The organism is Paenalcaligenes sp. GW821-LYS-B07-1 (genome assembly GCF_058803365.1).
In genome coordinates, this window is the sequence record NZ_CM179516.1 from 1,998,764 (window position 1) to 2,056,434 (window position 57,671).

The window sequence follows — 57,671 nt, forward strand, 5'->3', positions numbered from 1 at the left end:
GATATCCAACGTAGCTTCCATGCCTTCGGCTCGTGCGCGATCAATGTTCGCCAACGTGTGGCGACTACGCCCCCAGTTAGCTGGCAACATACATTTATGGTGGGACACCAATGTGGCACATTGGCTGTCTCTACCTACAGACAATACTTCTTCAACAGACTCTTCTACGGTATCGCCTTCATTGCGAATATGGCTGGTATGTAAAGAACCATGTTTAGCAGCTACCGCTGCCAAACCTTCCAACTCACTTGGCTGAGCCATACAACCAGGCTCATACGCTAAACCTGTACTGAAACCTACTGCACCATTGCTCAAGGCGTTATCCAGCAAACGCTCCATCGCTTGTTGTTCTTCTTCTGTGGGTGTTGCCATAGGATCAGCCATCACCGCCATACGCAAGTTGGCGTGGCCTACCAGCGCCGCAACGTTGATCATAGGGCTGAGCTTTTGTACGGCTTGTGTGTAGTCTGTCATGCTGTCAAACAGCGGGGAATCGCCCAACAGAGCCAACGCTGCAGCATGGTTACCTGGCAGCGGTGCAGGAAACGCACTCACGCCGCAATTACCTACCACTACCGAGGTAATACCTTGGCTGGTTTTCCAGTCTAGAGCGGGCTTCTCGATAAACATCAAATCATCGTGACCATGTGTATCAATAAACCCAGGTGCTACGACTTTTGCAGTAGCATCAATTGTGGTGTCAGCTGTCCAGTCACTCAAATCACCTAGAGCCACTACACGCCCGGCACGAATACCCACATCACCTTGTTGGCGCGGGGTAGCGGTTCCATCAATAATCCAACCATTTGCGATTTTGACGTCTAACCGGCGGTCGTCCTGTTGCATTCTTTACTCCTGAGACCTCCCCAAATAACGGGAGTTTGGCGTATTATCCAAAAGGATTATTGATATGAAAAATTGTTTAAGTTAATCGATCAATCACAATTTGAGATGAATAGACTTCCTAAACACATCACGTTAAAGCACTTGAATGCCTTTGTTGCCGTTGCTCAAGAGGCAAGTTTCACAAGGGCCGCACGCCGTTTATTCCAAACTCAGTCGTCGGTTACGGGGCTCATTCAGCAGCTAGAAGCCGCCCTAGAAATACCCCTTTTTATACGCACAAGCCGCAGGGTAGTACTTTCCCCTATTGGCAAAGAGTTTTTACCAAGAATTACACGTCTTTTGGCCGATTTCGATGGCGCTATTGATGACGTGATGCGCTACGGAGCCCTGAAAAGCGGGCGTGTGAGCGTATCGGCTGCCCCATCAGCTATTACCGATTTGATCGCACCAGCTGCTGCTGTGTTTTCAGAACACTACCCCGGCGTGCGTTTGTACTTACGTGATGCCAACTCTGGGCCTATTCAGCGTCAAGTCGTATCAGGTGAAGTCGATTTTGGTTTAACCAGTAGATGGGCGGATATGCACGGTTTAGAAAGTGAACCACTATTGGAAGATCAGTTCGGCGTACTCTACCGTAGCAATGATGCGCATATACACCCCGATACGCGTAACAGTGTCAGCTGGAAAACACTGCAAAATCGTAAGTTAGTAGGCGTGATTGATGAAACCGGTATTATGGCCGTGCTGCAATCTAGGCCCGATTTGCCAATCGAAGTCTCTGCCCCTTTCTACGAGGCCTCTAGTACTACCTCCCAGGCTGCCATCGTACAAAGCGGTTTAGCCATTGCCCTCATGCCCTCGTTAGCGGCTCAACGCGTATTGGTTCCCGGCTTGTCATTTTCATTATTACGATCGCCCAAGCTGGTGCGTACGTTATGCCTGATGTTTCCTCAAGACCATGCCCCTACTCCGGCGGCTACGGCGTTGGCGGATGAAATACGTCGCTATGTGAAACATGCGGAACTGCCTGCTGGCTGCAAAGTGCTCTAAGTACCGTACATTACCGTCTGTCGAAGCCTAGACCAGAAAGACAGAGGGGCGCGATTTCTAGCTCCTCCTCTCTATATCTAGCTCCTCCTCTCTATATAGAGTAGCCATACTGTTTTCACTTCCCTACTTTCTAGCACCACTGGTAGAGTCAATCCCTCTAGTCCGTAATGTAAGAGATAGTTAAGCAAACTTGCCATCAGCGTGCTATGGACTGACAATGCAAGTCTACGTTTCGCGAAACTCTCGCTTTGCCTCGCTGAATAAGGAAAGATTATGAAGAAAAAATTTGCGCTAACTGCTGGTTTTGTCGCCATGATGGGCTTGGCGGCTTGCTCTAGCTCCCCTTCTGCTAACACTGGCTCCGCACAGCAATCTTCGATGAACACCGAAACGACACTTCAAGCATATAACTGGGCTCTGGAATCCGTAGCGGCCAAAGGTCAGAAACCACAAGCTGCCCCTGCTGGCATCGACGGCACACCAATTGTGCTGCACTTCGCGGACAACCAAGTTTCGGTAGCAGGGCTATGTAACTTGATGAATGGCGGCTACAACGTTAACGGCTCACATATTTCCGTTAGCAACCCTGCCACCACCATGAAAATGTGCTCGGACCAAAAGTTGATGAGTTTTGAGCATGAAGTTGGCCAACGTTTGCCTACTGTTAGCCAATGGGCGATCAACGCTAACGATGCTAACCCCACACTGACGCTCACCTTTGCTGATGGCACCAAATGGCTCATGCAAGGTGAACCCACTCCTGAAACACTATACGGTGGTGAGCCTGAGCGTATTTTCTTAGAAGTAGCGCCGCAACGCGAAGCATGCTCGCACGCCATGATCCCAAACTACCAGTGCTTGAAAGTGCGTGAAATCACGTATGACAACAATGGCATCCAAACCAAAACCGGTGATTGGGGCTATTACTACGGTGATATTCAAGGCTACGAACACCAACCTGGTATTCGTAACGTCTTGCGCATTAACCGCTACACACGCCAAAACGTACCTGCTGATGCGTCCAAATACGTAGATATTCTGGACATGGTGGTGGAAAGCGAACAAACTAAGCAGCTCTAAGCGATACCTATCGCATCGATAGCACTTGCTACAAAAAAGTCCGTATGGTGATTCATACGGACTTTTTTATGCCTACTCCTAATACTGATGTGCATCCAACCATCGCACGCACCGTGTTCTAGCGCGCCGCCCTACCACACGCTTAGGACGCCAGCCACAACGCCACAGCCTAGCACTACTAACCACGGCGGCAATTTCCAATACATCAACGCCAACAAGGCTACCAGAGCGAATGCAACATCATAGGGAGTATGTATAGCGCTGGTCCATACTGGGTCGTAAAACGCGGCCACTAGCAAACCCACCACCGCCGCATTAACAGCCATTAGCGCTGCTTGAGCAGGCGTGCTGCATCGCCATTTCTCCCAAAATGGTAAGGCACCAACGATCAGTAAAAACGACGGAATAAAAATGGCGATAAGTGCAATCACACCACCTAGCCAACCGTCCATCGCCGCACCCAAAAATGCAGCAAATGTGAATAATGGCCCAGGTACGGCTTGAGTAGCCCCGTAGCCTGCCAAGAAAGTTTCGTTGCTTAACCACCCAGTAGAGATCACTTCAGTTTGCAGCAAAGGCAGCACCACGTGCCCCCCCCCGAACACCAGCGATCCAGCTCTATAAAATGCGTCTACTAGCATCAAGAATGACGTGGTAGGCCAGAGCCACGCCAACAACGGCAAGCCCAGCAATAGCACAAGAAATAGAAGTAGCCACGCACCACCAGCCCGCGGCGAGATCGCCAACGGAAGCACATCAGGCACAGAACGCGACAACGGCTTACACAACCACAGCCCCAGTACAGCGGCCACAGCAATTATGGCTACTTGTATAAAAGCGAAGGGCAACCACAACGCCACGCAACTGGACGCCACCATGATCATGATACGTAATGCATCTGGGCATAATGTGCGCGCCATGCCCCACACTGCTTGGGCTACCACGGCTACCGCCACAATTTTCAAACCGTGTAATACCCCTGTCGGGACCACATGCCCAAACTGAGTGAGCCCTATTGCAAACAGAGTTAAGACCAACGCGGAGGGCAACGTAAAACCCAGCCATGCTGCCAACACCCCTGCATAGCCTGCTCTGCTCAATCCTATAGCCATGCCCACTTGGCTGCTAGCAGGGCCGGGTAAGAATTGGCATAACGCCACCAGATCTACATAGCTGCGCTCACTTAGCCAACGCCGTTTGCCTACAAACTCAGCATGAAAATAACCTAAATGCGCTACTGGCCCGCCAAAAGAGGTGAGCCTCAGTCGTAGAAAAGCCCAGAACACTGCCCACGCACTTTTATCAGCCTCTGAGACATACGCCATGACCGCATCCTAATTTAATAACAGCCACATACTACTGGAAATTCATGGCGCTCTTGCGCTGTGATGACCCGCTACTGACGCCATGCCCACAGCATCAGCAACACAGGTGTACCTACTACTGCTCCCACTATGGCAAACAGAGGCCCATACAATAGAGCACTCATAGGAATCCACGATAAGCACACGCCTACGCCCTCATTCAAACAACTAAACTCTGGCCCTTGAAACACGCTAACCACAGGCAAAAACAAACCCGCCACCACTACACTGAGGGCGACAGCAACAAGTAAGGCCAGCAAGGTACGTACTAGAGTTTGCATAAGAGGTGCGGAAATTACAGCGTGAAAGGAGCAACGATATATAGCCTTTAACAGCCACACCGCTGACTATACGCAGCCATTGTAAAGCGATGACTTCATCGGTAAACGTAGCGGTTGTGATCAACGTTTTAGCATGCTGATGGCAACTAGCACAGCGACCAATGCAATCGCTGTCGCTACGTAGGTAATGTATTGCACCCAAAAGCAGGAATTACTAGCCCGCCTATCATCGCCCCCAAACCGGTACCTGCATTCGCCGCAGACACATTGAGAGTACCAGCCAAGGCTTGTGCATGAGATGCAGCCTTCATCACCCTCACCTGACAAATAGGAAATAGTGCCGTGTAGGCAATCCCCCATATAGCCAATGGCCCCGCCAATCCTGCGTAGGAATACACCATAGACACGCTACTTAGCATCCCTAGCCCCAACACGGTCACACAGACGATGGTAGCGCCCAACTTGCCACGTGGCTCATCAAAGACGAGCTCGCTCGTGGAGAGCTTGTTGCCCTACTCAGTATGTTTATGGCTGAACTAAGCGTAGCGTGATATTCACAAAATAGGTATACTGGTCTACCTACTTTTTACGTTTATGATGATGAGCACTCCCTCTACCGCTAAAAAAGAAAGCGCACGCGACAAACTACTGAGTGCAGCCTCTACCTTGTTTTACAACGAGGGAATTACCGCTACAGGTATTGATACCATTGTCAAAAAAGCCGATGTCGCCAAGAAAAGTCTCTATAACAATTTCGCTTCTAAGTCCGATCTTATTGCGGCGTATATAGAAAACCGTCATGCAGAGTGGCTGTCACTGTATGCCGCGCGATTGGAACACGCCACCACCCCTGCAGAACGCGTATTGGCGGTTTTTGATGCCTACACCGATCATGCCGAAGATGCGTATGAACGCGGTTTTCGTGGATGTGGCTTGTTAAATGCCGCCGCAGAGTTTCCGGCTGGTGACAACGCCAGACTAGCGGTGCGCGCCCACAAAGAAGAAGTAGAAGCCTTATTGCAGCAACACGTGGCTGAGCTATTACCAGCGCAGGCTGAACGTAGCGCTGCGTTGGCACAGCACCTCGCCTTCATACTGGAAGGTGGCATGGTACGTGCTGGCTTAGAAGGTCATAGTGCCTGCTCAGCACAAGCTAGAGCCATCGCTGCTGCCCTGTTAGAAAACGCGTAATCACGTACTGAATCTAGCTGCTGTATCCCTTACAGCACCCCTCTTTATTCTTTTACCGCTTACAGCCTTAGCGCTGGTTTTTTTACCCTTGGAGCCCACCGGCATGAACACCATTACTTGGGATGATTTTGAAAAAATAGAACTGCGCGTAGGCCGCATTATCCAAGCCGACACCTTTCCCGCAGCGCGCCGCCCCGCGTATAAACTGGTCGTAGATTTTGGTCCTGAGATTGGACAACGTAAATCCAGCGCACAAATCACGGATCTCTACACGCTAGACGAGTTAGTAGGTAAACATGTGGTGGCGGTGGTGAATTTCCCGCCCAAACAAATAGGCCCCATCATGTCTGAATGTTTGGTCACGGGCTTCCCTGATGAACAAGGTCGCGTGGTGCTATGCACGCCTGACAAAGCGGTGCCACTGGGTGGCAAACTGTACTAATCACACTACCGAGGTAGAGGGGCTTGCCCCTCTACTAACTATCGGTGCAAGCCACGCCCTAACGCATGAAACGCTGCCTCTTGTAAGGCCTCGCCCAGTGATGGATGTGCATGTATGGTGCCTGCGATATCTTCTAGGCGACTTTGCATTTCTAGCGATAAACCAAAGGTACTGACCAACTCAGCCACGCCTTCCCCCACGGCCTGCCAGCCCAGAATGGCGTGATTGTCTCGTCTAGCAACCACACGCACAAAACCGGCTGAAGCCTCCATCGTCATCGCTCTACCATTCGCCGCAAAGTGGAAAATGCCGGTAATGTAATCAACACCTGAAGCCGCTGCCTGCTCTGGCGTGACACCCGCCGTGACAATTTCAGGGTCGGTAAAGCAGACAGCTGGAATGCTAGCCGGCATAAAGTGGCGCTTCTTACCCGCAATCGCATCCACGGCCACTTCAGCCTGAGCCATTGCCCTATGCGCCAACATAGGCTCGCCGGTGACATCACCAATTGCCCATACCTGATGCATAGAGGTACGGCATTGATCGTCTACACGTATGGCCTTGCCATTCATCGCCAACTGCAAGCTTTCTAGCCCAAAGCCTTTGGTAAACGGGTGTCTGCCTGCCGCCACTAACACCTTATCAAACTGCCCACTGCCCTCAGCACCGTCTGCCCCTGTCCAGCTTAAAGTATTAGTTTGTGCCTCAAACTCTTTAACTGAGCACGACAACTGCAATTGCACACCTAATGCTTTCAGGCTGGCCTCTACCGGTTTCACCAAGTCTGCATCGTAGCCTGGCAATAATCTATTGCTGGCCTCGACGATAGTGACCTGGCTACCCAAACGGGCGTAGGCCATGCCCAACTCTAAGCCTATATACCCTGCACCAATCACGGCAAAACGCTCGGGGACCTGCGTCAACGACAAGGCTTGAGTGGACGACAACACGTCACCACCAAACGGCAAATGCGGTAGCGCCACAGCTTGTGAACCAGTCGCTAACATTAAGTGCTCACACTGCACACGCATTAGCCCTTCGCTGTGCTCTACCTCTACGGTTTTGCCGTCCAAGATACGAGCCCAACCTTGAATCAGCTCTACACCCGCTTTACGCAACAATCCGTTTACACCCGATGTAAGCTTACTCACCATGGCATCTTTCCATGCCACTGTTTTAGACAGCTCAATGCTAGGCGCTGCAGCGGTAATACCCAAGGGCGACGCCTTTTGACCGTAGCGGGTAGCACGATGAAACTCTGCCGATGCATGGATCAATGCTTTAGAGGGGATGCACCCTACATTCAAACATGTGCCCCCTACGCCACTGCCCTCAACCAATACGGTAGCAATACCCTGTTGGGCGGCCCGTAAAGCGGCGACATAGCCGCCTGGACCGCCACCTACAATCAGCAATGTCGTGCTTTTTTGTAGCATCATAGCGCCTCCACAAACAATAAAGCTGGGCACTCTATTAAGCTGCGTATGCGTTGGATAAACAGTGCCGCATCCATGCCATCTACCACTCTGTGATCAAAGGACGATGACAGATTCATCATTTTCCGTGCTACTACCGCACCATCTTTAATGACTGGACGCTCTACGATACGGTTCACACCTACAATCGCCACCTCGGGATGGTTAATGACGGGTGTAGCCATAATGCCGCCCAACGGTCCCAAGCTAGTCAGCGTAATGGTAGAGCCTGATAGTTCGTCGCGTGCCGCACGCCCTTCTCTGGCTACACGCGCCAACCGTACTGTTTCTTGCGAAGACTGCCACAAGTCCAACTGATCAGCATGGCGCACCACTGGCACCATCAAACCAGTTTCAGTTTGCGTGGCGACCCCCATGTGTACGGCGCCATAACGATGAATGATTTCAGCCTCATCATCATAACGAGCATTCATCTGCGGAAATTCTCGAAGGGCTACTACCATCGCCCGCATAATGAATGGCAATAGTGTTAGCTTGCCTTTGTCTTCCCCATACTCGTGATTCAGCTTGGCGCGTAGGTTTTCTAGTTCCGTCACATCCAACTCTTCCACATAGGTGAAGTGTGGAATGCGTCGTTTAGCTTCCTGCATTTTTTGAGCGATTTTTCTACGTAGCCCTATGACTGGAATGTCATCTATACGCTCGTCATCGTGCAACATGGGTTGGCTACGTACATGTGCACCACGACCAACTGCCGACGACTGCTGCATGTAGGTATCTAAATCTTGGTGTGTGATCTGCCCTACTGGCCCAGTAGCAGGCACATACTGCAATTCAATGCCCAACTCCCATGCACGTTGGCGCACTGCTGGCGATGCCAAAGGCTTAGCGCCATCAGGTCTTGCTGCACCACCGGGTGCAGTCATCGTACGTGCCGTTTTTGGGGCACCGCTGTTCACTGGCGGCGCTGCCTTAGTAGGGGCCGCACCGGCAGGTGCTGAACTTGCCGGCTGCACAGTGGTGGATGCGGTAGACGCAGCAGCCGACGAGGTCACTACTGTAGCCGAAGCAGGTGCATCAGTCGCTGCAGATTGTGCTTCACTGGCCGGTACTAGGGTGGGCGCTGGTGCTGCCGAAGTCGTCGCACTCACGTTACCTGCACCGTCCACCTCTAAGCGTATGAGCTCAGACCCTACGGCCATCACTTCACCTATCTCGCCACCCAGCGCGAGCACCACCCCACTCACCGGAGACGGCACTTCTACCGTAGCTTTATCGGTCATCACATCAGCAAGGATTTGGTCTTCGACCACGGTATCACCCGCTTTGACATGCCAACCCACCAACTCAACTTCTGCAATGCCTTCGCCTATGTCTGGCATTTTAATTACATGTATACCCATTATTGACCTCCTGTGTGGCATTGTCTGGCGGTAGGCAAGCTACCTAATACGCGTTTGTAGGCATCGTGTACACGTTGAGGACTAGGGAAATAATGCCACTCGTGCAAGTGCGGATACGGCACATCCCACCCCGCCACACGCTCTATAGGCGCTTCCAGATGATAGAAACAATGCTCTTGCACCAAGGTTGCCAACTCGGCCCCAAAACCGCTGGTTTGGGTAGCCTCGTGCACAATCACACATCGCCCGGTTTTACGTACCGACTCGGTAATGGCGTCTAGATCTACGGGCCATAAGGTGCGTAAATCTAGGATTTCAGCATCGATACCCGCTGCGTTCGCCGCCTCTAAGGCCACATGCACCATGGTGCCGTAGGTTAAAACGGTCAAGGCCTCACCGGGTCGCACAATGGCTGCTTTATCCAAAGGGATACTGTAATAGCCCGCTGGCACTTTGCCTTTTTCATGCTTAGACCACGGCACTATAGGTCTATCGTGATGCCCATCAAAGGGGCCGTTATACAACCGTTTGGGTTCCAAGAAAATAATAGGGTCGTTATTTTCAATGGATGCAATCAACAGCCCTTTGGCGTCGTATGGGTTGCTGGGCATTACTGTACGTATACCGCTTACATGGGTAAAGAACGCCTCTGGGCTTTGGCTGTGCGTTTGACCACCAAAAATCCCACCCCCGCACGGCATACGTATGGTTAAAGGTGCCGTAAACTCACCCGCCGATCTATAGCGCAAGCGCGCCGCTTCCGACACAATTTGATCGGTAGCTGGATAGAAATAATCGGCAAACTGAATTTCGACTACGGGCCGCAAACCATACGCGCCCATACCTACTGCTGCCCCTACAATGCCACTTTCAGAAATGGGGGCATCAAACACGCGGTTTCTGCCATATTTGGCCTGCAAGCCTTCAGTACAGCGAAATACGCCACCGAAATAGCCCACGTCCTGCCCAAAAACCACCACGTTATTGTCGCGCTCTAGCATGACGTCCATGGCTGAGCGCAACGCTTGGATCATGGTCATATCCACCAGATCATGTTCTTGTTTGTGCTGTTCCATGATTACACCCCCGCCTGTTGACGCTGATGCTGCAAATGCCACGGTGCATGCTCATATACATCCTCAAACATGCTGGCTGCGCTAATGACCTGCTCGTTAGCCATGGTCCCAAAAGCTTCTGCTTCTTTCTGGGCTGCCATGACCTCTTCCAATGCTGCTTTTTCAGCCGCTTCATGCTCAGCATCCGACCAGATACCTCGCTTGATCATGTGCTGTTTTAAGCGAGCAATAGGATCTCCTAATGGAAAATGCGACCAGTCATCGGCAGGCCGGTATTTGCTAGGGTCGTCTGACGTGGAGTGTGGGCCTGCACGGTACGTGACCCATTCAATTAAAGTTGGGCCCAAGTTGGCACGAGCACGCTCTGCCGCCCATTTTGCCACCTCGTATGTTGCAATAAAGTCGTTACCGTCCGCCCGTATAGACACAATGCCACTACCCACGCCACGCGCTGCGAACGTGTTATTTTCACCACCAGCAATACCTTGAAACGAGGAAATAGCCCATTGGTTATTCACAACATTTAACAGCACTGGCGCTTGATAAACATGCGCAAACGTCAGAGCCGTCTGGAAGTCAGATGCTGCCGTGGCACCGTCACCAATCCAGGCAGAAGCAATACTGGTATCGTTCTTAATGGCAGAAGCCATCGCCCAGCCCACCGCTTGGATCATCTGTGTGGCGAGGTTTCCTGAAAGCGAGAAAAAGCCCGCATCACGTACCGAGTACAACACCGGTAACTGGCGACCTTTCAAACGGTCTTTCTCGTTGGAAAACAGCTGACACATCATGTCTACCAACGACACGCCTTGCGTGATTAGTAGGTTTTGCTGTCGGTACGATGGGAAACACATATCGCCTTTGGCCAGCACCATAGACTGGGCTACGCCAATGGCTTCCTCACCCAAACTTTGGGTGTAAAAGGACATTTTTTTCTGTCGCTGCGCATTCACCATACGCGCATCAAACACACGCGTTTTGATCATGGCTAGCATGCCCTGACGCAACAGCTCAGGCGCAAGCTCGGTGGCCCAAGGGCCTACCGCTGCACCGTCATCGTCTAACACACGGACCAAGCCATACGCCAAATCGACGGTATCGCGTGCGGACACATCTAAAGGGGGTTTTGCTGCTGCACCAGCAGGTTGTAAATGCAGATAAGAGAAGTCAGTAGCATGACCTGGACGACCAGAGGGCTCGGGCACATGCAACCGTAATGCGGTGGGTTGTCTCATATTTTCTCGCCTTCGAAAAAACTTGTGGATTTTTCGTTGCTGCTTTTATGCACTGCTTGGTGAGCAGTTAATCAATCATCGCTCATCTTTGAAAATTTCTCAAATCGACCATAGTTGGCAAAAAATGACGCCATCAGACTCCGCTTGATTTCTTACGTTTTTAGCATGACAACCCTCCCTACTACCACTGCTACATATGCTCAATAAAAAACACTTGTATAGTTAGTTCGTTCAGTTTAGACTGAACGGTCTATTTTTTAGAATACAGAATATCTGATCAGCGTTCGCTGCTTCCATCTTGCCCACTATGCCACCTCACAATATCTTGGCATCCGCAGATGAGCAGTCAGCCACTATGCCTGATCCTGAAGTTTCCATAAAAGACACCATGACACGATTTGCCGAAGCCATTTATCAATACTGGCAAGAGCCCTTCATGGGCCACACTGTGTATAGCGATGAACACCTAAGTATTGTTATTAATCCTCAACTGGATGAGGACGAAGGCGTCACTATTCTTCACACCCTGAGCAATGCACACACTCACGTTGCCCTACTACCAAGCATTGCTGAAGCCTTGCGAAAAAAAGGTGCACTGGATGACAGTGGGCTGCTCACAGAAAGCCGCTTGCGTATCGCGTTGTCAGAGCTAGGCATGGTGATGCACGGCGCTGACCACCTGTACTACATCCCCGATGAGCTTCGTCAGAGCTGGCTTACTGCACCTGACGACCCTGCTATTCGCAAACTGTCGCCTGAAGATGCCATGCCATTTTCCGAGTTGGAATACCACACCAGCGATGACGATTTGGACATGGCACAAGTGGCTCTAGACGACTGGGCAGTCTTTGGTGTCTGGGCACAAAGCGGCAAACTTATCGGTGCCGCCAGCATCTACCCATGGGGTAATGAACACATCGTAGACTTAGGCGTGTTCACCCTTGCTAGGGTGCGCGGCCAAGGACATGCCACCAAGTTAGTGCGTGCTGTGGGCCGTTACGCCATGGAGCAACATTACGAGCTGCAATACCGCAGCCAAGCTGATAACCATGCTTCTATTGCGCTAGCAGAAGCGGCCGGATTAGCACTATTTGGGTACTGGGAAATCCCCTCCCCCAGCGACTCCCCCTGACAACATCAACAACAATGACGACATCCACCACACTGAAGCACCGTGTGTCCGTATCACCGATTGTGCGATTACCTGAAAATGTTGCGGGACTGCAGTGGCGTCGCGTGCAACACGCCGATATCCCCTTGCTGGTAGAGCTAGCACACGCCTGCAATACCGTGGACTCTCCTTGGGAGTCTACCAGTGCCAATGATTACACCCTCACTTTTGAAGAACCCAGCATCAACTTGGAGCGCGATTCTGCCATAGGCTTAGATGAACAAGGGCGAGCTGTGGCCTATGGTTTGGTATTTGGTAGCCCTACACACAACACCATTATCTGGGTAGATTTAGAGGGCATGGTGCACCCTGATAGACGTGGCGAAGGCATAGGTTCGGCCTTGCTTGCGTGGCAAGAAGAACGTGGACAGCAGTTTCTTGCCGAGCTGGATGCCTACGCCCCCGCCCTCCTCGCAGTCGCTGCATGGGACTCCGTTCAATCCAGTTGTAAACTAGTAGAAGCGCACGGGTATAGAAGTATTCGCTCATGGTTAGAGTTAGAACGTGACCTTGAACACGCTCTACCTACGCGCCCTTTACCGGTGGGTTATCGTATAGAGAGCTACATAGGCAATGAAGAAGCCGCACGTGGTGTACATAACGATGCCTTCCGAGATCACTGGGGATCGCAACCTGTCAGCCAAGAAGAATGGCTGCGCGATAACCAGCAAGGCCCTACACGCACCGATTTATCGTTCGTGATCAAAGCACCTACCGCTGATGGCAGTGAGGCTGTCGTCGCCACTATCATCTGTGCCGTCCCCAAAGAAGATTGGCCAGCTCGCGGATGCCGTTTTGGCTACATACAAGTCGTAGGCGTGACCTCCACCGCCAGAGGACGAGGCCTTGCCAGTGCATTAATTGCTCATGCGCTGCATGCTTTTAAAGCCGAGGGTCTAGAATTGGCCGTCTTAAGCGTAGACTCGCAAAGCCTCACTGGCGCCGTAGCGCTGTATGAACGATTGGGTTTTCACGCGGTGCGCACCTCGCTCACCTTAGTCAAAGAATATTAACGAACAGCACACCATGAGTAACTTGATCATACGCCGCGCCAGCGCGGCTGATGCTCCCGCCGTATTAGCCATTTTCGATGAGGTAGTGGCCTGGTTTCTAACTATTGGCAATGAACAGCAATGGGGCGTAGAGCCGTGGTCAGCACAACCACATCAACAAGCCAGAGTCACTGAGGCCTGTTCCCTGCCTGGCGCATGGGTAGTTGAAGACCCTAACGGCACTATTTTGGCAGCATTGGTGTTGGGCGATGCTATGCCTTACGTACCAGCAGCCACCGAACCTGAACTTTATGTACGACTACTAATTGCTTCCCGAAACGCCAAAGCGCGCGGCGTAGGCAAACGGTTGCTGGCTTTCGCGGATGATCAAGCCCGTGTCGCCAAGCTCACACACCTGCGCGTGGATTGCTATGGAGGCGGCACTGGCGCTTTAATACGGTTTTATGAATCCTGTGGCTACAAGCGCCTTTCCACCTTTGAGGTAGAGGGCTGGCCGGGGCAGATTCTAGGACGTGCGCTGTAAAGAACCACGCTAAAATTACGATTTGGTGGAAGCAGCTGGCATAGACCAACCTGTTTCCACCAACTTCGTTTTTAACTCTTCTAGTGCTTTCACTGTTTCTATATGAAAGTCTTTGGCTGCTTGCACACGTGCCGTGGCTTCCGCCGGTAAATCGCCGTGCTCTAACAACTCATCTACATACCCGTTAAAGCGTATCGATTCGCGTATGCTGTGCTCTACCGCCAATGCAAACGGGTTGTTCTGCAACTGAAAAAAGTCTTGGCGCTTTCCACGTATAGAGACACGCTCTATGATGCCCACGCGCTCTAGTAATCGTGTATTCGTGCTGATACTCGCCCTACTAGCTTGCAACCGCTCGGCTAATTCAGCAAAACTAATAGGGCCACCATCCAACAAAAAAATGCCTATTAAGCGGCCTGCAATACGCGGCATACCGCTGGCCTCAGCTTGTAGGCCATTACGCTCTATAAACTGCTCCCTAGCGTGTTGGCTGGCAGAAATTTCTTCAGTCATATCGTCACTCATTGTTCATTGAGACAAGTTTATCCCAAACACGAGAAGTAAGAGTGCGTTATGACCAATTACTTGCTGTAGAGCAAAAATAAGCACTCTACCACTGTAGATAGATTTGGTATAAACGCTTGTTCGCTTCCATCGCCCACGCCACATCCAAGTCGGTCAATATGTCGGGGAAGAAAGTAGAGCTTACTTCTATGCTGACACCTCCTACCACCAGTTTGGGCGCTTGCATACCCAGCACCTCAGATGGGTCTAATGTTGCATACGGAAACCATACCCACGCATTATCAAACGGCTCACCCATCACCTCATGGGCAGTACCTGCTGCGCTGGCCTCTTCTTTACTAGGCAATGCTGGATCACGCTTAATCTCAGCCGTTATCAATCCTATGCTGGCTGCATAATCTTTCGCTGTTATCAGCTCTTTTCCTGCCATATCCAACTTCCAGATACACAGCCTACCTTCACCACGAGGCGTATTAAAATACCCCTCTGTCGCCTCTGGGTTCACTATTTCTATCATGCTAGTGACTGGTGCACCGATGCTGGATGCCATCACTGTACAGTCTGGAAAATCTACTGCTGTGGCCTGTACATTGCCACCCACACACAACACTCCTACCCCTAGCACTTTTTTCAGCTGCTTCACTTCTATCCACCTCTTTTACCTGTTTGGCCATAACGCTCAGCGTCTCTACGCTTGCTCCCTTATCGTTATGCCAGACACCATCTACAACGACGGCAGACTACTAGCCATCGTCACGTTATGTATTATCCTTAGTACAGCGAAGCCAATGCTACTTTGGCTTGATCCGTTAATGGCTTTTTCTGACGTGTTTGTTTATCTGCCAACACAATCACCGTCTTTGCGACAGCGGCGCATACATCCCCCGAGAAAATCACCTGTTCAGTCGTAAAGGAACTATTGCCTATATGGGTTACTTTGGTACCTATCACCACTGAACCTGGCCAATTAATTTCTGCCAAATAGTCCACAGAAATATGCGCCAACATGAACATACTGTTTTCATGATCCAGCCCATATTTGGGATCAAACAAGATCTCTACCCTACCCATCTCAATCAACGTGACATAGACCGCATTATTCAAATGCCCTTGCGAGTCTGTATCACGAAAACGCAATTTTTCTACGGTATGAACGGGATAATCTTTTAAATCATAATTTTTTTTCATTGTCTCTTTATATCCGTACAACAGCCACTATCTATACCAGATAGACCAAATTTTAGGGCTACATCCCTTGATTTTTTATGCATATTAAAAACGCTGATGTCTGCACTCGTAGACATCCCTTGCGTCTGCAAATCAAGCATCGCCCTTTATACTACAAAGCAACCCCATTACGTTGCCGCACCCATAGGGAAAAATCATGAGCGCTGTCAGCATACACACCGTGCTAGACCAATTACTGAATCAACAACACCTGCCTTTAGAGGACGTGATAAATCGCCACTTCAGCCCCCACTATCGGCAACGTACCAATGGCGTTTGGGATGATCATGCTGCTTTCAGTCAGCACATACGTAAACTGCGTGAAGTGGTAGAGTCAGCACGTATTGAGGTACTAGACGAATTACACGATGGCAATCGTTACGCTGATAGGCACTGCGTATATGTGACTAAGCGCGATGGGTCCACTGTGGTGCAAGAGGTGTATTTGTTTGGTGAGTTAGATAGCGATGGCCGTTTTCTACGCATAGAAGAAACGACGCTGATGCTAGAAGGTGATGAAGCTGACCGAAATATAGGCAGCGTGAAATAACATGACAGACGACAACTCATTACTCTATGCCTGCGTCATCAACGACCTAGCTTTGATCAAAGAACGACTAGTAGACGTAAAACCCGCGCAGCTAAAAAAGAGTACGCAAGAAACCGGCACCCCATTGCATGCTGCTGCATTGAATGAAAACAAAGAGGCTGTTCGCCTATTGCTTGCCGCCGGTGCAGACATCGAACTGGGGAATTTCCTACGCAATAACGCCATGCTGGCATGCATAGCAGCAGGCAAACTGGAAATGGCCAAATTCTTAATAGAGCAAGGCTCTGACATCAATAAAAAAGGCTGCCAAAACCGCAATGCATTAAGCCAATTGCTGTGCTATGCCTGGGATAGAGACTTTGCCAACTACTTGGTAGAGCAAGGGTGTGATGCCACACAAACCTCGCGCGACAACTACAGTTTGCTAAACGATGCTGCATGCCAGAATAATGGCGATGCCATTGAGTTTTTTCTGCAATTTCCGGTAGAACCTGCGCAGTTGAGTTCGGCTCTGTGCTGGGGAATCATCAAAAACGCCCCTACAGCAGTCAACATACTTATTAAAAACGGTGCCAATCTGGAAGACATGTACGCCACCAGAAAAGGCTTAGAAAAAGGGACGTACCACTTAGCTGCGCTACACGAAAATGGCGTGGAGCTTATTCAACTGCTGCAACGTCACGGCATAGATTTCTCTAAAGCGCCAGAACGAGCCACGGTAGTCAGGCTAGATAAAACCAAACTCAGCCCCTTGGAATACGCCAAAGCGCATTATGCCAAATGGCCTGAGGCTAGCTATTTGACGGCGAATATTGCAACGATGGAAGCATAAGGGTTAACCGCCCGTCTCTTGATGCATAGATAAGTGTTTGACGTTAAGCTGCTCTAAGACAGCGGCTTTTTGTACGGCTTTAACGCCTGCAGTACATGCGCCAGTTTTTTAACTCCCACCTCCATCTCACCTGGCGTATGGGCAGCAAAACCCATTAAAAACCCGGCCTTATGCTTGGTTGATGCATGTAAAGCCGTTAAGCCCAACAGATCTATACCCGCGCGTTTTGCGGTCTCAACGGCTACTGCCTCAGGAATATCCTGAGTCAGTATGCACGGCATTTGCATGCCCCCTTTAGGCACGCGAGGCTCTAGAAAATCAGCCAGATATGTACGTACCAAACGCTCTAGCACATCACGCCGCTCGGCATAAACAGCGCGCATGGTACGTATGTGCGCACCGAAATGTCCGCCTTCTATAAAACGCGCTAGCGTTAGCTGCGGCAATGGCGCACTATGCCCGTCTAACAAGGTGCGAGCGATGGTCATCGGAGCCACCAACTGCGGTGGCAACACCATATAGCCTATGCGTAAGCCCGGAAATAACGACTTGCTGAATGTACCGATGTAAATGGTACGTTCATGCGGGTCTAACCCTTGCACACAAGCTGTAGGTTTACTGGCGTAGTGAAATTCACTGTCGTAATCGTCTTCGATAATCCACGCCTGCTCACGCTGCGCCCACTCTATAATGGCCAAGCGCCTCTCTAGTGCCAAGGTCGCACCCGTGGGAAACTGATGTGAGGGCGTTAGAAACACAGCTTTGGCGGCGACCTCAGGCTGTGCTGCCTGTAGCAGCTCTACCTTCATCCCATCCGCATCCAAGGGCACAGGTACGCACTCCAGCCCTGCCGCATCAAAGGCTTTACGTGCACCGTGATACACAGGATCTTCCACAAAGATTCGATCTCCGGCATCCAACAGTACAGTGGCGCATAGCGTTAGGGCTTGCTGCGAGCTGGTCAGCACCAACACACGATCTGGCGTAGCGTGTGCCCCGCGTTCTAAATTAACGTAGTCAGCAATAGCACGGCGCAGTGACTCTACGCCCTGCGGCTCACTGTGCAACAAGGCTTGGGTGCCATATTCTTTAATTTCTAAGCGCTGCAAACGCTCCCACGTATGCAAGGGGAAATTGCGCGTTTCCGGCACTCCAGGCGCAAAGGCCCGAGGCGCCACAAAGTCTCGTAAACCGCCGCTGTTAAACATCGCACTGCCCCGTTGGCTTAAGCGTAAAGCCGGTTTGGGTGCACTGGATCGTCTGACTAAACCTCGCCCAGGTAAGCGCTGTACCTGCTCAGAGATAAAGGTGCCACTGCCTACGCGCCGCTCTATGAACCCTTCGGTATGCAATTGGCTGTAGGCCTCTTCTACGGTTCCTCGCGACACGCCTAAGGATTTTGCTAGGGCTCGCGATGCAGGTAACGGATGCCCTGCTTTCAATGCCCCATCCAGAATGAGCTGCCTTACGGCCAAGCGTATGCGCACATGCAGCGGCAAAGCTTCATGCACAGGATCACTCATCCATACTTTGACTGACTCTAGTTGGGCATGCTTAAACAATGGTCTATACACCTTAAAAAAAGTGGCTATGAATACTAGTCCATTTACGATGTATAAAACAGTTAGGTCTTTGTCGCAATGCCATGTTTCTAGTCAGCCACACATAGACCAATTCTTTGCTCTCTATCGTCTGCGCACGATAGCTGTTTCATCCTTGATCAAAAAGGGGTAAGTAATGTCGGAAGCTATAGGCACTCAAACCCGCCACGACAAACACGGGCTTTATCCTCAAGCCACTTCGGTTGAAGATTTCAAACACAACATTGCTGCGGTACAAGCCCGCATTGCTGCCGCATGCAATCGCGTAGGACGCGACCCAGCAAACGTGCGCTTGCTACCCGTTAGTAAAACCAAACCTGAATCTAGCCTGCGTCTGGCACATGCTGCTGGTTGTACGCTCTTAGGCGAAAACAAGGTGCAAGAAGCCTACCGCAAATGGGAGGCCATGCAAGACCTGACGAATTTGCACTGGTCTGTGATTGGGCACTTACAAACCAACAAAGCTAAGCTAGTGGCAAAGTTTGCCAGTGAATTCCAAGCCCTAGATAGCTTACGTGTGGCCGAAGCCTTAGATCGCCGCTTGCAAGCCGAGGGCCGATCCTTGGATGTGTTTGTGCAGGTCAACACGTCTGGTGAAGAAAGCAAATACGGCTTAGAGCCAGAAAATGTGCAAGCCTTTGTAGAACAACTACCGGCTTTCTCGGCACTACGAGTACGTGGCTTGATGACCTTGGCATTGTTTTCTGCCGAGGCCGAACGGGTACGCCAATGCTTTATCTTGCTACGTAACTTGCGCGACCAACTACGACAAACCGCCCCTGCTGGCATCAGCATGGACGAGCTTTCTATGGGAATGTCAGGTGACTTTGAAATTGCCATCGAAGAAGGCGCAACCGTGGTGCGTGTAGGCCAAGCCATTTTTGGTGCCAGACCCTTACCGGATAGTTACTACTGGCCTACTGCTGGCGCCAGCGATACCGACGACGCTCCACCTCAGGAACTGCCATGAAACCGCTACCCATTGATGTGGTGTCTATACAGTCTCAAGTGGTGTATGGTCGCGTGGGCAACAATGTCGCCGTTCCTACACTAGAAGCGTTAGGACTATCCGTTGCCGCTGTACCCACCGTGCTGTTTAGTAATACGCCACACTACCCGTCTATGCACGGCGGCCCTATACCCATAGAGTGGTTTGAGGGCTACCTACAGGATCTGGCTGCCAGGGGTGCTTTACGTTCGTTACGTGCGCTGTTAGTCGGCTACCTAGGCGACCCCTTACAAGCACTAACCTTGCTGCGCTGGGCACATAATTTGTCCAGAGCCGGCATGAATCCCCGTATCGTCATTGACCCTGTGCTGGGTGATCACGACCACGGCATTTATGTGGACGATAGACTCATACAAACCTACAGCCGTGACTTACTGCCTATGGCCGATGGGCTCACACCCAATGGCTTTGAGCTAGAGCAGCTCAGCGGTTTACCCGTACATGATGTAGAAAGTGTAATCAAAGCCGCTCGCAGTTTGCTCACGGCGAAGACCCAATGGATTGCTGTCACCAGCGCCGCACCTGATACATGGGTACCTGGCGAAATGAAAGTGATTCTAGTCACTCACACCGACACAGAGGTCATCACGCATCCGCGTATTGATGCAGCACCGAAGGGTACGGGCGATTTGTTCTGCGCCACTCTGACTGGCCATTGGCTAAACGGCACCAGTTTGGCTAAAGCCGTGTTCTTAGCCTGTCAGCAAGTGGTATTAGCGTTAAGCCATACCCAGCAAGCACAGTGCGCGGAACTGGTACTCTCACCGCTAGTTCGCTACCCCACTATGGCTGACATGCACATCTAGCACAGGGCGTGCTATCGCCCACTATTGATACCGCTATTGCACAGATCAGACGCTGTGCACAGGAGTCCCGCATGACCACACACTCGCACAGCGACCCGCTGGCTAAAGAAGGTTTTTTTGGCCCTTTTGGTGGCTGCTTTATCAGCGAAACCTTATCGCAAGCCGTAGAAGAATTACGTCTGGCCTATGAACACTATAGTCACGACCCTGTTTTTATCGCCGAGTTCACGGAAGAGCTAGCCAGCTACGTAGGTAGACCCTCCCCTGTTTATTACGCCAAACGACTGAGTGAAGAAACCGGCGGCGCGCGTATTTTTCTAAAGCGCGAGGACCTCAACCACACTGGCGCACACAAGATCAATAACGTAATCGGCCAAGCCATGCTGGCATTACGTATGGGGAAACGACGCATCATCGCCGAAACCGGTGCCGGACAACACGGCGTAGCAGTCGCCACCATTTGTGCGCGCTATGGTTTGGAGTGTGTCATCTATATGGGCAGCGAAGATATACAACGCCAAAACCCCAACGTACAGCGCATGAAATTGCTAGGTGCTACGGTAGTGCCTGTGTCTACGGGTAGCTGCACCCTTAAAGACGCCATGAACGATGCCATACGCGACTGGGTGACCAATGTAGACGACACCTTTTACCTCATCGGTTCAGTAGCAGGCATGCACCCCTACCCCACCATGGTGCGTGATTTTCAAACCGTCATCGGTAAAGAATGCCTACAACAAATGCCTACGCTTTTGCAACGGCTGGGTATGGCTCAACAGCAGCCCGATGTGGTGATTGCTTGCGTGGGCGGTGGCAGTAACGCCATAGGCATTTTCCACCCCTACCTGGACCATAAAACGGTGCGCTTGATTGGTGTAGAAGCGGCTGGTTTAGGATTAGATTCTGACCAACATGCTGCTTCCATCCAACGCGGTAGTATAGGTGTGCTGCACGGCAGCCGCTCGTTGATTTTGCAAGATGATCTGGGCCAAGTGCAGCCCACTCACAGCATCAGTGCCGGTCTGGACTATCCCGGTGTCGGCCCTGAACATGCTTGGCTACATGAAATAGGTAGGGCTGAATACGTAGGCATTACCGATGCTGAAGCTCTACGCGCCTTTCACCAGCTTTGCCGAGTAGAAGGCATTATTCCCGCGCTTGAAGCCAGTCATGCCGTAGCCTACGCCATCAAGCTGGCCGCTACGCTTACGCCAGAACAAGCCATCTTGGTCAACTTATCGGGTCGCGGAGATAAGGATATGGAAACTGTCATGGCTAGCACCGCCAACCAAGAGGGCCACCATGAGTAGAATCGCTGCCACCTTTGAGCGGTTACAGGCACAGTCCCGCAAAGCCTTAATTCCCTATGTAACCGCAGGCTACCCTTATGCGGATATCACCCCTGCCCTGATGCACGTCTTGGTAGAAGCGGGTGCTGATGTTATAGAGTTAGGTGTACCGTTTTCAGACCCCTCTGCGGATGGGCCAACCATACAAGCTGCTGGCGAACAGGCATTACGCCAAGGCATAGGACTACCCACCGTATTAAAACAAGTCAGCCAATTCAGGCAGACCAATAACGACACCCCTGTGGTGTTAATGGGCTACGCCAACCCTATAGAGCGCTACGACACCTTACGCCACGCCGGTGCCTTTGCTGAGGATGCCGCCAAGGCTGGAGTAGATGGCGTGTTGGTGGTGGATTACCCACCCGATGCATCCGAAACACTAGCCTCACAACTGCGCCAACACAGCATAGATTTGATCTTCCTGTTAGCACCAACCTCTACCGAGGCACGTATACAGCAAGTGGCCGAACGTGCGAGTGGCTACGTCTATGGCGTGTCCATGAAAGGCGTCACAGGCGCTAAAACCTTAGACACCACGTTGGTACAGCAGATGCTGTCACGCCTACGTCGTCACGTACACATTCCCATCGGCATAGGCTTTGGCATACGCGATGCCAGTACGGCCCGAACTATCGCTCAAATGGCTGACGCCGTTGTTATTGGTTCGTGGCTCATAGAAAGCCTAGCCAACAAACCTGCTGCCGAAGCACTAGCCGTTGCCAGTGACATGATTCGCGACATACGCCATCAGTTGGATCTGGATATGCCTGAGCCCGTGCGCAGCACTAAACAACCTTCTTTACGAACCTAGGATCATCACATGTACGATACCTCTCTCACCCTCGCAGAATTTGACCCCACGCTTGCTACGGCCCTACAAAAAGAACAACGCCGTCAAGAAGATCACGTAGAACTGATTGCCTCTGAAAACTACGCCAGCCCATTAGTGATGGCTATTCAGAACTCCGTCTTCACCAACAAATACGCTGAAGGCTACCCCGGCAAGCGCTACTACAGCGGCTGCGACAATGTAGACGTTGCAGAAGAACTCGCCATCGAGCGCCTCAAACAGCTGTTTGATTGTGACTACGTCAACGTACAACCGCATGCTGGCGCACAAGCCAATGCCGCCGTATTTCTAGCCTTGGCTCAACCTGGCGACACCGTGATGGGCATGAACTTGGCACAAGGTGGTCACCTGACACACGGCAACCCTTCTAACTTTTCAGGGCGCCACTACAAAATCGTGCCTTACGGCCTAGACCCAAAAACAGGCCTCATTGACTACGACGACATGGAGCGTATCGCCCTAGAAACTCGCCCCCGCATGTTGATTGGTGGTTTCTCAGCCTACTCCCGCCACAAAGACTGGGCTCGTATGCGCGAAATCGCTGACAAAGTAGGCGCGATATTCTGGGTGGACATGGCCCACGTTGCGGGTTTGGTCGCAGCAGGCGAATACCCGAATCCCATTCCCCATGCTCACGTTGTCACCAGCACCACCCACAAGACCTTACGCGGCCCTCGTGGTGGCATCATCTTGGCTAAAGGGCAAAGTGAAGAGTTCTACAAAAAACTGGATTCAGCTGTCTTCCCAGGCATTCAAGGTGGTCCCTTGATGCACACTATTGCGGCTAAAGCCATTGCCTTCAAAGAAGCTTTGCAACCTGACTTCAAGGTCTATCAACGCCAAGTCGTCACCAACGCTAGAGCCATGGCCGCCGTGCTTATGAAACGTGGCTACCAAATCGTTTCTGGTGGCACCGACAATCACCTGATGCTCATAGACTTGTCCAGCAAACCCTACACCGGTAAAGATGCCGATGCAGCGTTAAGCGATGCTTACATCACCACCAACAAAAACTCCGTCCCTAACGACCCACGCTCACCATTTGTGACTTCAGGCGTGCGTATAGGTACACCCGCAGTCACCACACGCGGCTTTGGTGTGGCGGAATGCGAGGAATTGGCAGGCTGGCTGTGTGATGTGCTGGATGCACTAGAGAACGGTAATCTGGACCAGGTAACCGCACGGGTACAGAAACAAGTTGTGGAGCTGTGCCGTAGATTCCCGGTATATGGCCGCTAATACACTAAAGGGGAGGAAACTCCCCTTTAACGCTCTACCCCAAACTACGCTTAATATCCTGCGCTAATTTTTCACATTGCTCAGGCGTGATATCAGAAATGGTAATGCGCAGGCCATTTACCGCATCGTCTACAGCAAGGCTTGCGCCGTGCCTGACCAACCAACCACGTCGTGCCAAGGCTAATGCAATAGACTGATCATCCACCTGCAAAGGTAGCCACAGATTCAGGCCATCGCCTTGCGTCTGGCACGCTATACCTTGCTGGTGTAACGCTTGCTCTAACTGTTGTCGGCGTTGGTGGTAATCGTGTTTGGCCTTAGCTAATAATTCGTTAGTCTGCGGCTGTGTGACGATAGCAGCTACGATGCCTTGCAATAAGTGGCTGATCCAACTGGTGCCCGAGGTTAAACGCAACCCCAACGCTTTAGAAGTTGCGCTATCACTCGCCACCGCGGCCACGCGCATATCGGGGCCCAGTGCTTTGGAAAATGATCTGACTAATGCCCAACGTATGGCATCGTTAGGGATCACTGAGTAATAGTTTGCGTTGGACAACAGCGCAAAGTGATCATCCACAATAATCAGCACATTGGGATACTTGGCCAACACCTTGGACAGAGCTTGTGCGCGTTTTTGGCTAAGGCTGCACCCAGTAGGATTATGCGCACGCGGCGTGATGATGACAGCTCTGGCGCCTTTGCTCAGTATCGTCTCTAACTCATCAACCAACATGCCTTCACTGTCTACACTCACGCCGGCTGCTTGAAAGCCAAGCGCCCCCAACGTATGAATGCTGCTTAAGAAGCACGGGTTTTCTACTGCCACTTTGTCCCCCGCCACCAAGTAAGCACTAAGCAATCGCTCTATGCCATCCACGGCACCGTGCGTTAGATCCACCTCAAAGTTAGGCGGGCAGTCTGGTGCCATCCATTGCTGTATGTAGGCCTTTAGCTCTGCATTTACCGTAGGCTCACCATAGAGTTTGGGTGTGTACGCCGTACGCTGCAAGGCCGCCGCCACATCTGGCAACCAGGCAACGTTAGGGTTGCCGCTGGCCAAGTCGGTCAGTGGTGAGTCTGTCTGCGCCCCCTCTTGTTCACTGGGCTCGTATTGGTTACGGATGATGGTGCCAAGGCGGCCATGCGTTGTGGCTATACCAGCAACAACCAAGCGCCTATAGGCAGACGCTACCGTATTTCTAGCTACTCCTAATTGCGCCGCTAAGTCACGCACGGGGGGCAACGAATCGCCTGAACGCAAGGTTTGGGATTGTGCCAAGGCACGTACACACTCGAAGATTTCCGCAGCTGTTTTGCCTTGTATCACTATAGTGTTCCAAAAAAAGGCAGATCTGAATGGGCCAGAATAGCTATTGTCTGCTCTGGTAGTAATACAGAATTTTGCCATAGCCTAGAGGTCGATGCGACCTAAGGAGCGTCTACCTTATTTTGCTAGTTAACGAATGCAATCAGCGTTATGCGGATTCTTTAATGCGCGTCGTACGTAATACTGAAAAGCAATGCTATTACGTTTAGGGCGCAACACCCAGTCGTGTGCCTCTTTACCTAAGGCTGGGTCTATGGCTTTAATTTCCCCAGCGCTACTGGCTAACAACTGCATACGAGCAGCGCGTTCAAACGCCAACGCCAACACACAGGCTTGTTCTACACTGGCACCAGCCACCAATAGCCCGTGGTGCGACAACATCAAGGCACGTTTATCGCCCAGTGCTGTGGCAATCAGCTCGCCCTCTTCATTGCCTACAGGCACACCCGGCCATTTCGCCACAAAGGCCACATCGTCATACAGCACACAGTTATCCATGTGCGAGATGATTAACGGCTGCTCCAACATACCCAACGCCGCTGTGTGCACCGCATGCGTATGGATGATGCATTGCACGTCTGGCCTAGCCCTATACACCCACGAATGAAATCGGTTGGCCGGGTTAGGAATACCCTTACCCTCGAGCACGTTTAAATCTTCATCCACCAACAACAGATTATCTTCAGTGATCTCATCAAACCCCAACCCCAATTGTTGGGTGTAGAACTCACCGGGTTTACCTGTTCTGCCCGTAATCTGACCCGCCAGCCCAGAATCATGCCCGTTATCAAACAGTATGCGACACGTAAGCGCCAACTTTTGTCGTAGCGAATACGTGCTATCTGCGAATTGGTGATCGATTTGGGTAGACGATTGCTCCACTAACGTGGCTTTGTCTAATTGGAAAGTTGTGGGCTGGGTCATTGCGAGTCCTTAGAAAAAACATTTCAAGACGATTACGGCAATTGACCAGCTGAAAGATGGAGGCGCGGGCTGGAATCAAACCAACCTACATGGATTTGCAGTCCACCGCATAGTCACTCTGCCACCGCGCCATATTTTGTATTGGTACAAAATCAATTATGATCTAAGTCAAAATAATTAGCAAGCATTCTGCCGTGTGATTACTACACCGTTGCCACATCGCTGAACACTTGTTGTTGCCTTAGCCCTTTTCTACAGGACACGCCATGCAGTTTCATTTCCCTATCGTCATCATTGACGAAGACTTTCGCTCCGAGAACACCTCTGGCCTAGGCATACGTGCGCTGGCGCAAGCCATTCAATCTGAAGGCTTTGATGCGCTGGGTGTCACCAGCTACCACGACCTTAGCCAGTTCGCCCAACAACAAAGTCGTGCCAGTACCTTCATTCTTTCCATTGATGATGAAGAGTTCACCACTGACACTGAAACCTCGCCTGCGCTACAAAACATCCGAACTTTTATCAGTGAAGTCAGACGCCGCAATGTGGACGTACCTATCTATGTGTACGGCGAAACCAAAACGGCACGTCACATGCCCAACGACATTTTGCGCGAGCTACAGGGTGTGATTCACATGTTTGAAGACACCCCAGAATTTGTCGCCCGCCATTTGATACGCGAGGCAAAAAACTACCTAAACGGCATCAAACCACCGTTTTTGAAGGCTTTGTTGGATTACGCAGAAGACGGATCCTACTCGTGGCACTGCCCTGGGCATTCTGGTGGCGTCGCCTTTTTGAAAAGCCCTGTAGGCCAAGTATTTCACCAATTCTTTGGTGAAAACATGCTGCGCGCTGACGTCTGCAACGCCGTAGAAGAGCTAGGGCAATTGCTAGATCACAATGGTGCCATTGGGGCCAGTGAGCGCAATGCCGCACGTATTTTTAACGCCGACCACTGCTTTTTCGTGACCAACGGCACCAGTACCAGCAACAAAATTGTGTGGCAACACGTAGTCGCTCCCGGCGATGTGGTCGTTGTCGATAGAAACTGCCATAAATCGTTGCTGCACAGCATTGTGCTAACTGGGGCCATTCCAGTATTTTTACGCCCTACTCGCAATCATCTAGGCTTGATTGGCCCCATAGCACGAGAAGAGTTTTCGCCTGAAGCTATCACAGCCAAAATCGCCGCACACCCATTGTTAGCCGATGTAGACCCTGACCGCATCAAACCCCGTATTTTGGTGCTCACGCAATCTACCTACGATGGCATTTTATACAACACCGAGGTCATTAAATCCGCTCTAGATGGCTACGTAGAAGCGCTGCATTTTGATGAAGCATGGATTCCCCACGCTGCATTTCATCCCTTTTACAGCAGTTACCATGCCATGGGTAAAAAGCGCCCACGCCCTCAGCACTCGTTGGTGTACTCCACACAATCCACCCACAAACTGTTGGCGGGTCTAAGCCAAGCCAGCCATATTTTGGTGCAAGATTCTGGCACGCCACAATTCGACAAACACTTGTTTAACGAAGCCTACTTAATGCACACCTCTACCTCGCCGCAATACGCGATTATTGCGAGTTGCGACGTTGCCGCTGCAATGATGGAGCCACCCGGTGGGCAAACCCTAGTAGAAGAAAGCATTGTGGAAGCGTTGGATTTTCGACGTGCCATGCGTCAAGTAGGCGAGCAGTTTACTGACGACGACTGGTGGTTCACCGTATGGGGACCAGACAAACTCGATGAAGAAGGCATAGGCGCTACCGCAGATTGGAAGCTTTACGGCAGCGGAGCAGAAGCCTCTTGGCACGGTTTTGGTGCACTGGCAGATGGTTTCAACATGCTAGACCCTATCAAAGCCACTATTGTCACCCCCGGCTTAAATTTGGATGGCCGTTTTGACACCACCGGCATACCCGCCCCCATCGTCACCAAATTCTTAGCTGAGCATGGCGTGATTATTGAAAAAACTGGCTTATACAGCTTCTTCATCATGTTCACCATAGGCATCACCAAAGGCCGCTGGAACTCACTAGTCACTGCCTTACAGCAGTTTAAAGACGACTATGAGCGCAACGTGCCGGTATGGCGAATTTTGCCTAGCTTCTGCAAAAAGTACCCACGCTACGAAGAAATGGGGCTGCGCGATTTATGCGAGCATGTACACGCTATTTACGCGACGCACGATATCGCACGCCTGACTACCGAGATGTACTTGGAAGAAGCCGTGCCTGTCATGAAACCTAGCGATGCCTATGCGCATATTGCCACCCATCGCACAGAACGCGTAGAAATAGACCAGCTCGAGGGTCATATCACCACCAGCTTAATTACGCCCTACCCGCCCGGCATTCCCTTGCTTATCCCTGGTGAGCGCTTTACTCGCAACATCGTGGAATACTTAAAATTCTCACGTGAACTGAACCGTTTAGCCCCTGGTTTTGGTACCGACATTCATGGCTTTGTAGAACTCAAAGATGCTGAGGGCAACCCACGCTATTACGTGGATTGCGTCGCCTAAGTCTCTTATCTACGCTCTACTTCAGATTTTCTACTCACAAAAAATACCGCAGCGTGACTGCGGTATTTTTCTTCCAGCTAACTGTGATTACGCGTCTTTACGCAGCTTCACAGCGGGGAAATCCACGGGTACGTCAAGCACCACATTGATATAGTTCGTGAACAAGTTCAGTGCTACATGCGCCAGTATTTCTACGATTTGCTCATCACTAAACCCTGCATCACGCACTGCTTGTACATCCGCATCTGTCACCTGACCTCTGTCATCCACAACTTTCAACACAAAGCGTAACGCCACTGCCGTTTTAGGCACAGCCGACTCACCTGCTTGGGCGGCGGCCAATTCGGCATCTGACGCACCTGCTTTACGCCCCAGCATCGTGTGCGCCGCCAAGCAATATTCGCAAGCATTGCGATCCGCCACGGCCACCGCAATCAGCTCGCCAAGTTTTGGGTCAATGGTCCCGTTACTCAACGCACCAAATGATCCCCACATACTTTGTAGGGCCGCCGTGGAATTTGCTACGGCCTTAAACATGGCCGGTGTGGCACCAAATGCACCATGAATCTGTTTCAACAACAGTTGACGATCGCCAATGGCAGTGCTGGGTTCAATAAGAGGAACTCTAGACATGTTGGAACTCCTTAACGTGGGAACAAAACTGACGCAGACATTGCGTGCAGTCACAACAAATACAGCTTAGGCATCCTGCTGACCCAGCAGATGCTCTAACACTTTCACTAAATACGTCGCTTGCTGGTCCGTACCGATGGAAATACGTAGATATTGAGCCACCCGTTCTTGGCGAAAATGGCGTACTAAAATTCTGGCTTCACGCAATCTGGAAGCCAGTTGTGCTGCGTTATGCTGCGGGTGACGCACAAATAAAAAGTTAGCTTTGGAAGGCAGTACCTCAAAACCCAAACCAGCCAAACCTTGAGCTAACCTCTCTCTCGTCGCCATCACCGCCTGACGCGTTTGCTCAAAATAAGCCTTGTCATCAAACGCCGCGACCGCCCCTGCTTGCGCCAAACATCCCAACGGAAACGAGTTAAAACTATTTTTGACTCTGTTGAGTGCACTGATCAGCGCGGGCTGCCCAATAGCAAACCCAACACGTAACCCAGCCAGTGAACGCGACTTAGAGAGCGTTTGTACAATTAATAAATTGGGGTACTGCTGCACCAGCGACACCGCCGATTGCCCTCCAAAATCCACATAAGCCTCATCCACCAACACCACACGCTGCGGATTCAACGCCAACAAATCGCGCACGGTATCCAACGACAAGCTTTCCCCAGTGGGCGCGTTAGGGTTAGACACCACTATTCCTGCAATGGGTGTATTGGCCTGCGCAGCCGCCGAAAAAGCGGCTACATCCATACGCAAATTCTCGTTCAGGGGCACTAATTCAGCCTCTATACCAAACAAACGGCAGTACACGCTGTAGAAGTTGTAAGTCACATCGGGAATCAATAACTTTGCGTGGTCGTGCTGAAAAAAAGCACAGAAAGCATGCGCGAGCACTTCGTCTGATCCATTCCCCACAAACACCTGCTCACGAGCCACCCCGTGATAGGCCGCAATGGTGGCGCACAACTGATCCGACTCTGGATCGGGATACAGCTTCAAGCTTTTTGCGGCTACCTCTGCAATGGCATCAATAACCTGCGGTGATGGCGGGTAGGGATTTTCATTGGTGTTGAGCTTCACCAATCCGCCCACCTTTGGCTGCTCGCCCGGCTGATAAGGTTGCAGATTTTGTATGCACGGGCTCATAAAGGATTCGTTCACGACAGTCATGCAATGCACTTCCATTTAATATGTCATGCGACAATATGAATTATGTATTGGTACAATAAACACAATACCACAATGTTTGAGCAATCATGACTATCTCGACTTTCCTACAACACCTGAGTCCGCTGCGTCTGCTCACACGCTGTGCAGGCGTCGTGGCACAAAGCCGCCGTCCTTTTATTGCACAGCCGTTAATACGCCGCTTCATTCGTCAACACGGCATAGACCTAAGCGAAGCCATACGCCGCCATCCCAGTGACTATGAAAGTTTTAATGATTTTTTCACTAGAGGTTTGCTACCTAGCGCTCGCCCTATTGCCGACACAGAATGGGTCAGTCCGGCTGACGGTGTCATTAGTCAGCGAGGAGAAATTGCCGCTGGCCAACTGATTCAAGCCAAACAACAGGCCTACAGTATCAACGGGTTGTTAGGCGACCCTGCACTGGCCCACTACTTGGAAGGTGGGTGCTTTACGACGGTGTACTTAAGTCCACGCGATTACCACCGTGTACACATGCCATGCGCGGGCCGTTTACTGGGTATGCGTTACATACCGGGAAAACTCTTTTCCGTTAGGCCGGATATCGTGAACGCCATGGATGGGCTGCTTGCACGTAATGAGAGGTTAGTGTGCTGGTTTCATCATCCACAGTGCGGAATCTTTGCCATGGTGCTGGTAGGCGCAGCCATTGTTGGCAGCATACATACCGTGTGGCATGGTGCCGTTAACGCCTCTGACCGTCGCTCCATACAAGAATGGCGTTATGCAGAACAGAACCACACGGTACGTTTTGCCAAAGGCGAAGAGATGGGTCACTTCCAGCTAGGTTCTACCGTTATTGTGTTGTTGCCCCAAACAGCGGTGACGTGGCATGCAGAATGGTATGTTGAAAGTACCGTCAAACAGGGTCAGGCAATGATTACCAACCCACCCCCATTGCTTTATACAAGGCAATCGCTCCTTGAACTTCAGCAAGCTTACTCAACGCCAACGCATCCTTAGCTTGATTGGAAGAGCGCTGCGCCAGTGCCAGTTCACATTCAGCCTTGGCTTGCCGTCGAAGTAGAACACAGGATGTCGGAGGTTATAAGCAGGGATGATGTATACGTAAATAAGGCTTTTACCCGCCACACACAAACGCCTTCGGCATCAACCGAAGGCGTTTTCTCGCTGTGCGGCTAACTTACTCTTTGAATCGCTGGCAAGGCCCCCAGTGCTGCATCAGCACGTAGTACACCACACCCGCCGGTATCAAACTTGCATACCAAGATATCGTAGAGAAGTACAACGCAATCGCCGCACCCACAGCCGAAGCAATAAAGCCTGCGTAATTCACCCCTTTATACGCCCCGTTTTCATCGTAGTATTTTTCCAGATTCAAACGACGTTTGCGGATGAGGTAATAATCCACCACCATCACAGCAAATATAGGGCCCAAGAACGCCGAATACGTCTGTACAAAAACCTGCAAACCAGCTGCAGACTCATCTTTCACCAACTCCCACGGGAACGTTAAAAAGGCAGCCAAACCCACAATAATGGTGGCGGCTTTAAAGGGAATCTTAAAAACATCCATCAATACATACGTAGGTGGAACCACATTATTCAAGACGTTGGTGGTCACTTGAGCAAAGGTAATGAAGAGCAACGTCGCAATTAACAATGGTTTGTTATCGACTGCGCTAGAAAAGACAGCAATAGGATCCGCATGACCTGTTGCGCCTGACACCATCAAACCAATCAGCCCCATGAATAATGTGCAAGGCAAGATAGACATGGCATACAGCGTAGTCAGTGGCCCACGTTTCATACCCGTTTGCAGCTCTCGGGAGTAATCGCTAACGTTCAACATCATGGTGCTATAAATCCCCAGGAACAGCATTGTCGCCCCCCAGAATTCTAGGCCCCATGTACCCTCAATACCCACTAGATTGGCATTAATTTCGTCGCCGTATTTATTGATGACGCTAAAGAACATATAGACCAACGACACCAAAATAAAGACGCTACCTATGTTTTCCAGCCACTTAATCCCTTGGAAACCTAAGGTAGACAAGGCGATCTGCAAGAACTGAAAGACTACAAACCAAAACACAATGCTTTCAAAACCAAACAGTGACGCCGAGACGGCATTCAATGCCCCAGCCCCAACCCAACTTTGAAAGCCATACCACACGATAGCGGGTATAGCGCGCACTAGCCCCGGGAACTTTGTCCCAGAAAAACCGAATGCCCCACGTGCTTGCACCACAAACGGAATGCCGTATTTGTAGCCTGCTGCACCGTTCAGCGTTAAGGCAATCCCAATGACAAAACACCCAATGGCAATCGCTAACGTCGCTTGTAAAAGATTAAGTGTTCCTACAATGCTGGACCCCATAGCAAACGTCCCTATGGAGACACACCCCCCAAACCAAGCCAGCAAATACGACCACTTCCCCATGATTCGTACACCCTGCGGGGCTAGTGACTCTTCTCCTGCGGCTTTAGTTTGTACTTCTTGCTGCTCGGTCGTCTGCCCCGTTTTTTCTATTGATTGAGTCATGTCTCTCTCCTTTGTGATGGTCTTACGCCATGTCTATATCGCTCAAATATGCATACTTACCTGTAAACTTTTTACGTAATGGAAAATTCAAATCACCAAACTTGCTGGTGTGTACACCTAGACCTACTAATGCCTCAGCCAACTTAACTGCGGCAGTTACTCCTTCAATTACTGGCATTTGCACGGCCTCACTGATGCTGTGCCGCAAGTCCGCCATACCACCGCAGCCCAGCACTACCGCACCAATCCCATCCTCTGCCTTGGCCCGCAAACACTCTTCTACGATTAAGCGAAATGCGGCATCGCCTTCCTCCTCTAAGGCCAGCACAGGGATCTCGGCCGCACGCACTTTTCTACAGTGCTCTTTAAAGCCGTACTGTTCTAACAAATGCTCGGCAATGATTCCGGTACGACTTAAAGTGGTCACGATAGAAAAGCGTGTACTCACCATCGCCGCCACGTGGAAAGCGGCTTCAGCAATACCAATAACGGGAGCGCGTGTCATTTCACGTGCCGCCAATAAACCAGGATCACCAAAACACGCAATAATGTAAGCATCCACTCCCTCTTGTTCACCTTTGCGTATTTCTTCCAGCACCCCCACCGCCGCAATCGCCTCGTCGTAATGAGACTCTATGGACACTGGGCCATCAGCGGGATTCGTGGCTGAAATAATCGTGCCTGCACTGGCTACCTCCTTTCCCGCTTCCCCAATTTTGGAAGTCATGGGAGCTGTAGTGTTAGGGTTAATCAAACGAATATGCATGCTTACGTCCTTACAATAAGTGCTAAGAATCTCGCTGACCGACTCGGCTGAGAATAGCTTTCAAATCCAGACTGCCTGTATCGCTGCGTTCTAAAATCACACTGCGTTCAATATCGCGTAAATGTGAATCCATCCATTGCTGAGCGGCTTCCATATCCTTCTCACGTAATAACTTCAAAATCTCTTTGTGCTGACTAGGCGGACAACTGCATGACTGTGAACCGCCAAAGGTCGCAATCACCAGCGATGTTCTGGCTACCAAATCTTCCAAAATGTCGGCCACCACATCATTGCCAGACAAGCGCGCTAACCGTATGTGAAATTGCCCCGATAGAAAAATAGATTGACGCCTATCTTGGATCTGTACAGCTTCGTCTTCTTGATGAGCAATATCTTCAATCTCTTGCCAGCTTTCTTCCGTGGCATTTTTCAGTACACACGGCAGCGCCCCCACTTCAATCATGCGTCGAGCCGCAAACAGATCTCTGGCTTCCTTGATGCTAGGCTGAGCCACTGAGGCACCGTGATGCATGCGTATATCCACCAATTTGTCATGTGCTAACGACTGAAACACCTTGCGTATGCTAGTTCTACTCACCCCATAACTTTCTGCCAATACATCTTCTGGCAGCCTAGTACCTGGCTCTAGGTGGTGTTCAACAATGGCCTGATATAGGTGCTCATAGATAGCCTCATCTTTGCTTTCTCGTCGTTTCAAACTTGAAGGTTTGATCACTGACGACACCTTACGTTTGGCGTCACTCATAGCCGTCCTTTATATGCTTTCAGTTATGCATATCATTCATACAACCGCCTGTACAAACTGATATTTTCATGATTTCCATATCTACTAGTTTATAGTTGTATACGATGTTGTATACAAAAATATCTTGGGTATTTACCCTAAACAAACAATAAAGTCGTTATATTTCAATACATTAAAAAAAATACAATACATAATAAGCTTAGAAATAGACGTAAAACCACGAAAAAAATCCACCATTTCATGTACAACATCAAAAACAATATAGATGCCCTAACGCACGACACCCGATTGAACGAGCCGCTATAGATGCCATTCCTATAGCCGCAAAAAAGCCCGCATTATGCGGGCTCGTTACAAGTTACAAAAAACGACATATTACTCAGTGTCACGCACCAACTGCCCCTGATCCGCCAACAACGGCAAACGCTCATGCAACACCTCCACAAACGCTTGGGCTGCAGCACTTAACGGCTGACGACGCAATTGCAGCACACCCAATAACCGTCGCAAACTGCTGCCAGCCACAGGTCTATATTCCAACCCTTCACATGACGCTGCCTGCAATGTAGATAGCGGCAATACGGCTACTCCTAGCCCTGCCCGTACCATACTGATGGCCGTAGACAAATACGCCACTTCACAGGCGATTTCTATATCCACACCTTCGGCCTCTAACGCTCGATGCACCGACTGACGTACGCTAGATCCTCTGGATGTCAGCACATGCGGATACTGCGTCATTTGCTTCCAACTTGGACATGCCTCTTGCTGCAACGGATGCTCTGGCGGAAAAAACACCACCATTTGATCCTCCATTAATGGCGTAAATTGCAGCGTCCTATCCCTGTTCCCCCAAGGACCTAAGCCTATGTCCACCTGCTCTTCACGCACCAACGCAATAATGCTATCTGCAGACACGTCATCAATTTGTATTTCTATACCCGGATAGCGCTGTCGGTAAGTACGCATCACCTCTGGTAACCACGCTGCCGCAATTGACGGCAATGATGCAACGGCTAATCTACCACTTTTGAGCTCAGCAATATCTTGTCCTTGCTGCACCGCCCCATCAAACTCATCCAGAATACGCTGCATAGCAGGTATTAACCGACGCCCGGCTTCGGTTAATGAGACTTGCCGCCTATCTCTATCGAACAAGCGGGTGCCCAGTTCGTCTTCCAATTGTTTAATTTGTACCGTAAGCGCAGGCTGAGACACATGCAATTGACTTGCTGCCTGCGTAAAACTGGAGTGCCTGGCCACTGCCAAAAATGCCCGTATATGCCTAAAACCTTGCTTCATTTAAAAAACAAATCACAGAGATAATAAAAATTCAATTTTCTAATAATAGCGCTAATCGTATGCTTGGGGCACGTCCGCTTCACGCCTTGCGAGCCAGAAAGCGGACTTAACCAAGAAGCCTGCTTGTAGTCAGGCCATTATTTTCAGGAGACATCCTATGCTCGCTTTGCTTGGGCTATTGACTGTACTGGTGTTACTGGCCGGTATTATGAGTAACCGCCTTTCCCCCTTAGTGGCATTAATCGCCATTCCGGTGGTGGCGGCACTAATTGGTGGCTTCGCCCCCGAATTGGGTGGCTTTATGGTCAATGGCGTAAAAAATATTGCCCCTGTAGCGGGCATGTTTGTGTTTGCCATTCTGTTTTTTGGCATTCTGACGGATGCTGGCACCCTAGACCCAATCATTAACCGTATCCTGAAAATCGTCGGCAACAACCCTGTGCGTATCGTCATGGGTACCGCCATATTGGCCGCCATCGTACATTTGGACGGCTCTGGTGCGGTGACCTTTATGGTCACTATTCCTGCGTTACTCCCCTTGTATGAGCGCTTAAACATAGACCGACGCATCTTGGCATGCGTGGTCGCAATGGCTGCAGGTGTAGGCAATATGCTGCCGTGGGGTGGCCCAGTATTGCGCGCCGCCGCCGCACTAGAAGTACCAGTCATGGACTTGTACCTACCTTTGCTACCCGTGCAGTTAACCGGCTTTGCCTTTGTGTTGCTGTGTGCATGGTGGTTGGGAAAACGTGCCAGTACCTCGGTAGATTTTCAAAGCGTGGCCTCAGGTCATGCCACAGTAATTCCTGCAGTTGAAAACAAAGAAATCGCCCCAGAAAACGACGTACGTCGCCCCCATTTATTTTGGATCAATATTGCTCTGATCATTGTGGTGATTGGCACCATGATCTCTAGCCTGCTTGAGCCTGTAGTGTGCTTTATGCTGGGTACCATTATTGCCTTGTTGATTAACTATCCTAACTCCAAACAACAACGCGAACGTATTGATGCGCACTCCAAAGCCGCACTATTAATGGCTAGCGTGTTGTTTGCTGCAGGTGTATTCACTGGCATCATGAACGGTACCGGCATGCTTAAAGCCATGGCTACCTTTGCTGCTGACCACATTCCCTCTAGCGCTGCTACTCACCTACCTTTCTTGTTGGGTTTGGTTTCCACCCCCTTAAGCCTACTGTTTGATCCTGACTCCTTCTACTTCGGTGTCATGCCAGTACTGGGTCAAGTAGTACAAGCACATGGCGGTTCAGCAATAGAAGTGGCCTACGCCGCAACCATGGGCCAAATGACGGTGGGCTTCCCTATCAGCCCCCTCACACCAGCCACCTTCTTACTTGTGGGCTTATGCAAAATTGAACTGGGTGCGCACCAACGCTTCACCTTACCCTTCCTCATGGCTACCTCCATCTTGATGACCTTCGTTGCCGTGGCCTTGGGTTTGTTCCCCCTTTAACGTGCGAGAGTATTTGTCATGACTAACGCCCACTCTTCTTACCTACGCTTGGGTTCAGGTGCCGGTTACTCTGGTGACCGCATCGACCCTGCAGTAGAGTTGGCCCGCGATGGGCAGATTGATTATTTAATTTTTGAATGCTTGGCGGAACGCACCATCGCTTTAGCACAGCAGGAGCGCCTGCATCATCCAGACAAAGGCTACGACCCTTTGCTGACTGAGCGCATGCAAAGTGTGCTGCCTTTAATGTTTGATGCTGGTGGTCAACGGCGCTTTAGAATTATCAGCAACATGGGGGCAGCCAACCCCATTGCTGCGGCCAAACACGTCAGCCACATTGCTAACACACTAGGCTTACATGGCCTAAAAGTTGCCGCTGTTGTAGGCGACGATGTACTAGATCAAATACGCACCAGCAACGACCTGCTGGATAACGGCCAGACCCCCGCACAATTGGGAGATAAGCTGGTATCTGCCAACGCCTATTTGGGTGCGGCAGGTATGGTAGAAGCCATAGAGGCTGGCGCAGACATTATCCTGACAGGGCGTGTTGCCGACCCTGCCCTTTTTCTTGCGCCGTTAATCGCTGAATTTAAATGGTCATGGAACGATTGGGAGAAACTGGGCACCGGTACCTTGGTAGGCCACTTATTAGAATGTGCAGGTCAAGTCAGCGGTGGCTACTTTGCAGACCCGGGCATCAAAAACGTGAATAACTTAGCAAGGCTAGGCTTCCCCATTGCCCAGGTCTCAGCCAATGGTGACGTGCTCATCACCAAGGTCAAAGGCTCTGGCGGGCAAATCACCGTACAAACCTGCATCGAGCAACTGCTGTACGAAATTCACGACCCTAGTCGCTACCTCACCCCTGATGTAATCGCCAATTTTTCTAACGTGCGCTTTACCGAACAGGCTGTAGATGAAATCCACGCTGAAGGTGCTAGCGGCCAAGAAAAGTCTGGCCTCTTTAAAGTGAGTGTAGGCTACTTAGACGGCTACCTAGGTGAAGGACAAATTTCCTACGGTGGCCCTAACGCCTTGGCACGCGCCACGCTCGCTAGAGACATCGTGCTAGAGCGCATCACCATGTTGGGGCTAGACGTAGACGACTTACGCGCCGACCTGATTGGCATGAGCTCCCTTTACGGCAATGCACAACCACCTGCCACAACAGAGCCACAAGAGCTACGCTTACGCATTGCCGGCCGTTGTGCCAACCCCGCCCACGCCAAACAACTGGGCAATGAAGTTGAAGCCCTATACACCAACGGTCCAGCCGGCGGTGGTGGCGCGAGCAAATCCACCCGCCAAGTGGTCGCTGTAGCCTCGTTGCTATGGCCTTCAGACCGTATTCCTTACGCCGTACACATGGAGACCGTGGAATGAAACTACACCAACTCGCACACTCCCGTACTGGCGACAAAGGCGACACCTCTAACATATCAGTCATCGCTTACTCTGCTCGCGACTACGATTACCTATGCCAACAACTTAGCCCCGAACGTGTGCAAGCACACCTGCAAGGCTTAATGCCCGAAGTCCCACCAGCAAAGTGGTGCATCAAACGCTATGAGTTGCCACAACTACAGGCACTGAATTTTGTGATTTCTGGTGTACTACGAGGCGGCGTAACCCGATCTACAGCCTTAGATGCACATGGAAAAAGCTTAAGTAGCTTAATGTTGGATCTAGAATTGGAAGAAAGGTAAATAAAAGGTGGCTTAGCGCCACCTTTTTTATTGCCCTGCCCTAAGCTCTTCGCTAACCCTCGCTTAAAAGTTACTGCATATTACTCCTGAAGATCGACGATATTTTTAACGCTACTATTAAAGACAGGCTACATGCCTTCGGCGAAGAATAACAACGCAGGAGCAACACAGCATGACAGCAGACATTGCGGTAGTTTTGGGTTTAGCTTTCATAGCGATAATTTTATTTGCCACGGAAAAGCTCAGGATAGATGCTATTGCCTTGTTGGTCTTAGGTACGCTCGCCATTCTAGGGTTGATCTCTCCTGAACAAGCTGTAGTGGGGTTTAGCAATGCTGCCACCATTACCGTTGCTGCCATGTTTGTACTGGCAGCTGGTCTGCAAAACAGTGGTGCGCTATCCGGCATTGGTGACTTATTAAGTAAAGCTAAATCCCCCTTTCAGTTTCTGCTTGTTCTCTTTCTGATTTTGGCTGTCATTGCCCCTTTCGTAAACAATACCGCCGTAGTTGCCGTCTTTATTCCCATTGTGATGACTGCTACCGCACGCATCGGCATGTCGGCCTCTAAAGCCCTTATCCCGCTCTCGTATGTATCACAAATGGCGGGGGTATGTACGCTGGTAGGTACATCAACCAACCTATTAGTGAACGCTATTGCCCGCGACATGGGGCACCCAGGTTTTAGTATGTTTGAATTCACCTCTTTGGGGGTAATTTGCATGGCCGTAGGCTGTGTGTACCTGCTGACTATAGGACGCTGGCTATTACCGGACACTCGTGGTAGCGAGCTGGTGGAAGAATACGAACTGGGTAAATACATCACCGAATTACGCGTCATGCCAGACTCATCATTAATTGGACAATCCGTTGGCGACGCCAAACTGGGGGAAGAATACGGTGTGTTTGTACTAGAACTATTACGCGATGGCCGCAAAGTTTGGGGGCCACGTGAGCAAAAACTAGAACAAGACGACATCTTGCTGGCCCGGGGTGACTGGACACAGCTAGACGAACTACGCAAACAAACAGGTCTAGAAGTAGACCCTCAATTCAAACTAGAACAAAAATCCTTTGAACAAGTAGAGCAAGTGCTCACCGAAGTGATGATTGCACCACGCTCGCACATTAGTGGCGGCACACTGAGCGCCTTGGGCCATGTAGGCTGGTACAAAAATGTGACCGTACTCGGCATCCATAGACGCGGACAAGTGCTGCGCGAACAGCTTAAAACCGTACGTTTACGAGTGGGTGACATACTGCTGTTACTCATCCCTGAGTCTGAAAAATCCGACTTACGTGCCGACAAAAACCTCATCGTATTGTCTGAACGTGAAGCAGAGAAAAAAATGGGCTGGCGTGCGCCCTTTGCCTTACTGACCATGGCACTAGTCATCGCCCTTCCAGCTATAGGCTGGGTGCCCATTAGCATTACCTCATTACTGGGTGCTGTTGCCATGACACTGGCTGGCTGCTTACAAGCTGATGAAGTTTACGACTCTATAGACTGGCGCATTATTATCCTCATGGCGGGTTTATTACCGTTAGGGATGGCTATGAGTGAAACCGGTGCTGCCGCATTCTTAGTAGAAAACACCGTTGGCTTAGTACAGTCCTACGGACCTCTAACTGTGCTTGCCGTGGTGTACTTAATGGCACTATTACTCACCGAGTTCATGAGTAATGCCGCTGCTGCCGTACTGCTTACCCCCATCGGCATGTCAACAGCACAAATGCTGGATGTGGATGCTACCCCCTTCCTTATCGCAGTAACCTTTGCTGCTTCCACCAGTTTTGCTACGCCCGTAGGCTATCAAACCAACACCATGGTGTATGGTGCTGGGGGTTATAAATTCACGGATTTCATTAAGGTTGGCTTGCCACTAAACCTGCTGTTCTGGGTGCTGGGCGTCGTGTTTATTCCGGTGTTTTGGCCTTTTTAGCCCTGCTCACGTTGCAACAATTGCTTAGCAGACACTGTGACTCGCTGGCCATTCTCTACCACCACTATCGCTGTCGTGGTTTGTATAGCGATGTGTTTGGCCGACTCAGCCGCTCGCTGCAACGCGACGAAAGAAGCTGGTAAGTCTGGGTTGCTTGCCGCGGCTAGATTAAGCGTACTGTTACGCCCAGCCTCTCCCCATTCCACCAGCCTAGGTGGATGAACAGAGTTATCATAAAGTACCCAATCATCCACATGGTGACGATACTGCTGCATCAGGTTTTTAATACCAGCCTCAAAACGCCTATGTATCACAGCTTCTGGAATATGGTGCCCGCCTTGACGCACACGTTGCGCGACACGCTCTACCGCCATATCCGCTTGCGGCAAGCCTAGAAAATATAAACTGACCTGATAGCCTTGCGCCCGCCACTGCGGAATATGACGGATGTAGCCCTGACCTGACAACGTGGTTTCTATTGCAAAGCTCTGGTTTTGCTCTACCGCCTGCCCCACCTCATCCAGCATCAAACGCCCTGCTTTTATTGCCACCGCCTCAGGTGCAAAAGGCGATAAACCCGCCGCGATTAAATCAGCATTAATAAAACGTAAAACCCCCGCTTCCACAGGTAAAAAAGCACGGGCAAACGTGGTCTTCCCCGCTCCATTTGGTCCTGCAAAAATAAGGATTTTTTTGTTGATCGTTGTCATCGCTGTATCCACATGAGTAGTAGAACGAAATTTATACCATGCCACTATCTACGAGGCTAAACCACTCTCTACCAATACAAAGAAGCCAGAACCCAGCACAAACCGGATTCTGGCTTTAAGCCTTAGCTTTCCTACACTCTCTGCTTGGGAGAGATTGATAAGCAGGCTTCCCTATAACGACTATTACTTACCCGCCAATTCTTTACGGATAATCTCTGCACCAGCACTTAGCGCATGCATTTTGCCGCGCGCTACATTACGTGGCAGTGGAGCCATACCGCAGTTGGTGGATGGGTACAGGTTTTCAGCATCCACAAACTGCAAAGCTTTACGCAAGGTGTTGGCAACGTCTTCTGGCGTTTCAATGTTGTTAGTGGCCACATCAATCGCCCCTACCATCACTTTCTTGCCGCGAATCAGTTCAATCAAATCCATTGGCACGTGCGAGTTCTGGCACTCCAACGACACGATATCAATTTTAGATTGCTGCAATTTAGGGAAAGACTCTTCGTACTGGCGCCATTCGGAACCCAGTGTTTTTTTCCAGTCGGTATTAGCTTTAATGCCGTAGCCATAGCAAATGTGCACGGCTGTTTCGCATTTCAGACCTTCGATGGCGCGTTCCAAGGTGGCAATACCCCAGTCATTCACTTCATCAAAGAACACGTTAAAAGCAGGCTCATCAAACTGAATGATGTCTACGCCAGCAGCTTCTAGCTCTCTAGCTTCTTGGTTCAGAATCTTGGCAAATTCCCATGCCAGTTTCTCGCGGCTTTTGTAGTGGTTATCGTAAAGCGTGTCGATCATGGTCATAGGACCAGGCAACGCCCATTTGATAGGCTGTTTGGTCAACTGACGCAAGAATTTAGCATCTTCAACAAACACCGGTTTGGTGCGCGATACAGCACTTACCACGGTAGGCACGCTAGCATCGTAACGATCGCGGATTCTAACGGTTTCACGTTTCTCGAAATCCACGCCAGCCAAGTGCTCAATAAAGGTAGTCACAAAGTGCTGACGAGTTTGCTCGCCATCACTAATAATGTCTATACCTGCATGCTCTTGTTCTTTTAGAGCCAACCGCAGTGCATCTTGCTTACCTTCAACCAGCTCCTCGCCCTCTAGTTTCCAAGGGGACCACAGTTTCTCTGGCTCAGCCAGCCAAGACGGTTTAGGCAGGCTGCCTGCAGTAGACGTGGGTAACAGTTTTTTCATAATAGGTGTCGTCGTTTTTGTCGTTAATCAAAGAGCGTAGTCTGTCGCCCATTGCTCAAGAATAGCTTTATATGGCTTGATGAATTTTTCTTCAGTGAACTTACCTTGCTCAACCGCCAATTGGCTACGCTCTTCCCTATCGTAAACAATTTGCGTGAAGGAGTGATCCTGATTCGTCAAGCGCGGTTGGTAAACCTTCCCTGCTGCGGAGTTCGCATTGTAAATTTCAGGGCGGTAAATCCGCTGGAAAGTTTCCATCGTACTGATAGTACTAATAAGCTCAAGATTTGTGTAATCGTTAAGCAAATCGCCACTGAAATAAAAGGCAAACGGTGCTGCACTATTTTTAGGCATAAAGTACCTAACCTTCAAACCCATCTTCTCGAAGTACTGATCGGTAGAAGAAAATTCGTCCTGACGGTACTCCACACCCAGTATAGGATGAGAGTTTTCAGTGCGGTGGTAAGTCTTGCTACTAGATACGCTTAAGCAAATAACGGGAGCTTTGCTGAAGTTGTCTTTATAGGTATCAGAGTTCACGAAGTACTGGAACAGTTTCCCGTGCAAATCACCAAAGCCCTCTGGCATGCTGAAGCCATTTTTATTTTTATTGTGTTCTAGCAGCACGACGCTGAAATCGTAGTCACGTACGTAAGACGAGAAGTTGTTCCCCACAATCCCTTCAATGCGTTGATTGGTTTTGTGATCAAGCACACTGGTTTTCAGTATTTCAATCACAGGGAAAGCAGAACCCTTGCCTTCAACATCCAGATCTACCGAAATAATATCCAGCTCAACGGAGTAACGGTCACCATTTGGGTTATCCCAATCGGCTAAGTCATTGAAACGGTTGTTAATCATTTTCAGCGTATTAAGCAGATTTTCTTTTCTGCTCTCGCCTCTGGCCAAGTTTGCGAAGTTGGTGGTGATGCGCGTATTGTCAGAAGGATGATAGTTTTCATCAAATCTGAGGCTCTTAATACTAAAGGCAAACTCTTTACTCATTTTATTCTTGAACCCTAAATTTATTAGCCAAACCCTAATTGGGTTTTATGCTTATTCGGTGATTGAGTTAATGTGATTACTCTCATTGAACGTGTAGGTGTACTCATTTCGTGATGTACAGTCAGAAAACCCTAGGCAAACACACCAAAGTTTTCTGCGAAAACCACTCCTGTTCTCTCATCACAGCCCTGCTTGTAAAACAATGACTGGGACGTGCGCTGACTCAGCAGGCAAGAACTAGGAATGACATGCATTGTAGGAAAGCCAACCAATGAAGTAAAATGGCTTTATCTCAACAATCTATGAAAATATTTCATAACATGCTAGAACGCATCCATTTAGCTATCGTGCAGCAAGTAGAACAGCAGGGCTCCTTAACCGCCGCCGCAGGCGTACTGCATGTTACGCAGTCTGCGCTCAGCCACAGCATGCGAAAACTAGAACAACAGTTAGGCACTGAAATTTGGCGACGCGAAGGCCGCAGTCTGCAACTCACACAGGCCGGACAATATCTATTAGCTGTCGCCAATCGTGTGCTACCGCAGCTGGATTTAGCCGAAGAAAGGTTGCAGCAGTTCGCACAAGGCGAACGAGGTTCCTTGCGTATAGGTATGGAATGCCACCCCTGCTACCAATGGCTACTAAAAATCGTGGCACCCTACCTCAGCGCTTGGCCCGATGTGGATGTGGACGTAAAACAGAAGTTTCAATTTAGTGGCATCGGGGCGCTCTATGGTTATGAGGTGGACTTACTCGTCACACCCGACCCTATCTACAAGCCCGGTCTCACCTTTGAGCCGGTATTCGACTACGAACAAGTACTGGTAGTCGCTAAAGAGCATGCACTCGCCAAGGAAACTTACGTCAAGCCGCACCACATCACCAAAGAAGTGCTGATCACCTACCCCGTAGATGTAGATCGCCTAGACATTTATAACCATTTTCTACTGCCCGCTGGCGTCACCCCCAAACGCCACAAAACCATAGAAACCACCGACATCATGCTGCAAATGGTAGCAAGCGGGCGCGGTGTAGCTGCCTTACCTCGCTGGTTAGTGGAAGAATATGCAGAAAAACTCGCTATAGCACCTGTGCGCTTAGGGCCTAAAGGTATTGCCAAACACATTTACTTAGGCGCACGAGAGACAGATACCGCTATTGATTATGTACGGGCGTTTATAGAGCTAGCACGTGGTCCATCAACCGCTGTTTCCAACTAGCCTAAACCCATTAATTGATGGTACAAAACTGCCCATCTACCCTCAAACCATACATCACCTAAACACTGACCATCTTTTATGCACATTAGCTCCCAAGAATTCCCACGCGTCTGGTTCTCAAACATCGCCCCCTCTAACTGGCGACAAGAACTGGAGGCCTTACTCGCTAAAGGCCAACGCTTTGTACTACTCACACGCGAGCTGCCTGGTGCCAATGAGGAACATGCCAAAGCTCAAGAAGAATTTGGACAATGGGTAAAAGAGAATCACCGTAATTTTCGTAAATCCTGTGCTGGCTGCGTAGTTGTCGTCAATAACGCGCTGCTCGCTTTTTCTATAGGATTTTTTGTAGCTCCCTTAAGTAAAAAGCTAGGAATTCCCGTGCTAGTGGCACAAGAAGATAATTTAGACGAACAAGTTGCCACCTGTTTGACTGCTAACACATCCACAGAAAACACCTAAAAATTAGCCTAGCCTGCAACTTTATGTAGGCTAGGCAGTCTTAATAGAGTCTGTTTTTATCCTTGCAGCAATACCGTTGACTCTACTTATACCTTCATTAGATTTACCTCCGGTATTGGCCGGCCCAATACTGCGTCGCCTAGAACCACAGCGTTTGGTGTTATGGCTAATAGGCAGTGAGCCTTTATCGCTAAGTCTTCTGCTAGAGCCTGCTGGTGCGGCCTCACAGCGTCTTAATCTGGACTCCACACGCTGCCGTATTGTGCCTATAGGCCTGCGCGCCCACATACATTTGATCGATGTGGAGTTGGATAGCCCCCTGCCCAGCGAAACGGTGATTTACTATGACCTTCTCACCTGTACGGCCGATGGTCAGGAACAAGGCATAGCAGACTGGTCCCCCCACCTACTGCACGACGGTGAGCAACTGCCCAGCATGGTGTTGTCTACCCGTACCGACAACATTATGTTTGGCTCCTGCCGCAAGCCACACCATGCGTCTAAAGATGGCCTGGCCCACGCAGATAGCGTCTTAGCCCCACACATTACCGACGCACAAGCCAGACCTGCCTTGTTGATGCTGTGCGGCGATCAAGTCTATGCCGATGATGTAGCTGGCCCCATGCTGGCAACCATACATGCGTTGATTGAGCGCTTAGGATTGTTTGGTGAATACTTAGAGGGCGCCGTTGTATCAGACAGTGATGCCCTGTACAGCCACCCTGCTAGCTACTACCAACGAGCGGATCTACTGCCTGCCTTTAAATCTAACGAAGACCTGCGCGAACGCTTTTTTGGCGGCGTAGAAAAACCCATCTTCACTACCAACAGTGCACATAACCACCTTGTCACACTAGCTGAAGTACTCGCCATGTACTTACTGGTATGGTCGCCTATACCATGGCGAATCATCCCCGACGTGCAAGCGCCGTCATTCAACCCAAAACATCAAAACCGGTGGCAGAAAGAGGTACAAGCCATGGAGGGTTTTAGACAAGAGCTTCCTCACGCTGCACGTACCTTAGCGCATCTACAGACGTTAATGATCTTTGATGACCACGACGTTACTGACGACTGGAACCTGTCCGCCAAGTGGGAAAGCACCGCTTATGGTCATCCTTTTTCGCGACGTATAGTGGGCAATACATTGGTCGCCTATCTGCTGTGCCAAGGCTGGGGCAATAGGCCCGACGTCTTTCAGGAAGTGCTAGATGATATTGCTAGTTGGACATCGACCACGGATGAGTATCATAGATTAGCGCCTCAAACCCAAGACGCCATCATTACGCAACTGCTGGCATTTCAACAATGGGATTATGTACTACGCACTCAGCCCACGCTCATTGTGCTGGACACCCGCACACGACGCTGGCACAGGCGCAGTTTGCCCAATAGACCATCGGGTTTAATGGATTGGGAGTCGCTAATTGAGTTGCAACACGAACTGCTGGATGAGCGCTCAGCCATTATTGTGTCGCCCACCCCTATGTTTGGCGTCAAGCTGATCGAGGTCATACAAAGCATTTGTACACATGCTGGCTTTGCTCTAACCGTTGATGCCGAGAACTGGATGGCCCACCCTGGAGCCGCCAATACAATGCTGAATATTTTCAGGCATTCGCGCACCCCCGGCAACTATGTGATTTTGTCTGGCGATGTGCACTACTCCTTTGCCTATGACGTCAAAGTACGCCACAGCAAAGAAATGCCACATATTTGGCAGATCACCAGCAGTGGCATCAAAAATGAATTTCCACGCAGGCTCTTAGACTGGCTGGATAGACTCAACCGTTGGCTCTACTCGCCACGCTCGCCGTTAAACTGGTTTACCCAACGCCGAGACTTAAGCATCACCCCTAGGCTACCCGATCAACGTAAGCGAGGGGAACGGGTATGGAATGGATCGGGTATAGGTCAAATTTGGCTGGACGAGCAAGGTCGTCCAGCGCGGATTTTGCAGCACAATGCCAACGGGACGCCTGCTACAGAGTTTTTACCTGCGGAAGTAGAAGCTAAGACTGCCAATAACAAGGGACAGCCTTAGCACCACCGAGCATAAACCTACTGCCCTGCTACAGAGCTATAGAGCACATAGCCCACTACCCATTCGCTCCTATTGGAGCAGAAAATGTCTCGGTAACACGCTGGCTATTGCGATCAATTTTCGCCACACTGAGGTCTTCATTCAGTACATAGGCCAACTTACCATCACGTGAAAAGACGATTGCTTGACGTGGACCTTTAAGACCATCAATCGTGGCAATAACCTGCTTGCTATCCACAGAAATTACGGAAACAGTGTTATCTACCAAGTTTCCAACATAAACAAACTGCCCATCAGGCGTTAATGCTGCACCATACGGCTCCCTGCCTACGCCCACTATCGTCGAAATTTTCCGCTTACCTACATCCACAATCGCTACAGAATCGCTGCCACTATTAGCCGCAAAAATAGTCTGGCCATCGGGGGTAACGGAAATAGCACGTAGTTTATTGAAACCTGTAATCTCACCAACGATCTGATGGGTTCCGGTATCAACAAGGCTGATCTTATCGCCTAAGAAGTTGGTAACGTAGAGCGTCGTACCATCTGGACTAAGACGTACACCCTGACGAGGTTGTTCAAATCCGGTAATCACCACTCGCGGCTGCTGCATGGCTACATCGTAGGCAGTTACGGTATTAGCCGCCTGATTATTGACGTAAAGCGTATTGCCATCTTTGCTCAAGGTAGTGCCAAACGCACCCGCCCCTGCGGCAAGGTCACCCGTAGATGTCAACGTCGTCGTATCAAACTCCATCACCGTACCCAAGCTGCTGTCCGACACATAGAATTTTTGACCTGATGGCGCAAAGACTATATTGCGCGGGGTAACAAAGCCATCCAATACACTCAGCGCCTTACCATTCACCAAGTCGTACACGATTACGTCTGGACGCTCACTGCTGGACACCACAGCAAGCCGATCGTCAGGACTGATCGCTAGTGAGTTATTACGAATATTGCCATCAAAGGTCCAGCGAGCAGCGACCGTTTGCGATGCTTGGGCCTCAGCCACTGGAGCTACCCTCGCTAAACACGCGGTAGAAAGTAAAGCCAATGAAAGTATTGAGACTAGAGGAAGGGCTTTCATGTCTATCCTTGTAAAATTCATAGGGAGTCTTACTAAGTAGACGACTGAACGATATAGATTATTCCATCGTTAGAAAAACAATTAGCCCTACGCTAGCCACACACAGCCTAAAACAACCAAAAAAAAGCCCGCATAAAGCGGGCTTTTTATATTCTAAGGCATCGATTTACAGCAGCCTAGATAAACCTACGCTGATCACTTAACCGACCAACTTTTCGTGCACCATGCTGTGCTCAAGCACATTGCCTGCGGCGTCCATCACGCGCATCGCATCGGCAGAAATCTCGTCAATCACGACAACTGCGCCATCCACCAGACCCAGCTCAATCTTCATGTCGATCAGCGTTAGGCCTTTGCTAGCCAAGTCTGCTTCAACAATACGGCATACGCGACGTGTAATGTCTTTAGCCTGTGCCAGATGTTCTGTGCTCACCAAACCAATCGCTACGATAGAGTCATCGTTGATAAGAGGGTCACCGCGCTCATCGTCTTTAACGGTGATTTCTACCAAGTAGTCTAGTTTTTGCTCGGTGTTGCGAATGTACTGTTTGTAGCGACGGATGAAGCTGCCCCATGGTCTAGTACGGCATACGAACTCTAGGCCGCCGGCACCGTTCAGGTCTTTACCCAAAGGTACCGCACGACGCACTTCCATGGTGCCTTTTTCAAGATCAAGGTCCACCAAGTGTGTAGCGATGTCAGCAGCGTGCAAACGCTTAAAGAAGAAATCAGTCATAGCAAGAGACTTACGCCCCTTACCTTCTACCTGACCAATAACAGTGTTGGCACCGGGGTCAATCACACCGTTCTCGCCGGTTACATCATCCTTAAAAACAAGGAGAACATTATTGTTCGGCAAGAGGAATAAGTCTTTAGTTTTGCCGGAATAGATTTTTTCGTTGCTGCTCATCAATTTACTCGCTGGTGATCCCACTATCTTGTTACTAGGCAATCTCGGTGCGCCTGTTACAGAGCCCTACACTCTAGACGCTCTGTAGTTTAACAAAATCCACAACAGCATGAGCGTTACACTTCCCTCAGCTAGCGATTTTTCACAGAAAAATTTTGACCCGACACCCACCCATACCAAAAATTACAGTTCTTACTGATGAATCACTACTTTTATCTTTAGATATCAGAGAGCGGTAGACGGTTGATCTCATCAATCGTATGATTACCCCATTTCATCAAAAAATCGATTCCAATTTAAGATTCAACCAAAAATTCAAAAAAACAATTAATCATGCATATAAAAAACAAACTCTCAATAAAAAAAATAACATTATTAACGAAAATATTATTCGGTAGTTTGTTATTTTTTCTTATGGCTACACCAAGCCATGCTACCTGCTGGGCTCCAAATTGTTATGGTGCTGTAGGATTTGATCAGAACACAGGACAAACATCCTACGCTACTGATTATCCAACAGAGTATCAGGCTAAAGAAGTTCTGCAAAAAGATTGCCCTAGTTGCACATATCTCACATTTAACAACGCTTGCGGTGCAATTGTTTTTTCCGAAAAACACAATTTCAGCTTGAGATTCTATGGCTCCTACGAGAGGGATCTAACAGCCCATGCATTAGGTGAATGCAGAACAAAAATTAACGAGATAGGCTTAAATGAATCTAGAAATGATAGACGCAGATCTAGAGTTCGTAGCGGCGTAGAATCAGATTGCAAAATTGCTGTCTTAGCTTGCACATATAGAATGTACTAAATAGTAAATACTCATTAAAAATTTAGCGATTATTAAAAATATGCTTAAAAAACTCAAACCAAAAATACTGCTGTTGATATTACCTATTGCCATAACTGGATGTGCTACCGCAGACTTTACCGATCTTCTGGGCCTATCGAGTACACCAGAAAGCTCACCATTTGACGCTGCTGACTATAGACAATACGGTAAGCCAATAACTTGCTCCGAGATAGGCAATGCCATATCAAAAGCTTATCAACTTAAAGCCAAGGGTAAGAACAAAGAAGAAATATACTGGGAAATCACCCCAGAAGACAGCTCCTATGTTCAACAGGATGTTTATACCATCATGATTGAAACAGGCATGTCAGCCGATGCGAAGACACACAAATTATTCACGCAGGCTTGCCAACAAAACGTCGACACCTATCAATCTATATTTGATGAAACATCTAAAGATTTATACACCCGCGTCGATTTACTTTACTCCACCGCCTATGGCATTGAGTTAAAAGCTTACCGCGCCAGTTTATCAACGAGTTTTAGAGCGTCCAGATACTACTACGGCAGATCGAAAATGGACATAAAGCGAAATTTCGTCAATGCTGAAAGTCGCGGAGGTCTAGATAATGTGAGTGATGAAATCAATAAATTGGTTTATGAAGAACTAATAGAAATTCTATACAAACCTGAATACATTGACGCTTCAAGTCACCCAAACAAAATCATGCCATCACTAGATAGCGTTAGAATGCAAATGGCACCTGAACTTATATTGAAAGTCGTGAGATAAAAGCCAACCATAGGCAATCTATATTTGTATATGAAATCATTTAAATAAAATTTCATATAAAAATTACGCATTGACTAGAATCTGAGTACCTTCTGTCTGAGCCGCCCTGTGTGACGGCTCAGGCTGCCAATCACCTCCCAAAGCACGAAAAAGGCTCACTGCCGCCAGTCACGCACTATCGCTGTCCAAGTCATGCACGATCTCTGCATGTGCTACTGCGGAGCCGTGTCTTTGCGCATTGCTGCCAGCAAGAAAAACACCAGAACGGCCAGACCAGCAATCAATGCGGCAGTTGTCAGGAGTAGCACTGAATGTGTGGTCGAAAAAGCCGCCTTGCCCGCAGCGATCAATGCGACAGCCTGATCGTCGGCAAGCTGACTCGCCGCCAGATAAGTATCGCCCATCGAGACGGCAGCTCGATCGGCGACATCAGGGGGTAACCCAACAGGTGCGGTGAGGTTACGCCCGAAAACGACCGACATGAACACACCGAAAAGGGTTATCCCTAGACCAGTGCCCAGTTCATACCCTGTCGCTTCCAGCGAGCCTGCTGCGCCGCCCTTGCTTGCGTCGACCGAGCCCATAATGGCGATTGATGATGCAGTCAGGCCAATACTGAGGGCCAAACCCAGCAATGCCAGAAGTACCGGCACGATCAGACCCGGGGTATGTAAATCCTCGACGGCAAGCCAGCCCAGCGATAGAGCTGCAACTAACAATGACAGGCTAGCCACCGACCGCAGCCCATACCGGGCAGATAGCCAACCTGCAATCGGACCGCCCACTGCCGCTGCAGCCATGATGGGGATCATGAATATCCCAGCTTGAAGCGGTGTTTTGTCCAGGACATACTGCAGTTCCTGCGCCAGCGTCAGCTCGACCCCCGCCAGTGCTCCACTGGCGACTACTGCCATGATAATACCAGCGACGATGGCAGGGTGCCCAAACAAGGATAGATCCAGCATTGGCACGGATGCGCGTAACTGCTTACGAACAAACAGGACCAGCATTGCCACGCCGAAGGCCAGCATCAGCAACACAACAATAAGCGGTTGTTTACCACCAAAACCAGCTTTGGTCGCATACACCACCGCAATCATGCCTACTACCAGCAACAAGGCCTGGCCAATCGCCCAATGGCCGGGCGTAGTCTGCTCGTGACGCGGCAGCAGCAACCAGCAGACGGGAGCCACGACGAACATAACCGGCACGTTGATCAGGAATACAGAACCCCACCAGAAATGTTCCAGCAGTGCACCTCCCGCCAGCGGGCCAACTGCCGCACCAGCAGAACTTACTGTCCCCCATAGGCCCAGCGCAAGTCCGCGCTCCTTATCGTCCTCGAAAGCACGTCTGATGATGCCCAGCACGCAGGGCATGATCATTGATCCCCCAACTGCCAGCAGAACGCGTGCGCTAATCAATATCTGCGCAGTAGGCGCAAAGGCCGCTAGGGCTGAGGCAGCCCCGAAGACTAGCAAGCCAATCAGCAAAATACGTCGGTTACCAACCTTATCGGCCAAAGTGCCCATGGGAACAAGCAAACCCGCCATTAACAGCGGATAGATATCGATGATCCACAGCACTTGATTGTTGGACGCTCCCAGCGCTTGAGTGAGCGTCGGAACTGCGACATGCAGGATGGTCATGTCGAGGACGACCGGCAAAAATGCCAGCATTACTGCCAGCAGGATCAGCCATCGCTTGGGATTTGGTTGGCCTAAAGACACGATCGCACCTATGATTTTGATGCTACTTGTAATGTAAATACGATCGCATTTTAATGAGGCATAAATAAAGGCGTCAAGCGAGAAAGACAGTGAGCAGAAAAGCAACTATCACCCGTGACGGACTGCAGGATGTGGCCTTTCTTGCTGTCGAGGAACTGTTCCCCTTACGCGTCAATGGCATTTATTGTTACCTAATAAAATCAATCAGGTAGAAAACAGCCCTACTCCCACTCAATTATAAACTACACAAAAAACACCTTATAAATCAGCGTCTTGGTCGCTCATCGATCTGCTGAACCATCAAAAACACCACGTTCAAACTAGAGAGGAACAATGCATCCTGTCTCGGCGTCCTCCGACCTCATGGCCTCTACCGAGGCCATGGCCATCTGCCGCAACATAATGCGGGCAGTTTCATCGGCCTCATACAGCTCATGGGAACTTGGTTCCATCGGATGGCTTTCCTCTGGTAAGGCATCCTGCGACTGTGTTTGTCGCACCTGTTCGGAGCGATAAATACTAATGGCACTATTTGAGGCGGCACGCTGAAAATAATACGGCTCATAATCCCGTAATACCGCCGTGTCCTGCTCCAACATCTTCAACGCAACATCTTGCAGCGCATCTTCGGCATCCTGCCGGTTATTCCATTTGCGAGCCCATGAGCCCACCAACTCGCTGTAGTGAGCGAGCCAATTCTTTTTGGGCATAGATGAGCGAGACATGGCAAATACAAAAAGACCAAATTGCAGCAACTCTCAATAATAACAATAATTCTCATTTGTATATAAAGAAATGAAATATTAGCCTTTTATCGTTGTAGATTGGTGCCTCGGGCTAGTTGCTCACTCATCGCCATGAGGAATACAGATAGCCAGTCCAACCTCAAATCAGTCTGGTATCTCAGTCTCTTTTTTATGATCAAACACAGCATTACATTGAAGTCCCTGCCGCAGCCTAACTAGGCTGATAGCCGTTTGTGACTATACTAAGCACTATCTTGGTAAAACCCTGTTGTAAGCCCCTCTGCTGCTCACAGTAGCTCAACAAAAGAAATAGACTGGCGTGTGTGCTTTCGACGGTCTTTTATTACGCGTCATTATGTTGTGTTGATCTCTTATGATTCCTTTCGCCCCATTCCCTGTCGTTCTCTTACTGCTTCTGACGCTAGGCCAGTTGGCGGTGGCTGTTGTGCTGATCTGGGCTATTTTGCTCGTAGTACAACCCAAGCGCCGCGCTAACTTTAAAAACAGACCATGGCCACGAATACTGTTTTTAGTACTCTTGCTAGCACTGGCTGGCTACTACGGTTCGTTTCAATGGGATCTCTATCAATACAAAAAAAGCTATCAAGAAGAAATCCGTAGTCGACAACATGTTTTAAAAGAACCAGGCCGCTACGCGGGCATAGACATGCCTACAGGAACGGAATTAGAACTGGACGTTTGGGGCGACCCAGACAGCGTCTCTTGGGCCCGTTTTCCAGAGCCTGTGCTGGTAGGCAACGCCCCCGTGCTGTCTTTCGAGCGCCCCCGCCCTGACCTACAGGACTCCAGTTGGAGACTGCATCTGGCACATGATACTGAGCTAGAAGGCTGGCAGTGCGATGGCAGCAAACTGCTGGAACTGGAACAAGACCATATGTCTGAGAGCGGCTTTAGGTTCGTGAGCTGCTTTTTAGCCGAAGGAAACCAGATCACCGGTTGGAGCCCGTTGGCTGCCGCTTCCAATAGGAGTACAGCGCCGGATTTTGTTCTGAATTTACCTGCAGGTACGTTGGTGCAATCCAGACCCGAGGGGACACTCTACGTCAACGGAGAGCGAGACCAAGATCGTTGGATGGTACGTGTTGAAGATGATGGTTTGCAGATTAATGCGTGGGGTTTGCCTTTGGAACGCGCTTACTTTGCCGTCGATGACAAGAAAGCGCTGCTTTATCTATCGCATGCTGACTTGGCTCAAGAGACTCAGTTTGGTGGGGTTAACTATGCAGCGGGGACTCGGGTGTCTACGCCTAACTATAGGTTTTACCCGCAGTGGCCGCTGCTAGTGAGTATGACATTGCCTGCTACAGACGATTCAAATCAACGCAAAAAACAGTTGCATGAACTGGAAAGTGGGGAGATTTGGGCAGAGGGTCAGGAGGAGTGATCGGGCTTGGTTACTTTGTCGCTTTAGCCTGAAAGAAAAAAGCCCGCTTAAATGCGGACTTTTTTTGTTCCTACGACGAACCGTCTAGCTATGCCAGATGCAGAGGATCACTCCCACTCGATCATCAACAGGTCACGCAGACCCGCATGGTAAAAAGACTTGGCTGTGATCGACATAGGTCTCTACCGCCGCTTTTACCGTCATCCGAAAAAGGCTTGCCTTGGCGCGGACAATTGCGAGCTTTGAGGGACGACAACTCTACGGACAACATCATCGATCACATCACAAGGATACAGGAGACAACTTGTCGTACCCCCCCCCCACCTCTTGATCAAAGCGCATCTGTTGCCTGTAAAAGCGTCAAAGTTTCTTAGTCAATCGCTGGAAATCTGCACGGCGCTAACCGAGGCGACTCGCCAGCCGACAATGGGCCATGCCACATACCTTCGATACGTCGCCTCGCCCCTTTAGCCATTGTGATGATGGTGGATGAAGGACTTCACGTCGTCAGGCCACAGTCGAACTCCGCCTGGGCAAAAAACATGCTTGCCATCTTAAGTACTCACTGGCTCGGCGCAGCTAGGCCTCGCGCTCCACCTCCTTCATCCGCTGAGCTTCACAACTCATCACGCCCTCAAGAACAACCGCATCGACTCCAGCGCGCTCGACACACTCGTTCAAGGTCTGCGGCACTCAGCAATCGTAGGTTCTATGGCCTTCGGATGCTCATGGACCACCATTACCGTGGTGCCCGCGCACCTCGGGCGAAAACTCGTTTGGCTTGCTCATAGCTCAGCCCTCTAAAAATGTCAGGCCTCCGCGTGTCGGGGCGACTCACAACCCACTCCTTGCTCGAATATTCCCCCGCTCTATAACAGTTGCCTTTACGATGAGTTGGAGATAGCCAAGGATCATGGCCGATGCGGTAATGGCAAGGTAAGGTGTGTGTCTGAGAGGCTCGTGAAGTGACCAACGCGTACTTACTCGAAACATCGGGAGCAGATCATGCTGTGGGTACCGAAGGCCCTGGAGATGGTGCCTCTCGAAAGGTTTCGACGCATGAAGGGACGTGTCTTGTGAGCACGCAAGTCGATCAGATCGCTTCAGCAGCAACGCTGAAGGACATCTGACAAATGACAATGAAAAACCGGCCGGCTTAGAAAATCCGATTAACGCAAGGACAGCAAAGATGTTCGATAACAACGAATTACTCAAAAAAGAAGAACAACAATCACACTCTTTCATATTTTTCAATCAAGGCCCGCCCTACTGCGAGCTAGGGTGGAAAGAATACAGGCAGTTCAACAACCTGATAAATGATTTTCTCGAAGATTTTGAGAAAGCGCATGGCGCAAAGGTGTATGTATATGAGCACGAGGTCATCCTCATTGAGGCAGCATTCCTATGGGGCTTCAGCTTTTTTGCAGCGAACCGCGAAAAAAGAGAGGAATTGACCAATACCCTATTAGACGGAATAATAGAAATTACAGGCCTATTCACCAAACTAAAAAGGAGGAAGGTAACAAACAATCACAACAAAAGTTTTTCACCACATCCCGACCTGGCAATGCACTACATCGGTCTGGTTACTAATGCCCACATTTCATTAGAAACCTCATACAAACCACCAAGCGAAAAATCATACCAAAAAAACGATATCGACCTTGAGCCATTCAAAAAATCGATGTCCGCAGCCGAATTTAAGAAATTAATTCAAGAACATCTATCTATACATTCAGTAGGCGATCTTAGCTATTTTCATGCTCCAGATGGATTTTTCTCAAACAAATACCGTGCAAACAAGTATCTAAGAGAAGAATTCTTGCCCATTAATTACTATTTGATAAAAAAATCGATACCGGACCATGCAACACTTACACTTGGCACAGAAAAGGAGAACTTTGATGCCAAAATCACCAACACTGAAAGCAACGAAGAAACCATATTAGAGATCACCCTGGGCTGCCCGAAAAACGACTACCTTCTACACTCACTAGCTAGCCAGACAAGCGACGGTACATTTCCACTGAAGACAATGGCTTACCTGAAGAGGGAAACCGATACTCTTGCCGCCAGAATTACAAAAGCCATTGAAGACAAACACAAAAAAAACTATCAAGACAATCGCACCTTAATAGTAGTAGTGCCAAGCGAATACACCTACCAAGGCGAGGAATACATAATCGATGAAATAGTTAAGGAAGTACGCAACTCAGTAAAATCAGGAAAAGGGAACTTTACGGAGATAATTATGCTATGCAAAGGCAAGTTTTTTACGCTTTTTTGAAATTAAACCATGAAAATCCAACGACCAACCTCCTGTATCAGCAATACACCTAGCTTCAAGCCTTGGACGATTGTTGTG

At 50.0% G+C, this 57,671-nt stretch carries 53 protein-coding genes, 1 tRNA gene and 1 pseudogene (1 of these 55 cut by a window edge); 27 read left to right on the forward strand and 28 right to left on the reverse strand.

Annotated elements, in window-relative coordinates:
• On the reverse strand, window positions 1–846 hold the 5' portion of the coding sequence (locus AC3QL0_RS09515) for an N-acyl-D-amino-acid deacylase family protein (RefSeq protein ID WP_493008266.1). Its footprint begins 630 nt before the window's first position; only the first 846 of its 1,476 coding nucleotides appear in the window; it begins with the start codon at window positions 844–846; the stop codon falls past the left edge of the window.
• A gap of 105 nt (window positions 847–951) precedes the next feature.
• On the opposite strand from AC3QL0_RS09515, the gene AC3QL0_RS09520 reads away from it, so the two are divergent.
• Together AC3QL0_RS09520 and AC3QL0_RS09525 are read left to right on the forward strand one after the other, a co-directional pair.
• The gene (locus AC3QL0_RS09520) at window positions 952–1,896 is read left to right on the forward strand and encodes a LysR family transcriptional regulator (protein WP_493008267.1); all 945 of its coding nucleotides are present in this window, start codon (window positions 952–954) and stop codon (window positions 1,894–1,896) included.
• A gap of 273 nt (window positions 1,897–2,169) precedes the next feature.
• Window positions 2,170–2,976, forward strand: a complete 807-nt coding sequence (locus tag AC3QL0_RS09525) for a DUF4377 domain-containing protein (RefSeq protein ID WP_493008268.1) — start codon at window positions 2,170–2,172, stop codon at window positions 2,974–2,976.
• Window positions 2,977–3,107: 131 nt separating this feature from the next.
• Here the strand turns inward: AC3QL0_RS09525 and chrA are convergent, their stop codons facing one another.
• The 3 genes from chrA to AC3QL0_RS09540 all read right to left on the reverse strand — a co-directional run bounded on the left by chrA (window position 3,108) and on the right by AC3QL0_RS09540 (window position 5,040).
• Window positions 3,108–4,301, reverse strand: coding sequence for a chromate efflux transporter (chrA, locus tag AC3QL0_RS09530; RefSeq protein ID WP_493008269.1), 1,194 nt, complete (start codon window positions 4,299–4,301; stop codon window positions 3,108–3,110).
• A gap of 71 nt (window positions 4,302–4,372) precedes the next feature.
• Window positions 4,373–4,621, reverse strand: coding sequence for a hypothetical protein (locus AC3QL0_RS09535; protein ID WP_493008270.1), 249 nt, complete (start codon window positions 4,619–4,621; stop codon window positions 4,373–4,375).
• 176 nt (window positions 4,622–4,797) lie between these two features.
• Window positions 4,798–5,040: a hypothetical protein gene (locus AC3QL0_RS09540; protein WP_493008271.1), complete on the reverse strand. Its 243-nt coding sequence runs from the start codon at window positions 5,038–5,040 to the stop codon at window positions 4,798–4,800.
• A 175-nt stretch (window positions 5,041–5,215) separates the two neighbouring features.
• On the opposite strand from AC3QL0_RS09540, the gene AC3QL0_RS09545 reads away from it, so the two are divergent.
• On the forward strand, window positions 5,216–5,812 hold the full coding sequence (locus tag AC3QL0_RS09545; RefSeq protein WP_493008272.1) for a TetR/AcrR family transcriptional regulator: 597 nt from the start codon (window positions 5,216–5,218) through the stop codon (window positions 5,810–5,812).
• A gap of 103 nt (window positions 5,813–5,915) precedes the next feature.
• Window positions 5,916–6,254, forward strand: coding sequence for a tRNA-binding protein (locus AC3QL0_RS09550; RefSeq protein ID WP_493008273.1), 339 nt, complete (start codon window positions 5,916–5,918; stop codon window positions 6,252–6,254).
• A 38-nt stretch (window positions 6,255–6,292) separates the two neighbouring features.
• Here the strand turns inward: AC3QL0_RS09550 and lpdA are convergent, their stop codons facing one another.
• From lpdA to AC3QL0_RS09570, 4 genes are read right to left on the reverse strand one after another with little or no spacing between them, the layout of a single operon-like run.
• Window positions 6,293–7,690 carry a dihydrolipoyl dehydrogenase gene (lpdA, locus tag AC3QL0_RS09555; RefSeq protein WP_493010971.1) on the reverse strand — a complete coding sequence of 466 codons (1,398 nt, stop codon included), beginning with the start codon at window positions 7,688–7,690 and terminating at the stop codon, window positions 6,293–6,295.
• On the reverse strand, window positions 7,690–9,093 hold the full coding sequence (locus AC3QL0_RS09560; RefSeq protein WP_493008274.1) for a dihydrolipoamide acetyltransferase family protein: 1,404 nt from the start codon (window positions 9,091–9,093) through the stop codon (window positions 7,690–7,692). The genes lpdA and AC3QL0_RS09560 overlap by 1 nt, the downstream gene beginning before the upstream one ends.
• On the reverse strand, window positions 9,093–10,133 hold the full coding sequence (locus AC3QL0_RS09565; protein WP_493010972.1) for an alpha-ketoacid dehydrogenase subunit beta: 1,041 nt from the start codon (window positions 10,131–10,133) through the stop codon (window positions 9,093–9,095). Before AC3QL0_RS09565 ends, AC3QL0_RS09560 begins: the two co-directional genes overlap by 1 nt.
• A 38-nt stretch (window positions 10,134–10,171) precedes the next feature.
• Window positions 10,172–11,404: a 3-methyl-2-oxobutanoate dehydrogenase (2-methylpropanoyl-transferring) subunit alpha gene (locus AC3QL0_RS09570; RefSeq protein ID WP_493008275.1), complete on the reverse strand. Its 1,233-nt coding sequence runs from the start codon at window positions 11,402–11,404 to the stop codon at window positions 10,172–10,174.
• Window positions 11,405–11,711: 307 nt separating this feature from the next.
• Between AC3QL0_RS09570 and AC3QL0_RS09575 the strand changes: the two genes are divergently transcribed.
• From AC3QL0_RS09575 to AC3QL0_RS09585, 3 genes are read left to right on the forward strand one after another with little or no spacing between them, the layout of a single operon-like run.
• Window positions 11,712–12,536, forward strand: coding sequence for a GNAT family N-acetyltransferase (locus tag AC3QL0_RS09575; protein ID WP_493008276.1), 825 nt, complete (start codon window positions 11,712–11,714; stop codon window positions 12,534–12,536).
• A gap of 14 nt (window positions 12,537–12,550) precedes the next feature.
• Entirely contained in the window at window positions 12,551–13,588 is a 1,038-nt protein-coding gene (locus AC3QL0_RS09580; protein WP_493008277.1) for a GNAT family N-acetyltransferase, read from the forward strand.
• Window positions 13,589–13,601: 13 nt separating this feature from the next.
• Window positions 13,602–14,111: a GNAT family N-acetyltransferase gene (locus AC3QL0_RS09585; RefSeq protein WP_493008278.1), complete on the forward strand. Its 510-nt coding sequence runs from the start codon at window positions 13,602–13,604 to the stop codon at window positions 14,109–14,111.
• A 15-nt stretch (window positions 14,112–14,126) separates the two neighbouring features.
• Here AC3QL0_RS09585 and AC3QL0_RS09590 read toward each other — a convergent pair whose 3' ends face one another.
• The 3 genes from AC3QL0_RS09590 to AC3QL0_RS09600 form a co-directional block, all read right to left on the reverse strand.
• The gene (locus AC3QL0_RS09590) at window positions 14,127–14,624 is read right to left on the reverse strand and encodes a GbsR/MarR family transcriptional regulator (protein ID WP_493008279.1); all 498 of its coding nucleotides are present in this window, start codon (window positions 14,622–14,624) and stop codon (window positions 14,127–14,129) included.
• Between the two features lie 97 nt (window positions 14,625–14,721).
• Complete coding sequence (locus tag AC3QL0_RS09595; protein ID WP_493008280.1) at window positions 14,722–15,279, reverse strand: hypothetical protein; 558 nt, start codon at window positions 15,277–15,279, stop codon at window positions 14,722–14,724.
• 128 nt (window positions 15,280–15,407) lie between these two features.
• Window positions 15,408–15,824, reverse strand: a complete 417-nt coding sequence (locus tag AC3QL0_RS09600; RefSeq protein WP_493008281.1) for an acyl-CoA thioesterase — start codon at window positions 15,822–15,824, stop codon at window positions 15,408–15,410.
• Window positions 15,825–16,020: 196 nt separating this feature from the next.
• Between AC3QL0_RS09600 and AC3QL0_RS09605 the strand changes: the two genes are divergently transcribed.
• The gene (locus AC3QL0_RS09605; protein WP_493008282.1) at window positions 16,021–16,413 is read left to right on the forward strand and encodes a nuclear transport factor 2 family protein; all 393 of its coding nucleotides are present in this window, start codon (window positions 16,021–16,023) and stop codon (window positions 16,411–16,413) included.
• Window position 16,414: 1 nt separating this feature from the next.
• Window positions 16,415–17,245 carry an ankyrin repeat domain-containing protein gene (locus AC3QL0_RS09610; protein WP_493008283.1) on the forward strand — a complete coding sequence of 277 codons (831 nt, stop codon included), beginning with the start codon at window positions 16,415–16,417 and terminating at the stop codon, window positions 17,243–17,245.
• 53 nt (window positions 17,246–17,298) lie between these two features.
• Here AC3QL0_RS09610 and pdxR read toward each other — a convergent pair whose 3' ends face one another.
• Window positions 17,299–18,807, reverse strand: a complete 1,509-nt coding sequence (gene pdxR / locus AC3QL0_RS09615; RefSeq protein WP_493008284.1) for a MocR-like pyridoxine biosynthesis transcription factor PdxR — start codon at window positions 18,805–18,807, stop codon at window positions 17,299–17,301.
• 175 nt (window positions 18,808–18,982) lie between these two features.
• On the opposite strand from pdxR, the gene AC3QL0_RS09620 reads away from it, so the two are divergent.
• The 5 genes from AC3QL0_RS09620 to glyA all read left to right on the forward strand — a co-directional run bounded on the left by AC3QL0_RS09620 (window position 18,983) and on the right by glyA (window position 24,099).
• A complete protein-coding gene (locus AC3QL0_RS09620) occupies window positions 18,983–19,816 on the forward strand; it encodes a YggS family pyridoxal phosphate-dependent enzyme (RefSeq protein ID WP_493008285.1) in 834 nt (277 codons plus the stop codon).
• Window positions 19,813–20,661 (forward strand): pyridoxine/pyridoxal/pyridoxamine kinase, encoded by an 849-nt coding sequence (gene pdxK / locus AC3QL0_RS09625; protein WP_493008286.1) that lies wholly within the window; start codon window positions 19,813–19,815, stop codon window positions 20,659–20,661. The genes AC3QL0_RS09620 and pdxK overlap by 4 nt, the downstream gene beginning before the upstream one ends.
• 71 nt (window positions 20,662–20,732) lie before the next feature.
• Entirely contained in the window at window positions 20,733–21,971 is a 1,239-nt protein-coding gene (trpB, locus tag AC3QL0_RS09630) for a tryptophan synthase subunit beta (protein ID WP_493008287.1), read from the forward strand.
• Entirely contained in the window at window positions 21,964–22,821 is an 858-nt protein-coding gene (gene trpA, locus AC3QL0_RS09635) for a tryptophan synthase subunit alpha (RefSeq protein ID WP_493008288.1), read from the forward strand. The genes trpB and trpA overlap by 8 nt, the downstream gene beginning before the upstream one ends.
• 9 nt (window positions 22,822–22,830) lie before the next feature.
• Complete coding sequence (glyA, locus tag AC3QL0_RS09640; RefSeq protein ID WP_493008289.1) at window positions 22,831–24,099, forward strand: serine hydroxymethyltransferase; 1,269 nt, start codon at window positions 22,831–22,833, stop codon at window positions 24,097–24,099.
• A gap of 34 nt (window positions 24,100–24,133) precedes the next feature.
• Here the strand turns inward: glyA and ptsJ are convergent, their stop codons facing one another.
• The 3 genes from ptsJ to AC3QL0_RS09655 form a co-directional block, all read right to left on the reverse strand.
• Entirely contained in the window at window positions 24,134–25,429 is a 1,296-nt protein-coding gene (ptsJ, locus tag AC3QL0_RS09645; protein ID WP_493010973.1) for a MocR-like B6 salvage transcription factor PtsJ, read from the reverse strand.
• Between the two features lie 126 nt (window positions 25,430–25,555).
• Entirely contained in the window at window positions 25,556–26,350 is a 795-nt protein-coding gene (locus tag AC3QL0_RS09650; protein WP_493008290.1) for an aldolase, read from the reverse strand.
• Between the two features lie 57 nt (window positions 26,351–26,407).
• Window positions 26,408–26,481: transfer RNA gene (locus tag AC3QL0_RS09655), tRNA-Cys, on the reverse strand.
• 135 nt (window positions 26,482–26,616) lie between these two features.
• On the opposite strand from AC3QL0_RS09655, the gene AC3QL0_RS09660 reads away from it, so the two are divergent.
• Window positions 26,617–28,881 carry an Orn/Lys/Arg family decarboxylase gene (locus AC3QL0_RS09660; protein WP_493008291.1) on the forward strand — a complete coding sequence of 755 codons (2,265 nt, stop codon included), beginning with the start codon at window positions 26,617–26,619 and terminating at the stop codon, window positions 28,879–28,881.
• Window positions 28,882–28,968: 87 nt separating this feature from the next.
• On the opposite strand, the gene AC3QL0_RS09665 is transcribed toward AC3QL0_RS09660, so the two are convergent.
• Together AC3QL0_RS09665 and hisC are read right to left on the reverse strand one after the other, a co-directional pair.
• The gene (locus tag AC3QL0_RS09665; protein ID WP_493008292.1) at window positions 28,969–29,514 is read right to left on the reverse strand and encodes a carboxymuconolactone decarboxylase family protein; all 546 of its coding nucleotides are present in this window, start codon (window positions 29,512–29,514) and stop codon (window positions 28,969–28,971) included.
• Between the two features lie 66 nt (window positions 29,515–29,580).
• Window positions 29,581–30,684: a histidinol-phosphate transaminase gene (gene hisC, locus AC3QL0_RS09670; RefSeq protein ID WP_493008293.1), complete on the reverse strand. Its 1,104-nt coding sequence runs from the start codon at window positions 30,682–30,684 to the stop codon at window positions 29,581–29,583.
• A gap of 86 nt (window positions 30,685–30,770) precedes the next feature.
• Between hisC and asd the strand changes: the two genes are divergently transcribed.
• Window positions 30,771–31,685, forward strand: coding sequence for an archaetidylserine decarboxylase (gene asd / locus AC3QL0_RS09675; protein WP_493008294.1), 915 nt, complete (start codon window positions 30,771–30,773; stop codon window positions 31,683–31,685).
• Between the two features lie 181 nt (window positions 31,686–31,866).
• Here asd and AC3QL0_RS09680 read toward each other — a convergent pair whose 3' ends face one another.
• From AC3QL0_RS09680 to AC3QL0_RS09695, 4 genes are all read right to left on the reverse strand, one after another.
• On the reverse strand, window positions 31,867–33,228 hold the full coding sequence (locus AC3QL0_RS09680) for an NCS1 family transporter (RefSeq protein ID WP_493008295.1): 1,362 nt from the start codon (window positions 33,226–33,228) through the stop codon (window positions 31,867–31,869).
• A gap of 22 nt (window positions 33,229–33,250) precedes the next feature.
• On the reverse strand, window positions 33,251–33,994 hold the full coding sequence (locus AC3QL0_RS09685) for an aspartate/glutamate racemase family protein (protein WP_493008296.1): 744 nt from the start codon (window positions 33,992–33,994) through the stop codon (window positions 33,251–33,253).
• A gap of 22 nt (window positions 33,995–34,016) precedes the next feature.
• On the reverse strand, window positions 34,017–34,760 hold the full coding sequence (locus tag AC3QL0_RS09690; RefSeq protein WP_430220111.1) for a GntR family transcriptional regulator: 744 nt from the start codon (window positions 34,758–34,760) through the stop codon (window positions 34,017–34,019).
• A 375-nt stretch (window positions 34,761–35,135) separates the two neighbouring features.
• Window positions 35,136–36,062: a LysR family transcriptional regulator gene (locus AC3QL0_RS09695; RefSeq protein WP_493008297.1), complete on the reverse strand. Its 927-nt coding sequence runs from the start codon at window positions 36,060–36,062 to the stop codon at window positions 35,136–35,138.
• Between the two features lie 157 nt (window positions 36,063–36,219).
• Between AC3QL0_RS09695 and AC3QL0_RS09700 the strand changes: the two genes are divergently transcribed.
• From AC3QL0_RS09700 to AC3QL0_RS09715, 4 genes are all read left to right on the forward strand, one after another.
• Window positions 36,220–37,533: a CitMHS family transporter gene (locus AC3QL0_RS09700; RefSeq protein WP_493008298.1), complete on the forward strand. Its 1,314-nt coding sequence runs from the start codon at window positions 36,220–36,222 to the stop codon at window positions 37,531–37,533.
• A gap of 18 nt (window positions 37,534–37,551) precedes the next feature.
• Window positions 37,552–38,919, forward strand: a complete 1,368-nt coding sequence (locus tag AC3QL0_RS09705) for an acyclic terpene utilization AtuA family protein (protein WP_493008299.1) — start codon at window positions 37,552–37,554, stop codon at window positions 38,917–38,919.
• Window positions 38,916–39,242, forward strand: coding sequence for an AtuA-related protein (locus AC3QL0_RS09710; protein ID WP_493008300.1), 327 nt, complete (start codon window positions 38,916–38,918; stop codon window positions 39,240–39,242). Before AC3QL0_RS09705 ends, AC3QL0_RS09710 begins: the two co-directional genes overlap by 4 nt.
• Before the next feature lie 172 nt (window positions 39,243–39,414).
• Window positions 39,415–41,184 (forward strand): SLC13 family permease, encoded by a 1,770-nt coding sequence (locus tag AC3QL0_RS09715; RefSeq protein WP_493008301.1) that lies wholly within the window; start codon window positions 39,415–39,417, stop codon window positions 41,182–41,184.
• A 191-nt stretch (window positions 41,185–41,375) separates the two neighbouring features.
• On the opposite strand, the pseudogene AC3QL0_RS09720 reads toward AC3QL0_RS09715, so the two are convergent.
• The 3 genes and pseudogenes from AC3QL0_RS09720 to AC3QL0_RS09730 all read right to left on the reverse strand — a co-directional run.
• Window positions 41,376–41,894: pseudogene (locus AC3QL0_RS09720) on the reverse strand (ATPase); the annotation flags it as partial.
• 183 nt (window positions 41,895–42,077) lie between these two features.
• A complete protein-coding gene (locus tag AC3QL0_RS09725) occupies window positions 42,078–43,109 on the reverse strand; it encodes a methionine synthase (RefSeq protein WP_493008302.1) in 1,032 nt (343 codons plus the stop codon).
• A gap of 27 nt (window positions 43,110–43,136) precedes the next feature.
• Window positions 43,137–44,114 (reverse strand): DUF1852 domain-containing protein, encoded by a 978-nt coding sequence (locus tag AC3QL0_RS09730; protein ID WP_493008303.1) that lies wholly within the window; start codon window positions 44,112–44,114, stop codon window positions 43,137–43,139.
• A 320-nt stretch (window positions 44,115–44,434) separates the two neighbouring features.
• Here AC3QL0_RS09730 and AC3QL0_RS09735 point away from each other — a divergent pair, with 320 nt between their 5' ends.
• From AC3QL0_RS09735 to AC3QL0_RS09745, 3 genes are all read left to right on the forward strand, one after another.
• Window positions 44,435–45,334, forward strand: coding sequence for a LysR family transcriptional regulator (locus AC3QL0_RS09735; protein WP_493010974.1), 900 nt, complete (start codon window positions 44,435–44,437; stop codon window positions 45,332–45,334).
• A 78-nt stretch (window positions 45,335–45,412) separates the two neighbouring features.
• Window positions 45,413–45,796: a hypothetical protein gene (locus tag AC3QL0_RS09740; protein ID WP_493008304.1), complete on the forward strand. Its 384-nt coding sequence runs from the start codon at window positions 45,413–45,415 to the stop codon at window positions 45,794–45,796.
• Between the two features lie 76 nt (window positions 45,797–45,872).
• Window positions 45,873–47,840: a metallophosphoesterase family protein gene (locus tag AC3QL0_RS09745; RefSeq protein WP_493008305.1), complete on the forward strand. Its 1,968-nt coding sequence runs from the start codon at window positions 45,873–45,875 to the stop codon at window positions 47,838–47,840.
• Between the two features lie 55 nt (window positions 47,841–47,895).
• On the opposite strand, the gene AC3QL0_RS09750 is transcribed toward AC3QL0_RS09745, so the two are convergent.
• Together AC3QL0_RS09750 and AC3QL0_RS09755 are read right to left on the reverse strand one after the other, a co-directional pair.
• Window positions 47,896–48,930, reverse strand: coding sequence for a YncE family protein (locus AC3QL0_RS09750; protein ID WP_493008306.1), 1,035 nt, complete (start codon window positions 48,928–48,930; stop codon window positions 47,896–47,898).
• 199 nt (window positions 48,931–49,129) lie between these two features.
• On the reverse strand, window positions 49,130–49,840 hold the full coding sequence (locus AC3QL0_RS09755; RefSeq protein WP_493008307.1) for a phosphoribosylaminoimidazolesuccinocarboxamide synthase: 711 nt from the start codon (window positions 49,838–49,840) through the stop codon (window positions 49,130–49,132).
• 414 nt (window positions 49,841–50,254) lie between these two features.
• Here AC3QL0_RS09755 and AC3QL0_RS09760 point away from each other — a divergent pair, with 414 nt between their 5' ends.
• Both AC3QL0_RS09760 and AC3QL0_RS09765 read left to right on the forward strand, forming a co-directional pair.
• Window positions 50,255–50,650, forward strand: coding sequence for a DUF4189 domain-containing protein (locus AC3QL0_RS09760; RefSeq protein WP_493010975.1), 396 nt, complete (start codon window positions 50,255–50,257; stop codon window positions 50,648–50,650).
• 40 nt (window positions 50,651–50,690) lie between these two features.
• Entirely contained in the window at window positions 50,691–51,425 is a 735-nt protein-coding gene (locus AC3QL0_RS09765) for a hypothetical protein (RefSeq protein ID WP_493008308.1), read from the forward strand.
• A 212-nt stretch (window positions 51,426–51,637) separates the two neighbouring features.
• Here AC3QL0_RS09765 and AC3QL0_RS09770 read toward each other — a convergent pair whose 3' ends face one another.
• The gene (locus AC3QL0_RS09770; protein WP_493008309.1) at window positions 51,638–53,155 is read right to left on the reverse strand and encodes an MFS transporter; all 1,518 of its coding nucleotides are present in this window, start codon (window positions 53,153–53,155) and stop codon (window positions 51,638–51,640) included.
• Between the two features lie 320 nt (window positions 53,156–53,475).
• Window positions 53,476–53,880 carry a hypothetical protein gene (locus tag AC3QL0_RS09775; RefSeq protein ID WP_493008310.1) on the reverse strand — a complete coding sequence of 135 codons (405 nt, stop codon included), beginning with the start codon at window positions 53,878–53,880 and terminating at the stop codon, window positions 53,476–53,478.
• Window positions 53,881–54,274: 394 nt separating this feature from the next.
• Between AC3QL0_RS09775 and AC3QL0_RS09780 the strand changes: the two genes are divergently transcribed.
• Both AC3QL0_RS09780 and AC3QL0_RS09785 read left to right on the forward strand, forming a co-directional pair.
• Window positions 54,275–55,306, forward strand: a complete 1,032-nt coding sequence (locus AC3QL0_RS09780; protein ID WP_493008311.1) for a hypothetical protein — start codon at window positions 54,275–54,277, stop codon at window positions 55,304–55,306.
• A gap of 1,189 nt (window positions 55,307–56,495) precedes the next feature.
• A complete protein-coding gene (locus AC3QL0_RS09785; RefSeq protein WP_493008312.1) occupies window positions 56,496–57,593 on the forward strand; it encodes a hypothetical protein in 1,098 nt (365 codons plus the stop codon).
• Window positions 57,594–57,671: the final 78 nt, after the last annotated feature.

Coding starts and splice junctions, on each gene's coding strand:
- chrA (WP_493008269.1), bottom strand. CDS start 4,301: ATGGCGTATGTCTCAGAGGCTGATAAAAGTGCGTGGGCAGTGTTCTGG.
- asd (WP_493008294.1), top strand. CDS start 30,771: ATGACTATCTCGACTTTCCTACAACACCTGAGTCCGCTGCGTCTGCTC.
- AC3QL0_RS09760 (WP_493010975.1), top strand. CDS start 50,255: ATGGCTACACCAAGCCATGCTACCTGCTGGGCTCCAAATTGTTATGGT.
- AC3QL0_RS09550 (WP_493008273.1), top strand. CDS start 5,916: ATGAACACCATTACTTGGGATGATTTTGAAAAAATAGAACTGCGCGTA.
- AC3QL0_RS09725 (WP_493008302.1), bottom strand. CDS start 43,109: ATGAAAAAACTGTTACCCACGTCTACTGCAGGCAGCCTGCCTAAACCG.
- AC3QL0_RS09605 (WP_493008282.1), top strand. CDS start 16,021: ATGAGCGCTGTCAGCATACACACCGTGCTAGACCAATTACTGAATCAA.
- pdxK (WP_493008286.1), top strand. CDS start 19,813: ATGAAACCGCTACCCATTGATGTGGTGTCTATACAGTCTCAAGTGGTG.
- AC3QL0_RS09755 (WP_493008307.1), bottom strand. CDS start 49,840: ATGAGCAGCAACGAAAAAATCTATTCCGGCAAAACTAAAGACTTATTC.
- AC3QL0_RS09650 (WP_493008290.1), bottom strand. CDS start 26,350: ATGACCCAGCCCACAACTTTCCAATTAGACAAAGCCACGTTAGTGGAG.
- AC3QL0_RS09660 (WP_493008291.1), top strand. CDS start 26,617: ATGCAGTTTCATTTCCCTATCGTCATCATTGACGAAGACTTTCGCTCC.
- trpA (WP_493008288.1), top strand. CDS start 21,964: ATGAGTAGAATCGCTGCCACCTTTGAGCGGTTACAGGCACAGTCCCGC.
- AC3QL0_RS09715 (WP_493008301.1), top strand. CDS start 39,415: ATGACAGCAGACATTGCGGTAGTTTTGGGTTTAGCTTTCATAGCGATA.
- glyA (WP_493008289.1), top strand. CDS start 22,831: ATGTACGATACCTCTCTCACCCTCGCAGAATTTGACCCCACGCTTGCT.
- AC3QL0_RS09590 (WP_493008279.1), bottom strand. CDS start 14,624: ATGACTGAAGAAATTTCTGCCAGCCAACACGCTAGGGAGCAGTTTATA.
- AC3QL0_RS09750 (WP_493008306.1), bottom strand. CDS start 48,930: ATGAAAGCCCTTCCTCTAGTCTCAATACTTTCATTGGCTTTACTTTCT.
- hisC (WP_493008293.1), bottom strand. CDS start 30,684: ATGACTGTCGTGAACGAATCCTTTATGAGCCCGTGCATACAAAATCTG.
- AC3QL0_RS09740 (WP_493008304.1), top strand. CDS start 45,413: ATGCACATTAGCTCCCAAGAATTCCCACGCGTCTGGTTCTCAAACATC.
- AC3QL0_RS09780 (WP_493008311.1), top strand. CDS start 54,275: ATGATTCCTTTCGCCCCATTCCCTGTCGTTCTCTTACTGCTTCTGACG.
- AC3QL0_RS09775 (WP_493008310.1), bottom strand. CDS start 53,880: ATGTCTCGCTCATCTATGCCCAAAAAGAATTGGCTCGCTCACTACAGC.
- AC3QL0_RS09560 (WP_493008274.1), bottom strand. CDS start 9,093: ATGGGTATACATGTAATTAAAATGCCAGACATAGGCGAAGGCATTGCA.
- AC3QL0_RS09710 (WP_493008300.1), top strand. CDS start 38,916: ATGAAACTACACCAACTCGCACACTCCCGTACTGGCGACAAAGGCGAC.
- AC3QL0_RS09620 (WP_493008285.1), top strand. CDS start 18,983: ATGTCGGAAGCTATAGGCACTCAAACCCGCCACGACAAACACGGGCTT.
- trpB (WP_493008287.1), top strand. CDS start 20,733: ATGACCACACACTCGCACAGCGACCCGCTGGCTAAAGAAGGTTTTTTT.
- AC3QL0_RS09535 (WP_493008270.1), bottom strand. CDS start 4,621: ATGCAAACTCTAGTACGTACCTTGCTGGCCTTACTTGTTGCTGTCGCC.
- AC3QL0_RS09680 (WP_493008295.1), bottom strand. CDS start 33,228: ATGACTCAATCAATAGAAAAAACGGGGCAGACGACCGAGCAGCAAGAA.
- AC3QL0_RS09525 (WP_493008268.1), top strand. CDS start 2,170: ATGAAGAAAAAATTTGCGCTAACTGCTGGTTTTGTCGCCATGATGGGC.
- AC3QL0_RS09735 (WP_493010974.1), top strand. CDS start 44,435: ATGCTAGAACGCATCCATTTAGCTATCGTGCAGCAAGTAGAACAGCAG.
- AC3QL0_RS09545 (WP_493008272.1), top strand. CDS start 5,216: ATGATGATGAGCACTCCCTCTACCGCTAAAAAAGAAAGCGCACGCGAC.
- AC3QL0_RS09695 (WP_493008297.1), bottom strand. CDS start 36,062: ATGAAGCAAGGTTTTAGGCATATACGGGCATTTTTGGCAGTGGCCAGG.
- AC3QL0_RS09785 (WP_493008312.1), top strand. CDS start 56,496: ATGTTCGATAACAACGAATTACTCAAAAAAGAAGAACAACAATCACAC.
- AC3QL0_RS09575 (WP_493008276.1), top strand. CDS start 11,712: ATGCCACCTCACAATATCTTGGCATCCGCAGATGAGCAGTCAGCCACT.
- AC3QL0_RS09540 (WP_493008271.1), bottom strand. CDS start 5,040: ATGCTAAGTAGCGTGTCTATGGTGTATTCCTACGCAGGATTGGCGGGG.
- AC3QL0_RS09580 (WP_493008277.1), top strand. CDS start 12,551: ATGACGACATCCACCACACTGAAGCACCGTGTGTCCGTATCACCGATT.
- lpdA (WP_493010971.1), bottom strand. CDS start 7,690: ATGCTACAAAAAAGCACGACATTGCTGATTGTAGGTGGCGGTCCAGGC.
- AC3QL0_RS09700 (WP_493008298.1), top strand. CDS start 36,220: ATGCTCGCTTTGCTTGGGCTATTGACTGTACTGGTGTTACTGGCCGGT.
- AC3QL0_RS09690 (WP_430220111.1), bottom strand. CDS start 34,760: ATGAGTGACGCCAAACGTAAGGTGTCGTCAGTGATCAAACCTTCAAGT.
- AC3QL0_RS09705 (WP_493008299.1), top strand. CDS start 37,552: ATGACTAACGCCCACTCTTCTTACCTACGCTTGGGTTCAGGTGCCGGT.
- AC3QL0_RS09765 (WP_493008308.1), top strand. CDS start 50,691: ATGCTTAAAAAACTCAAACCAAAAATACTGCTGTTGATATTACCTATT.
- AC3QL0_RS09610 (WP_493008283.1), top strand. CDS start 16,415: ATGACAGACGACAACTCATTACTCTATGCCTGCGTCATCAACGACCTA.
- AC3QL0_RS09685 (WP_493008296.1), bottom strand. CDS start 33,994: ATGCATATTCGTTTGATTAACCCTAACACTACAGCTCCCATGACTTCC.
- AC3QL0_RS09520 (WP_493008267.1), top strand. CDS start 952: ATGAATAGACTTCCTAAACACATCACGTTAAAGCACTTGAATGCCTTT.
- AC3QL0_RS09565 (WP_493010972.1), bottom strand. CDS start 10,133: ATGACCATGATCCAAGCGTTGCGCTCAGCCATGGACGTCATGCTAGAG.
- AC3QL0_RS09585 (WP_493008278.1), top strand. CDS start 13,602: ATGAGTAACTTGATCATACGCCGCGCCAGCGCGGCTGATGCTCCCGCC.
- AC3QL0_RS09600 (WP_493008281.1), bottom strand. CDS start 15,824: ATGAAAAAAAATTATGATTTAAAAGATTATCCCGTTCATACCGTAGAA.
- AC3QL0_RS09570 (WP_493008275.1), bottom strand. CDS start 11,404: ATGAGACAACCCACCGCATTACGGTTGCATGTGCCCGAGCCCTCTGGT.
- AC3QL0_RS09665 (WP_493008292.1), bottom strand. CDS start 29,514: ATGTCTAGAGTTCCTCTTATTGAACCCAGCACTGCCATTGGCGATCGT.
- AC3QL0_RS09730 (WP_493008303.1), bottom strand. CDS start 44,114: ATGAGTAAAGAGTTTGCCTTTAGTATTAAGAGCCTCAGATTTGATGAA.